Source organism: Halobellus sp. Atlit-38R (assembly GCF_003665925.1).
In the GTDB taxonomy this organism is placed as follows: domain Archaea; phylum Halobacteriota; class Halobacteria; order Halobacteriales; family Haloferacaceae; genus Haloquadratum; species Haloquadratum inordinatus.
The window spans coordinates 57,672-114,334 of sequence record NZ_QXIJ01000010.1 but is presented as its reverse complement, the minus strand read 5'-3'; the positions used below and the strand labels follow the sequence as shown (position 1 = coordinate 114,334).

The 56,663-nt window shown below is 59.8% G+C and carries 57 protein-coding genes (2 of these 57 cut by a window edge); 27 read left to right on the top strand and 30 right to left on the bottom strand.

Going from position 1 to position 56,663, the window contains the following annotated elements; genetic code table 11:
• Both D3D02_RS13770 and D3D02_RS13765 read left to right on the top strand, forming a co-directional pair.
• Positions 1–999, top strand: partial view of an ATP-binding protein gene (locus tag D3D02_RS13770; RefSeq protein ID WP_121570565.1) — the 3' portion only. It extends 702 nt beyond the left edge of the window; the window shows 999 of its 1,701 coding nt (coding positions 703–1,701); the start codon falls outside the window, past its left edge; the stop codon is at positions 997–999.
• 131 nt (positions 1,000–1,130) lie between these two features.
• Positions 1,131–2,141, top strand: a complete 1,011-nt coding sequence (locus D3D02_RS13765) for an NADP-dependent oxidoreductase (protein ID WP_121570564.1) — start codon at positions 1,131–1,133, stop codon at positions 2,139–2,141.
• 51 nt (positions 2,142–2,192) lie between these two features.
• On the opposite strand, the gene D3D02_RS13760 is transcribed toward D3D02_RS13765, so the two are convergent.
• The 6 genes from D3D02_RS13760 to D3D02_RS13730 all read right to left on the bottom strand — a co-directional run bounded on the left by D3D02_RS13760 (position 2,193) and on the right by D3D02_RS13730 (position 7,942).
• Positions 2,193–2,474 carry a DUF2892 domain-containing protein gene (locus tag D3D02_RS13760; RefSeq protein WP_121570563.1) on the bottom strand — a complete coding sequence of 94 codons (282 nt, stop codon included), beginning with the start codon at positions 2,472–2,474 and terminating at the stop codon, positions 2,193–2,195.
• An 86-nt stretch (positions 2,475–2,560) separates the two neighbouring features.
• Positions 2,561–3,505, bottom strand: coding sequence for a hypothetical protein (locus D3D02_RS13755; RefSeq protein ID WP_121570562.1), 945 nt, complete (start codon positions 3,503–3,505; stop codon positions 2,561–2,563).
• 631 nt (positions 3,506–4,136) lie between these two features.
• Positions 4,137–5,579 carry an NAD(P)(+) transhydrogenase (Re/Si-specific) subunit beta gene (locus D3D02_RS13745; RefSeq protein WP_199723100.1) on the bottom strand — a complete coding sequence of 481 codons (1,443 nt, stop codon included), beginning with the start codon at positions 5,577–5,579 and terminating at the stop codon, positions 4,137–4,139.
• A 3-nt stretch (positions 5,580–5,582) separates the two neighbouring features.
• Positions 5,583–5,864, bottom strand: coding sequence for an NAD(P) transhydrogenase subunit alpha (locus tag D3D02_RS13740; protein ID WP_121570560.1), 282 nt, complete (start codon positions 5,862–5,864; stop codon positions 5,583–5,585).
• Between the two features lie 19 nt (positions 5,865–5,883).
• Entirely contained in the window at positions 5,884–7,110 is a 1,227-nt protein-coding gene (locus tag D3D02_RS13735) for an NAD(P) transhydrogenase subunit alpha (protein WP_121570559.1), read from the bottom strand.
• Between the two features lie 55 nt (positions 7,111–7,165).
• Entirely contained in the window at positions 7,166–7,942 is a 777-nt protein-coding gene (locus D3D02_RS13730) for a glucose 1-dehydrogenase (RefSeq protein WP_121570558.1), read from the bottom strand.
• Positions 7,943–8,983: 1,041 nt separating this feature from the next.
• Between D3D02_RS13730 and D3D02_RS20325 the strand changes: the two genes are divergently transcribed.
• A complete protein-coding gene (locus D3D02_RS20325; RefSeq protein WP_147435622.1) occupies positions 8,984–9,367 on the top strand; it encodes a hypothetical protein in 384 nt (127 codons plus the stop codon).
• A gap of 34 nt (positions 9,368–9,401) precedes the next feature.
• Here D3D02_RS20325 and D3D02_RS13720 read toward each other — a convergent pair whose 3' ends face one another.
• The 5 genes from D3D02_RS13720 to D3D02_RS13700 form a co-directional block, all read right to left on the bottom strand.
• A complete protein-coding gene (locus D3D02_RS13720) occupies positions 9,402–10,304 on the bottom strand; it encodes a hypothetical protein (RefSeq protein ID WP_233560659.1) in 903 nt (300 codons plus the stop codon).
• On the bottom strand, positions 10,301–10,753 hold the full coding sequence (locus D3D02_RS13715) for a helix-turn-helix domain-containing protein (RefSeq protein WP_121570555.1): 453 nt from the start codon (positions 10,751–10,753) through the stop codon (positions 10,301–10,303). Before D3D02_RS13715 ends, D3D02_RS13720 begins: the two co-directional genes overlap by 4 nt.
• A 100-nt stretch (positions 10,754–10,853) precedes the next feature.
• A complete protein-coding gene (locus D3D02_RS13710) occupies positions 10,854–11,663 on the bottom strand; it encodes a hypothetical protein (RefSeq protein ID WP_121570554.1) in 810 nt (269 codons plus the stop codon).
• 57 nt (positions 11,664–11,720) lie between these two features.
• The gene (locus D3D02_RS13705) at positions 11,721–12,032 is read right to left on the bottom strand and encodes a hypothetical protein (RefSeq protein WP_121570553.1); all 312 of its coding nucleotides are present in this window, start codon (positions 12,030–12,032) and stop codon (positions 11,721–11,723) included.
• A gap of 2 nt (positions 12,033–12,034) precedes the next feature.
• Complete coding sequence (locus D3D02_RS13700) at positions 12,035–12,862, bottom strand: DUF6159 family protein (RefSeq protein ID WP_121570552.1); 828 nt, start codon at positions 12,860–12,862, stop codon at positions 12,035–12,037.
• Positions 12,863–13,216: 354 nt separating this feature from the next.
• Between D3D02_RS13700 and D3D02_RS13695 the strand changes: the two genes are divergently transcribed.
• Both D3D02_RS13695 and D3D02_RS13690 read left to right on the top strand, forming a co-directional pair.
• On the top strand, positions 13,217–13,660 hold the full coding sequence (locus D3D02_RS13695; RefSeq protein WP_121570551.1) for a carotenoid biosynthesis protein: 444 nt from the start codon (positions 13,217–13,219) through the stop codon (positions 13,658–13,660).
• Positions 13,661–13,924: 264 nt separating this feature from the next.
• Complete coding sequence (locus D3D02_RS13690) at positions 13,925–15,247, top strand: RNA-guided endonuclease TnpB family protein (protein WP_121570550.1); 1,323 nt, start codon at positions 13,925–13,927, stop codon at positions 15,245–15,247.
• Between the two features lie 423 nt (positions 15,248–15,670).
• Here the strand turns inward: D3D02_RS13690 and D3D02_RS13685 are convergent, their stop codons facing one another.
• The 7 genes from D3D02_RS13685 to D3D02_RS13660 all read right to left on the bottom strand — a co-directional run bounded on the left by D3D02_RS13685 (position 15,671) and on the right by D3D02_RS13660 (position 19,907).
• Positions 15,671–16,081 carry a hypothetical protein gene (locus D3D02_RS13685; RefSeq protein ID WP_121570577.1) on the bottom strand — a complete coding sequence of 137 codons (411 nt, stop codon included), beginning with the start codon at positions 16,079–16,081 and terminating at the stop codon, positions 15,671–15,673.
• Between the two features lie 381 nt (positions 16,082–16,462).
• Complete coding sequence (locus D3D02_RS13680; RefSeq protein WP_121570549.1) at positions 16,463–17,671, bottom strand: hypothetical protein; 1,209 nt, start codon at positions 17,669–17,671, stop codon at positions 16,463–16,465.
• Between the two features lie 37 nt (positions 17,672–17,708).
• Positions 17,709–17,933 carry a hypothetical protein gene (locus tag D3D02_RS13675; RefSeq protein ID WP_121570548.1) on the bottom strand — a complete coding sequence of 75 codons (225 nt, stop codon included), beginning with the start codon at positions 17,931–17,933 and terminating at the stop codon, positions 17,709–17,711.
• Entirely contained in the window at positions 17,930–18,580 is a 651-nt protein-coding gene (locus tag D3D02_RS13670) for a hypothetical protein (RefSeq protein WP_147435621.1), read from the bottom strand. Before D3D02_RS13670 ends, D3D02_RS13675 begins: the two co-directional genes overlap by 4 nt.
• A 55-nt stretch (positions 18,581–18,635) precedes the next feature.
• A complete protein-coding gene (locus tag D3D02_RS13665; RefSeq protein WP_121570546.1) occupies positions 18,636–19,409 on the bottom strand; it encodes a hypothetical protein in 774 nt (257 codons plus the stop codon).
• Between the two features lie 124 nt (positions 19,410–19,533).
• Complete coding sequence (locus D3D02_RS20955; RefSeq protein ID WP_199723099.1) at positions 19,534–19,695, bottom strand: hypothetical protein; 162 nt, start codon at positions 19,693–19,695, stop codon at positions 19,534–19,536.
• On the bottom strand, positions 19,695–19,907 hold the full coding sequence (locus D3D02_RS13660) for a zinc ribbon domain-containing protein (RefSeq protein WP_121570545.1): 213 nt from the start codon (positions 19,905–19,907) through the stop codon (positions 19,695–19,697). The genes D3D02_RS20955 and D3D02_RS13660 overlap by 1 nt, the downstream gene beginning before the upstream one ends.
• Positions 19,908–20,119: 212 nt before the next feature.
• Here D3D02_RS13660 and D3D02_RS13655 point away from each other — a divergent pair, with 212 nt between their 5' ends.
• From D3D02_RS13655 to D3D02_RS13635, 5 genes are all read left to right on the top strand, one after another.
• Positions 20,120–21,043 carry an LLM class oxidoreductase gene (locus D3D02_RS13655; RefSeq protein WP_121570576.1) on the top strand — a complete coding sequence of 308 codons (924 nt, stop codon included), beginning with the start codon at positions 20,120–20,122 and terminating at the stop codon, positions 21,041–21,043.
• A gap of 177 nt (positions 21,044–21,220) precedes the next feature.
• On the top strand, positions 21,221–22,039 hold the full coding sequence (locus D3D02_RS13650) for a class I fructose-bisphosphate aldolase (protein ID WP_121570544.1): 819 nt from the start codon (positions 21,221–21,223) through the stop codon (positions 22,037–22,039).
• Positions 22,040–22,212: 173 nt separating this feature from the next.
• Positions 22,213–22,461 carry a hypothetical protein gene (locus D3D02_RS13645; RefSeq protein WP_121570543.1) on the top strand — a complete coding sequence of 83 codons (249 nt, stop codon included), beginning with the start codon at positions 22,213–22,215 and terminating at the stop codon, positions 22,459–22,461.
• Positions 22,462–22,550: 89 nt separating this feature from the next.
• Positions 22,551–23,261, top strand: coding sequence for a YIP1 family protein (locus D3D02_RS13640; RefSeq protein WP_121570542.1), 711 nt, complete (start codon positions 22,551–22,553; stop codon positions 23,259–23,261).
• Positions 23,262–23,353: 92 nt separating this feature from the next.
• Positions 23,354–24,193, top strand: a complete 840-nt coding sequence (locus D3D02_RS13635; protein ID WP_147435620.1) for a hypothetical protein — start codon at positions 23,354–23,356, stop codon at positions 24,191–24,193.
• An 89-nt stretch (positions 24,194–24,282) separates the two neighbouring features.
• On the opposite strand, the gene D3D02_RS13630 is transcribed toward D3D02_RS13635, so the two are convergent.
• The 3 genes from D3D02_RS13630 to D3D02_RS13620 all read right to left on the bottom strand — a co-directional run bounded on the left by D3D02_RS13630 (position 24,283) and on the right by D3D02_RS13620 (position 29,216).
• The gene (locus D3D02_RS13630; protein WP_121570540.1) at positions 24,283–24,426 is read right to left on the bottom strand and encodes a rubrerythrin-like domain-containing protein; all 144 of its coding nucleotides are present in this window, start codon (positions 24,424–24,426) and stop codon (positions 24,283–24,285) included.
• A 112-nt stretch (positions 24,427–24,538) separates the two neighbouring features.
• A complete protein-coding gene (locus D3D02_RS13625) occupies positions 24,539–27,421 on the bottom strand; it encodes a bacterio-opsin activator domain-containing protein (protein ID WP_121570539.1) in 2,883 nt (960 codons plus the stop codon).
• Between the two features lie 229 nt (positions 27,422–27,650).
• Positions 27,651–29,216, bottom strand: coding sequence for an AarF/ABC1/UbiB kinase family protein (locus D3D02_RS13620; RefSeq protein ID WP_121570538.1), 1,566 nt, complete (start codon positions 29,214–29,216; stop codon positions 27,651–27,653).
• 280 nt (positions 29,217–29,496) lie between these two features.
• On the opposite strand from D3D02_RS13620, the gene D3D02_RS13615 reads away from it, so the two are divergent.
• Positions 29,497–30,294 carry a BtpA/SgcQ family protein gene (locus tag D3D02_RS13615; RefSeq protein ID WP_121570537.1) on the top strand — a complete coding sequence of 266 codons (798 nt, stop codon included), beginning with the start codon at positions 29,497–29,499 and terminating at the stop codon, positions 30,292–30,294.
• Here the strand turns inward: D3D02_RS13615 and D3D02_RS13610 are convergent.
• Together D3D02_RS13610 and D3D02_RS13605 are read right to left on the bottom strand one after the other, a co-directional pair.
• On the bottom strand, positions 30,288–30,473 hold the full coding sequence (locus D3D02_RS13610) for a hypothetical protein (RefSeq protein ID WP_121570536.1): 186 nt from the start codon (positions 30,471–30,473) through the stop codon (positions 30,288–30,290). The genes D3D02_RS13615 and D3D02_RS13610 overlap by 7 nt on opposite strands.
• Positions 30,474–30,507: 34 nt before the next feature.
• Positions 30,508–31,812 (bottom strand): RNA-guided endonuclease TnpB family protein, encoded by a 1,305-nt coding sequence (locus D3D02_RS13605; protein ID WP_121570535.1) that lies wholly within the window; start codon positions 31,810–31,812, stop codon positions 30,508–30,510.
• Between the two features lie 23 nt (positions 31,813–31,835).
• Here D3D02_RS13605 and D3D02_RS13600 point away from each other — a divergent pair, with 23 nt between their 5' ends.
• Positions 31,836–32,639: a bile acid:sodium symporter family protein gene (locus tag D3D02_RS13600; RefSeq protein WP_121570534.1), complete on the top strand. Its 804-nt coding sequence runs from the start codon at positions 31,836–31,838 to the stop codon at positions 32,637–32,639.
• Positions 32,640–32,775: 136 nt separating this feature from the next.
• On the opposite strand, the gene D3D02_RS13595 is transcribed toward D3D02_RS13600, so the two are convergent.
• Entirely contained in the window at positions 32,776–33,336 is a 561-nt protein-coding gene (locus D3D02_RS13595; RefSeq protein WP_121570533.1) for a DUF2703 domain-containing protein, read from the bottom strand.
• 142 nt (positions 33,337–33,478) lie between these two features.
• Between D3D02_RS13595 and D3D02_RS13590 the strand changes: the two genes are divergently transcribed.
• The 6 genes from D3D02_RS13590 to D3D02_RS13565 all read left to right on the top strand — a co-directional run bounded on the left by D3D02_RS13590 (position 33,479) and on the right by D3D02_RS13565 (position 37,237).
• A complete protein-coding gene (locus tag D3D02_RS13590; RefSeq protein ID WP_121570575.1) occupies positions 33,479–33,889 on the top strand; it encodes a helix-turn-helix domain-containing protein in 411 nt (136 codons plus the stop codon).
• A 376-nt stretch (positions 33,890–34,265) separates the two neighbouring features.
• Positions 34,266–34,508: a thioredoxin family protein gene (locus D3D02_RS13585; RefSeq protein ID WP_121570532.1), complete on the top strand. Its 243-nt coding sequence runs from the start codon at positions 34,266–34,268 to the stop codon at positions 34,506–34,508.
• A 4-nt stretch (positions 34,509–34,512) separates the two neighbouring features.
• Positions 34,513–35,442 (top strand): permease, encoded by a 930-nt coding sequence (locus tag D3D02_RS13580; protein WP_121570531.1) that lies wholly within the window; start codon positions 34,513–34,515, stop codon positions 35,440–35,442.
• A 187-nt stretch (positions 35,443–35,629) separates the two neighbouring features.
• Positions 35,630–36,007, top strand: a complete 378-nt coding sequence (locus tag D3D02_RS13575; RefSeq protein WP_121570530.1) for a helix-turn-helix transcriptional regulator — start codon at positions 35,630–35,632, stop codon at positions 36,005–36,007.
• 169 nt (positions 36,008–36,176) lie between these two features.
• Positions 36,177–36,764, top strand: coding sequence for a hypothetical protein (locus D3D02_RS13570; protein WP_121570529.1), 588 nt, complete (start codon positions 36,177–36,179; stop codon positions 36,762–36,764).
• Between the two features lie 32 nt (positions 36,765–36,796).
• Positions 36,797–37,237, top strand: coding sequence for a DUF4870 domain-containing protein (locus D3D02_RS13565; protein ID WP_121570574.1), 441 nt, complete (start codon positions 36,797–36,799; stop codon positions 37,235–37,237).
• Between the two features lie 385 nt (positions 37,238–37,622).
• Here D3D02_RS13565 and D3D02_RS13555 read toward each other — a convergent pair whose 3' ends face one another.
• Positions 37,623–37,910 (bottom strand): hypothetical protein, encoded by a 288-nt coding sequence (locus D3D02_RS13555; protein WP_147435619.1) that lies wholly within the window; start codon positions 37,908–37,910, stop codon positions 37,623–37,625.
• Positions 37,911–38,248: 338 nt separating this feature from the next.
• Between D3D02_RS13555 and D3D02_RS13550 the strand changes: the two genes are divergently transcribed.
• Both D3D02_RS13550 and D3D02_RS13545 read left to right on the top strand, forming a co-directional pair.
• The gene (locus D3D02_RS13550) at positions 38,249–39,367 is read left to right on the top strand and encodes an MFS transporter (protein ID WP_121570526.1); all 1,119 of its coding nucleotides are present in this window, start codon (positions 38,249–38,251) and stop codon (positions 39,365–39,367) included.
• A 70-nt stretch (positions 39,368–39,437) separates the two neighbouring features.
• The gene (locus D3D02_RS13545; RefSeq protein ID WP_121570525.1) at positions 39,438–39,827 is read left to right on the top strand and encodes a CopG family ribbon-helix-helix protein; all 390 of its coding nucleotides are present in this window, start codon (positions 39,438–39,440) and stop codon (positions 39,825–39,827) included.
• Positions 39,828–39,939: 112 nt separating this feature from the next.
• On the opposite strand, the gene D3D02_RS13540 is transcribed toward D3D02_RS13545, so the two are convergent.
• Positions 39,940–40,326 carry a hypothetical protein gene (locus D3D02_RS13540; protein ID WP_121570524.1) on the bottom strand — a complete coding sequence of 129 codons (387 nt, stop codon included), beginning with the start codon at positions 40,324–40,326 and terminating at the stop codon, positions 39,940–39,942.
• A gap of 174 nt (positions 40,327–40,500) precedes the next feature.
• Between D3D02_RS13540 and D3D02_RS13535 the strand changes: the two genes are divergently transcribed.
• The 4 genes from D3D02_RS13535 to D3D02_RS13520 all read left to right on the top strand — a co-directional run bounded on the left by D3D02_RS13535 (position 40,501) and on the right by D3D02_RS13520 (position 47,709).
• A complete protein-coding gene (locus D3D02_RS13535; RefSeq protein WP_199723096.1) occupies positions 40,501–43,089 on the top strand; it encodes a PD-(D/E)XK nuclease family protein in 2,589 nt (862 codons plus the stop codon).
• Positions 43,086–45,944: an exodeoxyribonuclease V subunit beta gene (locus D3D02_RS13530; RefSeq protein ID WP_121570523.1), complete on the top strand. Its 2,859-nt coding sequence runs from the start codon at positions 43,086–43,088 to the stop codon at positions 45,942–45,944. Before D3D02_RS13535 ends, D3D02_RS13530 begins: the two co-directional genes overlap by 4 nt.
• 551 nt (positions 45,945–46,495) lie before the next feature.
• Positions 46,496–47,314: a ParA family protein gene (locus D3D02_RS13525; RefSeq protein ID WP_121570522.1), complete on the top strand. Its 819-nt coding sequence runs from the start codon at positions 46,496–46,498 to the stop codon at positions 47,312–47,314.
• A complete protein-coding gene (locus D3D02_RS13520) occupies positions 47,311–47,709 on the top strand; it encodes a hypothetical protein (protein ID WP_121570521.1) in 399 nt (132 codons plus the stop codon). The genes D3D02_RS13525 and D3D02_RS13520 overlap by 4 nt, the downstream gene beginning before the upstream one ends.
• A gap of 136 nt (positions 47,710–47,845) precedes the next feature.
• On the opposite strand, the gene D3D02_RS13515 is transcribed toward D3D02_RS13520, so the two are convergent.
• From D3D02_RS13515 to D3D02_RS13500, 4 genes are all read right to left on the bottom strand, one after another.
• Positions 47,846–48,058, bottom strand: a complete 213-nt coding sequence (locus tag D3D02_RS13515) for a hypothetical protein (protein WP_121570520.1) — start codon at positions 48,056–48,058, stop codon at positions 47,846–47,848.
• Positions 48,059–48,267: 209 nt separating this feature from the next.
• Complete coding sequence (locus D3D02_RS13510) at positions 48,268–50,043, bottom strand: PAS domain-containing sensor histidine kinase (RefSeq protein ID WP_121570519.1); 1,776 nt, start codon at positions 50,041–50,043, stop codon at positions 48,268–48,270.
• Positions 50,044–50,051: 8 nt separating this feature from the next.
• Positions 50,052–51,536, bottom strand: coding sequence for an ATPase domain-containing protein (locus D3D02_RS13505; protein WP_121570518.1), 1,485 nt, complete (start codon positions 51,534–51,536; stop codon positions 50,052–50,054).
• Positions 51,537–51,606: 70 nt separating this feature from the next.
• Positions 51,607–53,784 (bottom strand): PAS domain S-box protein, encoded by a 2,178-nt coding sequence (locus tag D3D02_RS13500; RefSeq protein ID WP_199723095.1) that lies wholly within the window; start codon positions 53,782–53,784, stop codon positions 51,607–51,609.
• 361 nt (positions 53,785–54,145) lie between these two features.
• Here D3D02_RS13500 and D3D02_RS13495 point away from each other — a divergent pair, with 361 nt between their 5' ends.
• The 3 genes from D3D02_RS13495 to D3D02_RS13485 form a co-directional block, all read left to right on the top strand.
• Positions 54,146–55,549, top strand: a complete 1,404-nt coding sequence (locus D3D02_RS13495; RefSeq protein ID WP_121570516.1) for a selenium-binding protein SBP56-related protein — start codon at positions 54,146–54,148, stop codon at positions 55,547–55,549.
• On the top strand, positions 55,550–55,867 hold the full coding sequence (locus D3D02_RS13490) for a 2Fe-2S iron-sulfur cluster-binding protein (protein ID WP_121570515.1): 318 nt from the start codon (positions 55,550–55,552) through the stop codon (positions 55,865–55,867). It begins immediately after the preceding gene.
• 175 nt (positions 55,868–56,042) lie between these two features.
• Positions 56,043–56,663, top strand: partial view of a methyl-accepting chemotaxis protein gene (locus D3D02_RS13485; RefSeq protein ID WP_121570514.1) — the 5' end (the start) only. The gene runs 798 nt beyond the window's last position; 621 of the gene's 1,419 nt are visible here — the first part of the coding sequence; the start codon lies at positions 56,043–56,045; its stop codon lies beyond the right edge, outside the window.

Genomic DNA, 56,663 nt, shown 5'->3' with positions numbered 1-56,663 from the left:
GATGCGGTTCTCTTCCTCGACCAAGACAACCAAATCCGCGACTATAATCAGACCGCCTGTGATCTGTTTCCCCAATTATCCGGTACGACCGGGAAGTCACTGGAGACGGTACTCCCGATGATCGACGGAACCAACGAAACACCTCCTGAAACAGTCACGCTCACCCGTGACGGAGACACCAAATACTATCGTATCGCGTCAGCGCCGTTTACTGCTGGCAACTCAGAAACTGGCCGTTCAATTGTGATTTCTGACGTTTCCGAGGCGGAGCAATATCGTCGGGACCTCGAACGGAAAACAGAACAACTCGAAGTGCTGAACCGCATTGTTCGCCACGACATTCGAAACGATATGACTGTTATTCGCGGCTGGGCGGAAACACTCGAAGGGCGTGTCGATGACGAGGGACAAGACGCGCTCGAACGAGTGCTTCGGGCTGCTGATCATACGATGAAACTGACAAAAGATGCGCGTGATTACATCGAAGCGATTGCTGGCGAGGAGCAGCCGGAATTGAAATCCGTTACACTCCGAAGCCACCTCAAAGCGGAGGTCGACACAGCCCAAGAGTCCCATCCTGACGCGGAGATTCAGATTAGCGGGAATATCCCAGCAGTCGGGGTCTGTGCAACCGAGATGCTATCGTCGGTGTTTCGCAATCTCCTCAGCAATGCCGTACAGCACAACGACAAGGCCACCCCTAAAATAACGGTGCGCGTCGAGGAACGAGACGAGTCAGCCGTCGTTCAGATTGCAGACAACGGCCCTGGGATTCCGGACAAGCAAAAAGAAGCGATCTTTGGGAAGGGAGAGAAAGGTCTGGAGAGTGAAGGAAGCGGCATTGGGCTGTATCTCGTGCAGACGCTGGTCGAGCAGTTTAATGGAGCAGTCCGGGTGGAGGATAACGACCCTGAGGGCGCAGTGTTCACGATCGAGTTGCAAAAAGCCGAAGACCGCCCAGCAGAGACAGAACCGTCACAGACAAATCCGGCACTGTGACAGCATCCTGCGCCTGATCACAAGCCGAGTCCTGAATGATTTCGAACGTTTCAACTCCTCAACTCCTCGAATTAAGCAGATGTGCCTACCGCCTTCCGAAGTCTCTTTGATGCAACGAGTCAATCAGAGATGTGGCAAATACAAACCGCAGTTGGTACTTCACAGAGCGACCAGCAGGTGAACCAGACGCGGACTGTTTCGAGCTCAGAGAAGAGAACGTCCCAGAGCCGGGCGACGGTGAACTGCTCGTCCGTGTCGAGTACCTCTCCGTCGATCCGTATATGCGCGGCCGGATGCGCGACAGCGAATCGTACGCGGAGCCGTGGGACGTCGGAGACGTCCTCAAAGGCGGTGTCGTCGGCGAAGTCGTCGAGAGCAACAGCGCACAGTTCGACGAAGGCGACTTCGTGACCGGTGAGGGCACGTGGGCGGACTATAGCGTGCTCGATGCGGGTGACGTTGCCCCCGTCAACACCGAAGTCGCGGACTTGCCAGCTTATCTGGGCGTCCTCGGAATGCCGGGCCGGACGGCGTATTTCGGGTTGCTAGACGTCGGCGAGCCCAACCCCGGTGATACCGTCGTCGTCTCCGGGGCAGCCGGCGCAGTTGGATCGGTCGTCGGACAGATCGCGAAGCTGAACGGCTGCCGCGTCGTCGGATTCGCCGGGTCCGACGAGAAGACGCGCTGGCTCACAGACGATCTCGGATTCGACGCCGCGATCAACTACAAAGAGACCGAGGATTACGGAGCCGCGCTAGACGACGCCGCACCCGAGGGCGTCGACGTCTACTTCGACAACGTCGGTGGCCCGATTACGGATGCTGTATTCACGAAACTGAACCTCGATGCTCGCGTGGCCGTTTGCGGACAGATCGCGCACTACAACGACGAGAGTGTCCCGACAGGACCGCGAAAGCTGCCCCTGCTCATCGCACCGCGCGCGAAAGTCCAGGGTCTGCTCGTCGGCGATTACGCGACTCGATTTGGGGAAGCGACCGAACAGCTCGCAGCGTGGGTGGCGAGCGGGGAAATCGACCATCGTGAATCAGTCGTTGAGGGCTTAGAGAACGCACCGGATGCGTTCCTCGGGCTGTTCTCTGGCGACAACATCGGGAAGCAGGTCGTCCGAGTGGCTGAGTGAGCTCCCCACGGCGAAAAATTGGACGTCCTGGTGTGAGTCGAAGTCGTGGTCTCAGATCGACTTCCGCGACTCGATAGGCTCGTCGGTGTCAGTCGAGCGTTCGGGTCGATAGGTGTTGAGCCCGAGCACGCGGTTGAGGACGCACTGTTGGGTGGCTCCGGTGATGATGAACACGAGGCTGAGTACACCGAACAGGGCGGCGACGACTCCCGTCGAGAGCGGACCGAACCCTAAGCTGAGATACCCAGCAAGGGCAGCCAGCGAGATGATACCAAGGACTGGCCCGAGGACGAGGCGAGCGGTGCGATCATAACCGCCGACATTCTTTTCCATATTGATCACGTCATATTGGCGCTCTGAGGAGATAAGCGTATCTGGCCGTCCCGAACCCTGCAGGGAGTCCGTAAGCGCAACCAAAATCAGTAGGTCATCAAATCGAAGAGCAGCGCCTTCGCGCGCGATTCGAGACTTCGGTCGACAGGCCCAATCGGCCGGCGAGCGGTTGCAACTCCGTATTGATCGAATTCGGTCTCGATGCGATACGTCAGCGACTTCTCGACCGCACCCTCCCAGAGGTCGACGACGAGGGCTCGGTTGTCGACGATACGCCGGAGCCGCCCCGTCTCCCTGTTCAGCGTCACTTCGATCCAGCAGTCACCGAATTCTGAAATGGGCGCGAACGGGAGCGGAACGACCTGTGCGTACGCGTCCGGTCCGGAAACGCGGTACGTGACCGTTCCATCTCTCTCCGCAGTTTTCGTCCAGTCAGTCCGGTGCGGGCGGACGAAATCGCCGCGGACCGCTCTGGCAGCGTCATCGTCGTCAGCGACGACGTCGGTTCCGCTGTCGCCTTTCGAGATGCGCACCCGCCCGTTCTTCGGAGCGGGCGCATCGAAGTCGTACAGCATCGTCCCGTCGGTCACGTACAGCACGTTGGTCAACGGGAGGTCGTAGCTGTCGCTGTAGACCCGGTTGTAGTGAAACAGCGCCCACAGTAGCTGATGCGGCGTGACGAACTCTCTGTCCGCCTCGTCCGCGATGCTGTCATTCCGTGTCAACGGGGCTGCAAACGTCGTCAAGGTGTGGAGGTGCCGTCGTCGGGAGTGTTCGTGCCACTGTCTGCGCACGTCGAGATCGTACGGTGCCTCACCGGTCCAGTCCTCCAGCACTCGCACCCTCGTGGTGGCCCGGTGATCGACGGCGTGGCGGTGTCGAGCCGCCGCAACGATGCGCTCGCGCGGCGCATCACCTGTTGGGAGCGCCGGGTCGTAGGGACGAACGTCAGCGACTCGAAGACTGCCGTAGCCCGTAGCTGCGCCGAGGATCGCCGTACCTGCACCGGCGAGCAACGTACGGCGGTTCATTCGCTCGCCTCCGGTGTGGTTGTCCCCGGTCGCCAGACGGCGACCGCTCTCGAAGTATTCCGTTCGGGCGCGACCCAGACCATACGGGTCATCGCTGGTTCAGGAATCTCGTGAGTCAGTGTCGCTCCTGGCGTAAGCGGGAACGCCGCAGCCGAGTCCGTGCTATCGCGATCGACCCACACGGTCTCGGTGTCGTCAGCGTCGGGGGTGATGACAGACAAGCGACTCGTGTTCTCGACCGTGACACGGTTGCCGCGGTCAAACGTCACGGTCAGTGCTGACTGATCGGGATTCCAGTCGAACGAAACGAAGACATTCGGTCCACTAGTCGGGTAAGGGTCCGTCGAGGGACCGCTCGGTGCGAGTGAGCAGCCAGCAAGGGCAGGGAGGAGTGTCGTGAGGAGGGCACGTCGATGCACGGAGTGGCTTTCGGCAACGAGACCTAAAGATGGCTCGGGAATCGGATTCGTCCATCGGAGTTCTCGGGCCGTGCGACCACGTGTTCCTACTCCGCACCGCGTCGGTCAGATACAGCCTCCGGGATAGGAGTTAATGTGCAGTACTCGTTTTTCGGAGCCACCGAAGACCTCGAAGCGACCCCGAAACCGGAGCCGTAAGCGGCGGGAAGATATCACCTGTGGGTGTCCTTGTACTCCGTGACGAGCGCCTGCATCGCCTCTCGCGCATCCCCGAACAGCATATACGTGTTGTCGTACGTGAACAGTGGATTCGGGATCCCAGCGTAGCCGGGGCTGAGGCTGCGCTTGTTCACGATTACCGTCTGAGCGTCCCAGACGTGGAGCACAGGCATACCCGCGATGGGACTCGACGTCTCCGAGAGGGCACTCGGATTCACCACGTCATTTGCGCCTGTAACGATGACGACGTCGGTCTGGGAGAACGTCGGGTTAACCGCTTCCAGTTCCGCCATCTGTTCGTACGGGACGTTCGCCTCAGCGAGGAGGACGTTCATATGTCCGGGCATCCGACCGGCCACCGGGTGGATGCCGAAGATCACTTCGACGTCGTTCGCCTCCAGAAGCGCCGCGAGTTCGGCGACGGCGTGCTGGGCCTGTCCGACAGCCATCCCGTAGCCGGGGACGATGACTACGCGTCGGGCGACGTCGAGCAACATCGCCACCTCCTCGGGTGAGGTCGACATCACGTTCCCCGTGTAGATATCCGCGACGTCGCCACTTGACCCATCGTCGCTGTACCCGCCGAAAAGGACGTTCGTGAGCGTCCGGTTCATCGATTCGCACATAATGAATGTGAGAATCAGACCGGAGGCGCCGACGAGTGTCCCGGCGACGATAAGGACGCTGTTGTCGAGCGCAAACCCGGTCGCAGCGGCTGCCAGCCCGGAGCAGGCGTTCAACAGCGCGATGACGACCGGCATATCCGCACCGCCGATGGGGACGACCAGCAGGATGCCCAGTATCGACGCGGCTGCGACCAGCACCCAGTACGATGGTACCCACGTTGCCGCCGAAAGCACGCTAATCTCAATCTGCGTGACGAGCGCCACGCCCGCAAGGACGGCGAGGACGAAGAAGGCGGCCTTGAGTGGATTCTCACCCGGGTAGTGGACGGGATCCTCGACGTATCCCTGGAGCTTCCCGGCAGCCACGAGACTGCCCCAGAACGTGACACCGCCGATGAGCCCGGTGGCGGCCGCTGCCGTCGCCGTCTCGACTGGGGCTACTGTCGGCCCCGACGGCCCAAAGAGGTCGATGAGTTCCGCGCCGGCCACGAGTGCGGAGGCGCCCCCGCCGAAGCCGTTGAACAGGCCGACGAGTTGGGGCATATCCGTCGTGTCGACAGTGACCGCGAGCCAGCTGCCGATCGCCGCGCCGACTAGAAGACCGGCGAACAGAACCACCGGTGAGAGGATCTCGAACCAGAGGACGGTGACACCGACTGCGACGACCATCCCGGCCGCCGAGAATATATTCCCCCGGCGTGCTGTCCGGGGGTGTGTCAGCTGTCGGAGCCCGTGGATGAACAGGACCGCAGCGGCGAGGTACGCGAGCGAGAGGGCCGCCGGCGGGAGCCCGGCTGCGATTCCCAGCACAGATCAGTCCTCCCGGCCTCGGAAGCGTCGGAGCATCCGGTGGCTCACCAGGTAGCCGCCGACGACGTTCGTCGTCGCCATCACGACGGCGAGAAAGCCCAACACCGTCGCGAGCGTCGACTGGCCAGCCCCCGCGACGACGACCGAGCCGATGAGCGTGATGCCGGAGATGGCATTCGTCCCCGAGATGAGCGGCGTATGCAGTGTGGCCGGGATCTTCGTGATCACCTCGTAGCCGACGAACGCGGCGAGGACGAACAGCGTCAGATTCTCGACGAACCCCATTCACCACCACTCCCGTGTGTCAGGCATCGGTTTCTCCGTCAATTGGCTCCTGGTCGGTGTCGTCACTGGCATCGATACTGTCTGTGTCAGCAGGACTCGACGGCGAGTTCGGTTCACTGCGACGGTGTGGGGAACGGACCGCGCCCTCGTGGGTGAGGAGCGTGGCGTCGATTATCTCGTCTGTCGTGTCGGTTGCGATAGTTCCCTCCCGGAGAACGTGATCCAAGAAGTTGGTGACGTTGTTCGCGAAGAGGCGACTGGCTGTCTGGGGGACGGCACTCGGGAGGTTCGTCGGCCCGAAGATAGTGACGTCACCGTATTCGACGGTCTCGTCGGGACGTGTCGGCTCGCAATTCCCTCCGCCTTCGGCCGCGAGGTCGACGACGACAGAACCAGGCGCCATCCCATCGAGCATCGCCTCGGTCACGAGCGTCGGGGCGGGCCGACCCGGGACCGCCGCCGAGGTGATGACGACGTCCGCCGCGCCGACCGCGCTAGTCATCGCTTCGCGTTGCTTCCGGTAGAACTCGGGGTCCTGTTCTCGGGCGTATCCGCCCGCAGTGGCAGAATCAGACGTTTCGAGATCAAGCGCTACGAAATCCGCCCCGAGACTCTCGACCTCCTCTTTGACGGCGGGTCTGATGTCGTAGGCTCGGACCCGAGCGCCGAGGCGTTTCGCGGTCGCGATCGCCTGCAACCCCGCGACACCCGCACCGACGACGAAAACCGAGGCGGGCGAGATAGTCCCCGCTGCAGTCATCTGCATCGGAAAGAGTTTTGGCACTTCGTTCGCCGCCATAACGGCGGCCTTGTACCCCCCGAGACTCGCCATCGACGTGAGCACGTCCATCGCTTGGGCCCGACCCGTCCGAGGGAGGAGTTCGAGCGCGAACAGCGTGATCTGTCTATCGGCGAGCGCTTCGAGTGTCGTGTCGTCGACGGCGTACGGCCCGAGCATCCCGATAACTGTCTGCCCTTCGCGGTACGGGTCCAGTTCGCCGTCGGGACGGCTACCGAGGCCACGAACCTGAAGGATGACCTCAGCACGATCGAACACCGCTGTCCGGTCGTCGAGCACTTCACAGCCGACCGCCGCGTACTCGTCGTCGCTCCAGTTGCTCCCCGCTCCGGCACCGTCGGCAACGAGGACCTCGATGCCACGATCGACGAGCTTGCGCGCAACCGGTGGAACGAGCGCGACGCGGGTCTCGCCCGCGACCGTCTCTCCCGGGACACCGACCTTCATCGACCGCAACCCGTGCGAGCGGCGGCTGCCGATCCGCGGCTCTGAGCTGAGTCACTCATCGCCAGCTCGTCCACCCGCCATCGACGACGAGGGATTCGCCGGTCACGTACCCTGCCAGGTCGCTCGCGAGGAAGACCGCCGCACCGGCGACATCTTCGGGCTGGCCGTACCGGCCGAGCGGGACCATTTGGGTGAACTGCTCGGCCCCCGCCGCCGCCGCTTCCGAATCGGTCGGTTCCCCACCGATCATCGTCTGGATAGCGCCGGGATGGATGGCGTTGACACGGATTCCGTGCTCGCCGAGTTCGTGCGCGAGTGAATACGTCAGCAACGTCAACCCGCCCTTGGACGTGGCGTACGTGGGCCAGTTTCCGTTCCCGAACAGCCCCGCAATACTCGAGATGTTGATGATGGAGCCACTTCCACGGTCGCGGAGCCGTGCTGCGGCGACCTGGGACCCAAAGTACGCCCCCTTCGTGTTGATATCCATCAGCTGCTGGTACTCCGCCTCAGTCACGTCAAGAAAATCCTCGGCGTGCCAAATACCGGCGTTGTTCACCCATATGTCGAGACCGCCGAACTCCGCGGCTGCATCAGCAGCGGCCTCGAGGTCGTCGGTGTTCGTGACGTCGCACTCCACGAACGTCGCGGCCGCGTCGGTCTCGTCTGCCAGCAGTTCGTGCGTCGGCGGCCCACTCTCTTTCGGGTCCTCACGAACGTCGGCGACCACGACCGCACTCGCGCCGTGTTCGGCGAACCCCCGTGCGATTCCACGCCCGATCCCAGAACTACCACCGGTGACCACCGCGGTCTTTCCATCGAGGAGTGTCATATCCGATTTGACCTCCGAGAATACTCGTGTCGGAATAGTATAATTATAGACGACGTAACCCTCCCTCAGAACCAGTTGTGAACTCGGAGGGACGGCACCACGCCAAGTGAGTGGCTCACGGAGACAAAAAGGAGGGCTTACCGACAAGCCAACGGTGTTCAGACGTGAGTACTGCTGGAAGGGAAAGTGGGGTGGTGTAAATAACCGGTTGTGCCTCTGACCCACCCGCAATTGAACCAATAGCGGGGATGGTTGTAAATCTATTGAACACTATTTCACAAATGGGTATATTCCCTGACTCTGGTCCACCCGTAGGATTATCGATCGGTTTTCGTACTCATCTCCGAGATGAGTAGCCACTATTCGGCGCGCGTGGGGCGATATCGCCGTCAGCGATCGAATAACTGAACTCCACGAGTAGCGACCGGCCGAACTATGCTCGTATAGGGGCATCCTATTGTAGCGTTTGCAACCGATTATACAACCGATCGTGCGACTACGTGCGGTTGGGTGAGCAAACGCTACTATAGAATGTCACCGCTACACGGATGAACGACGTATCCGAATGCGCGGACGGTGGCGACGACTCCCACGGTACGACGGACACCGCGCTGAGCTACGCAGGCGGACGTACGAAGCCGAAGGCGGGTGAATCGTCAGACTACGATGATCATTATAGTTATCCCTTCTTTGATGAAGATACCACCTTCATTATGCACTATGCAGATAGAATTCGACGGAACCACTGCTCGTAATAGCTTGCGAGCAATCTTGCGCTACCTGTTCGCCCTGTTTGCCTGGATATACAGCGGTTGCTCGTGGGTAGTGGGACAGACCAGAGACACAATTCGAGAGGGGGGACGCTGGGCTGGCTCAGTAACGGGCGCTCTGTGGGGCTACTTCAGCGCCGCTCTCGGAGCCGAGAGAACGAGACACGTGCTGGAACGCGCAACAAAAGGTCTCTTCGGGATTCGACAGGATATCTCGGTTGTGGCCCTCCTGAGTGCGCCCTTGCTTGCCTTTGGAACCGAGTGGTGGGTCGTGACCACCACCAGTTACCGGCAAATCGAGTCGATGGCCGTCGGCACCTGGACGGGGGCGAATCCGGAACCGCTCGTCTTCGTCAGCGTCGCCGCAATCGTCGCTGTTGCTACTCTGTTCACGGGCTTCAATTCGGGGTTGATTCCGGCCACTGTCCTCGCGATGGCACCGACATTCGGTATCGGGTTCGCGCGCTACGGGCTCACGGCGGAGTACTATGGCACAGTCGGAATCCCCGACGCGACAGCCATCGGTCTGATGATCGCTGTGGTGATCGGTCTCCCACTGGGAGTGACGGGGTTCTTGATCGGGACCGGACTTCGCCATATGTGGGGGTACTTCGAGATGCGATCGGGAACTGACGAGGCATCGAGGCAGGCGTAACGCTGAGCAGAACCCCACTACAACACACGCGGAATTATGACACGATCCCTTGGACGTAGATGTGTGCGTACGCGCTTGCCCACACGACTGAAAGCAGTTCACTGAGGCTCGATGAGATTATGTCTATAACGGGCGATACGAGTGCTAGTCTCGTACCGAACTCGGGGAAAACGGTTGGCAAATACAGGCTGAGTGCACTGCCAATAGCGATTACGGCGATGAGCAAGATTTTTCGACGGTAGTTCGTTGTGATGCGCCAACTCACCCAAAGTGATTCGATAGGCCCGTACTGGCCGATAACGCACGCCTCGGGCGCGAACCAGAATTTGAAGAGGAGAAAGAGAAACGGCACAGCAAAAATAATCCCACCGACTGCTGCGGCGACAGGGAAACTAACCATCTCCACCGGGGCCGGGATCACGCCGACCAGAAGGAAGAGGGGAAATGACACGAAGAACGGAACCGTCATCACGACGAATACGATGACAACGATGACGCCGACTAACGCCGGAGTTCGAACGATGCTTCGCCGTAGTCCCTCACGTACCGTGACAGACTCGCCGGTCAATTCTCCAGCAACGATCGTTCCCACGTAGGCGCGAATCGAAATGATAAACGCGAACGCCGTTACAGCCTCGATGACGCCGATTGCTGGCGTCGGAAGCACAGTGATACTGTCGGTCTCGAGAAGTCGGTTGGAGAAGATAATCACGCCAGCGAAGGCGAGGATCGACGGATAGGATCGAAACAGGCGAAGCGACCAAACGAGCGCGTCGAGGACGGTCCGATTGGTGGTGGTTGTCTCAATGTTGCGGCATTCGAGACAGCCACAGCCATCGACATCTTCTCGGGCTTTGATTGTCGGTGCCGCGCCACACGTGGTTGTGTCGTCACCGGTAGAAGTGCTTCGGCCCGCTGAATTGGTGTGTTCGCTCATTCCCCAGTGACGAATTGGGAGATGGATTCACCGGCTGCGAGCAGGACCGATGGAGGGCCAAGTAGCGACGCGAAGGCCTTGAACGCACGTTTGAGGCTCGGCCGGTCGTCCTCAGTGCCGAGGAAGAGGATCGTCGGATCCTCCGAAACGACGTACACACTCATCTCACAGCCTTTCTCAGAATAGCAGGTGTCGGTGACTTCGATTACTCCAGCTGCTTCGAGATTCTCCAAGTGATAGTGGACGTTCTGCACGCTCTGGCCGAGTTGGTCAGCGATCCGCGACGGAGTCGCCGGTGTCTCGTTGAGCAACCGGAATATTTCGTAGGCGGTTTCGGAGGACAACGCTTCGATCACGTCTCGTGTCGCGTCGTCGTCGAGGCTCAAGACTGAGGGGTTGTCACTTCGTTCGACGGCGGCGTTCGTTTGTGTCGGAAGGAGTCGTGACATAGTTGCTGTGGATTGAATTCTCGAGATCTGTTCTAATCAGCGGCCGCTTGATACCATCGTACGTAGTTGTTGTCGGATAGTCATATTTGTCGGTCGGTAATCATACTGACTCCGTGGAAACAGGTGATGCAGCGATCAATCGCAAGTAGTACGCCGTGTACACCGTATAGAAGTACGCGAAGCCAACCGCCGAGAGGACGATTCCGATCGGAAGGAGGACAGCTACCGGGATACCGGGGTCGATCGGTAATACGTCAGCAGGCCCGGCATCCGTCAACGTCAACTGGAGCAGGTACTCGGGGATGAAAAAGGCGTTCAACAGGATGACCCACACCAGCGAGAACCCGGCGACGCTTTTGAGGTTCGAGCGGACGAGCGAAACGCTCCTCCGGAACGCATCCGTGATGCTCTGGTCTTCGATGACAATCGCAACGTCGTAAAATTGCACGAACATAATGACGAGGAGGATGGACAACAGCCAGACGAGCAGCGAACCGACGCCTGCGGCGAAGGCGGCCATCTCGTGAATCGCGGCGAGTGCCAGAGTCCCGATACCGAGTATGAATCCGGCGAGGCCGAGCCCGATGGCGGTTCCGAGGACGAGAAGCACGAACACCACCGTTCCGAGTAGCAGCCGGAGGTAATGTGTCTGTGCTGCCGTCACAAACTGAGTGACCGATGTGTCTGTTCCTTCGATCGCAGCTCGGGCGGTGTCGATGAAGCCACCGAGAACGAATGGAAAGACGATTAACCACGCGAGCGATGCACCCGCAGAGACCAACGGTGAGTCGATCAGGTGCTCAACGTTCTGGAGTTGGCTCCCACCCCCGACGAGGAGGCCGGCGACGAGCAGGATCGGATTTGCTTGGAGGGCGGCGAATCCATCTTTGAATGCGGAGACCAGTACCATCGTGTCTACGACATACTGTTGTAACCTATTAGATCGAATGGAGTATCAAAACCAGATTTAAGCGATAATGGGGCCTGTATCGGCTATTTCGCGGGGTAGGGGATTATGACGTGTCGTGAAACGGTCCGCATCACGGACGTGGTAGTTCGAACAGACGAGAACGCCGCGTATGTCGCCAAGTGCTGCGAGTTCCTCGTCGATCCCTGGGGCATCGAGTGGGTCGATGACCCATACGCCACCGTCCGCGCCGACGACGGCGTGACTCGTCCGGTGACCGGTCTCGTTCGGATGTGCGAGCCACCCGATGCCGACGTCCCACCGATCGACTATCTCGTACTCCGAAGGGGATCGCCGGTCGTAAATCGGCATCGTCAGCTTTCGGGGAAGACCGTGTCGGGGTCCCGACTCTCGAACGGGCCGACGTGTTCACCCGTCGTCGCGTAGCGGTACAGCGCCGTCCGGACAACCGCAGCGGCCGTCTGCGAGCCCACGATTGCCGCGACGACGATTCCGCCACCGCCGACGAGCGCACCCACACCGACCACGCCATCGAGAACGAAGTATCCAACCACACCCAGGGCGACACCTGGCAGCGCAACGATCAGGAAGACGAAACTCACGCCGAGCGTGGCGGAGACGCTTTCGCCCCACGTGTCTCTGAAGAGCGACCCGCTCCGACGAAGTTGGCGACGCAGACTCCGTCGCTCGTCGAGGACGATGACCGGCACGATGAAGAACGTAAGCAGCGCCCACGCGACATCGAAGACCATCCGCGTCAGACTCCCGACCACGCCGAACTTCTCGTCGAGAATGTACAAAACCGTGCCGAGCGTCGCGGCGACGACTGCCCACAGGGCGATCTGCCGGCGAGCGCGCCACGCCGCAGCGAGGCCTTCCCGAACAGATGTGGGGTTCCCATCGAACAGTTGCGCTGCGCAGTGCACCACTGCGGCGTTGAAAAACGTCGCCACGCTCGAGGAGATCGCAATCGCACAGAACAGCACGCCGTACTTATAGAGGTCGTTGGTGAGCAGTGACCCGACGAGTCCCTGCTGGAAGACGATCGCTCCGAGGACGGCGAAGGCACTCCCGACCGCGAGAAGACTCAAGGCCGGAAGGACCAAGAGCGTCGGCCGCTGGGTGAAGATACGGAGACTGTCACGAGTGATATCGAAGCCGCGTTGGTATTTCGAGGTCATCCTGAACAGTCTCCGTTTGACTGGCCACGCGCAGATCGAGCACTATTGCGTGTCGAACGTGCTGTGACACCGCCAATCGCTCCGAGTGCAACACTCTCTGTGAGCGGTGCCAGGGTTTTTCGTCGTATGATGGAGGGCATACTACATTGATTCGGTCAATGTGCGTATAAAAATCCGGGAGGATGAAAACTGCATCTGAGCGATCGGCTCGTTCCTCGTTCGGGGGAATTTTCGCCCTCCTACGCTATGATGCGTGCTGCATACAGCGTGCATAGCTATCATGCCTGGTGAAGATACCCGAACAAAAGGATAGACAATCAACAATTCTTTGCCCCATCACTTTGGACTTCTCCTATGACGAGCAGTCGTGCCTTTGCCAACACGACCGTTGCATTGGGTATCGTCGCGCTCGCCCACGCGGCCATCACGTGGCCAGTCTCCGCAACGCTCGTACTGTTCGGAGGCGGAGCAGTAGTCGCGTTCGTCGCCGAGGCCCTCGTCATTACTCTCGGGTGGCTCGAACACCATATCGAACCGAAGGTTAGTGACGTTCCGCTCTATGTCCTGTTCGGCTGGACGGCAGTCATATATCTTGCACTCCGAATCGCACTTCTCGTAACCGATGGTTGGACGGCAGTCGTCGCAACCGGTGTCATCGCTACCACCTACGACATACTAACCGACCACCGTGGTGTCGAAGACGGCCACTGGACGTATACAGACGACCTCGCTGGGCCGCACTACCGTGGAGTCCCGTGGTGGAATTATACAGAATCGAGGAGAATACCTGACCCTTGAGTGGTCTGCGCTAGTTGTGAATATCCAATAGGGGTGCCAGCAGACGGCGAGTGAAGCAGTGCAGTAATCCAGTTTCAAGGGCTTCCATATCCAGCAAGAACGGTGTTTGCTCATATTCAGCAGTTACAGTGATCACTCTAGGGTCAGGATGAATCCGACAACTCCTCCACAACCCACCGTCGATAGCAGGGCCGGATATTCCCCCGTTCCCAATCCGAATATTTACAATAGAAGAGAGTATAAGTGATTATACAGGCTTTCAGAATGCTGGAAGTACACCGCACTCACCGAGCGAAAATCCTCAACCATTCACAGGTAGAGGAAATGCTCGATCGACACGGGTGGGACGCCAGCAAGCTCTGGAACGTCGCTAACTACCACTCCCGCCAAGTGTGGAAAGAAAACGGTGAGATTCCTGACCACGGCGACCTCAAAGACGAGTTGAAAGGTCACAACAAGTACAAAGGATTGCATTCGCAGTCCAGTCAGCGCGTTCTGGAAGAACTCGCTGAAGCCTTCAACTCGTGGTACGGAAAGAGGAAGTCTGATAACCGAGCGAATCCGCCCGGCTACCGCAAGAAAAACTACTACGACACAGAAGGCCGTCGAGTCCACGAAGAACACCCGCGTTCGACGGTAACGTGGAAACAGAATGGCATCAAACACGACACCAAGAACAACCGTGTCCGGCTCTCAAAGGGCGCGAACCACAAAGAACACCCGAAAGCGTGGGAATACATCCTTGTCGAGTACGAAACTCGCCCCGGCGTTGCCGTCGAGAACCTACAACAGGTTCGGGCCGTCTATGACAAGTCGAAGGAGCGGTGGGAACTGCACCTCGTCTGCAAAGACGAAATCGAGACGCCCGACGCTCCCGGCAACGAGACAGCGGGTGTTGACCTTGGTATCTGCAACTTCGCGGCGGTCGCGTACAGCACCGAGGAAGCCGACCTCTACCCCGGCAACCGCTTGAAACAAGACGGGTACTACTTCCCGAAAGAAATCGCCAAGTGCGATGATTCAGGTGGCGACGAAGCCACTCGTCTTCACAAGAAGTGGTCGGAGCGCCGGACCCACTTCTTCCACTCCTTGGCGAAACACATCGTAGAACGATGTGTTGAGCAGGAAGTTGGCCGCATCAACGTTGGGAACCTCGCTGGTGTCCGCGAAGACGACAACGGCGAGTCGAAGAATTGGGGCAAGCACGGCAACCTCGACCTGCACGGCTGGGCGTTCGACAGGTTCTCGAACACCCTCGAATACAAGGCGAAAGTCGAGGGAATCGAAGTCGTGGAAGTGGACGAGCGCGACACGAGCAAGACGTGTTGTGTCTGCGGTAGAAAAGACGACAGTCAACGTGTTGAACGCGGCCTGTACGTGTGTGAGGAACATAGTGACGCGTTCAATGCTGACGTGAATGGGGCGGAGAACATCCGTCTCAACATCAACGACAAAAGTAACTCCGAGTCTTCGGCCAGTTTGGACGAGGATAGGAGTACCGGCTGGTTGGCACAGCCCGGAGTCTACCTATATGACTTGTCCAGCGGATTCCAACCGCAGGCACAAGTGGTAGACTGCAAACCCTAATATCCCAATCCAGCGGTGCGGTTCCGTGGGATTCCCGCGTCTTCAGGCGCGGGAGGATGTCAACTCGGCTGGCTCCTCATCAGCTGTTTCACGGCGGCATTCACTATTCCCTTCCTGTAGTCTCCGGCCCGCATTATATCACTCTGACAACACGATACATACGCAGACGTAGCGGCAGAGTCAGAGCGAGAGGAAAAAAGGGCGCTCCGTGCGTGCTGTAACCGCTCTCCACCCTGACCGCAATCTGTGCAAACATATAAATTTCTGAGAGCTTCAACAGGGCGATCGAACACAAAGCGCTCGCCGTCGGAGCGTTGGTTTTGGAGTTCGGCGCCACATCTGCGCTGGCCTGACGGGCACTCGCCCGGTTGCAACCGACGGCGAAACGACCCTATTCGTGGCGAAGTGCGCGGTGGGAGTCGCTTACGCTCCGGATTCCGAATACAGGTAGAGCGCGCCCACAGCCACGACTAGTTCTGCCACCTTGGCGGCGACGGCCATCGGATTGAGGTCACCGCGCATATAGAAGGCCTCGACGCTGAAGCCTTGGAATCCGAACAGAGCGATGATGGTGAGCAGTGCATAGCCCGCGGCAACCAGATAGAGCGTTTGGTTCCAGTACCGGCTCAAATAGAGTGCAATACCCCCAAGGAATCCGAGCCCGTTCAAAATGAACAGGATTCCCATCATCTGACTGAATCCCATCACTTGGGGCCCTAACAGTAGGTGGACTACCCCAGTGACCAGTGCCGCGAGGATGGTCACGTATCCAATCGGGTGGGATGGAAGGCTGACGATCGGGCCGCCACTCGTCGATGATGATTTCGTCGCCATCACCAGGTATTGAATTCCGGTGATCTTACAATATAGCGGCCTCTCCCAGCCAGAGATAACCATCGGTAGATAAACATACTTCGATGAGTGATTCGCGAGGCTGGGCCGATTGTCCACGTCGACTGTACTTGTGAGAAGACAGTACCCACAAGCACCCCAACAACAGAGTCGCGTCAACTACCCCGCCCTACTCGCGCTGACGCGCTCGTTGAGGACGGGGACTCCGCGCTACCGCTTCAGTTGAATCCGACGACGATTGGCACTATCGAATCTTTGGAGATTGTCACCCAAACGAGAAGTGACCAGATCAAGAGTGCGAGCGGGATAGTCACGGGCGGTCTGGGTTCTTGCGGAGAGGGATTGGAGCGGACAACCCTCGGATCAGGGGTCCTGAAGCGTGGTCGCCACGTCAGCACTCACTGGCGCGACCGCCCGGCAGGTCTCGGCCGCGACGACGTAGTCGATAGCATCAAACGATACCGAATCGAGGGTGACTGACCCCGACTCCCGCTCTAACTGATCGTCTGTCCACCTGATCTCGTTGGCGTACCACGGGAGCATCGCGCGGACGAGTAGTTCACCGCGGTCGGCGGTGCGTGCCTGCTCGACGGCATCGACCGCGTCGGCCCGGAGCTGGGCGACGTCCGCAACACTCTCGACGGAGACGTCGTCGCCGCCGTCGATCCGCTCGCGCAGCGTGTTGAACGCTCGCGTGTTCACCAGTGCGTCGGCTGCGCCGAGAATGCTGCTCGCGAGGGTTTGGCCGTCGTCGGCTTCGAGCGCGTCATCTGCGTGGTATCTGGCCTCGGAACCCAAGCTGGCGAGCGCCCGCACGCCCGTCGTCTCGGCGACATCCCGGTCGACGAGTGCTGTCGGGTTGTCGACGTCTTCGGCCGGAAGCGACCCCATCCGCGCCCGGATCTGCTCTCGGAGTTCTGCACCGGCGGCCTCGAAACGCGAGCGCTGCTCCGCAGTCGCATCGAGACTCGTCTGAAAGCGATCGAAGACGTAGGAAGCGACCGCGACACTCGTCCGGGCCCGCTCGTGATCCTCAGCGAGGTCCGCCACGTCGAGCGCTGTGCCCTCATCCCGAGAGGTTCGTCGAGGTTCCGCGGAAACCCAGTTCCGTGCGGCCTGGATCTCTGTCTCGATCTCCTCGTGGACAACGACCGCGCGGACAGGATCGTCGCCGACGTACGACCACTGTGCGAGGACTTCGTCGATCGCGTCTTCGATAGCTGCGGCCTCCGCTTCGAGATCCGACAGCGTCAGGTCCTCGGCGATCGCTCGCCACGCCGCTCGGACCTGGTGTGCGTCGACACGCGCACTGTTCGCTCGCCCGAGACGGCCATATGGCGTCTCCGCCTCGCCGATCCGGTCGATCGAGTCGGTGGCGGACTCGTAGGTGTCGTTCAGTCGCGCTCGAATCACCCCGTTCGGGATCTCTTCGCGGTCGAACGGAGCCGGGACCGCCGCCAGGTCGGACTCTGCCATCGATCGCTGCTCGTCGACGAACGACGTCTCTATCTCGATCGGGAGCGTCTCCGGAACCGTCGGCGGGTGAGTGATCAGCAGAACTGTTGAACCCATTGATGGACGCTGGCCACGGCACGGAGATGCTGGGAGACTACGGTGAGATGTCGTGGTTCTCGTCGTTTGTCCCGGCTAGTTCAGAACTTATGCAGACCACTCCATCGGCGACGGCGTCGGCGAGCGCGTCGGCGGCGACGGTCCGCTCGCTCTCCCCTGGGAGGATTCCAGAACAGCCGGCAAGCGACGCCAACGTCCCGACGCCCGAGAGCGCGAGCAGTCGCCGTCGAGTGACGCCCGACTCACAGTGTTCGTGAGTCACGATCCGCTCTCCTCCCGGCGCTCACCATCGGGGCGGCGGCAGGCCCCGCCACCGCTACCCGAGCTGTGGCTGGTGATCTGGTCGGGGTCGAGCGCGACCGGCAGCCGGATCAGGTTCGTCACAGCGACGCGAGTGTCGGCCTCGCAGGCAACGTCGGCGTCGCGGAGGGTCCGCGCATAATCAGTCTCGATCTTCTCGTCGGTCCAGCGGACCCAGCAGAGTTGGTGTCGGTAGCACTCGCCGACGAGGTGGCGCTCGACGTAGACGGTCTCGGAGTCGAAGTTCGTCGCTTCGAGGAACCGCCTGGCCTCGTCGGCCCCGTCAACGTCGGCGAACGTGACTGCGTCGGCGCCGGCCCCGTTAGCGAGGACGTAGTGGGCCCAGTCGTCGATTTCCGTGTCGGGCGAGGGGGTTTCGTTCTCGGCCGCCGTCTCGCGCACGACGTTCGGTTCTGTAGCCGGTCCGCGGAGTGTGACGTGTGGGGGGCCGACGAGCGCGTCTTCAGGCGGTTCGGCGTCGGGTCCTGCACGCGAGGATGCGGACCCAGAGCCACTGCCGCTGCACCCGGCGAGGGCGGGCAAGCCCAGCGCGGCAACCGTCGAGGCGAGGACGCGCCGCCTCGTGGACCGCGGTGTGTTGGAGGGCATCGTTTCTGGGTCCCACCCGGGCAGTAAATAGCCGGCGAAGGGACAGAAGACTGTTTCAGAGTCCCGCGCTGTTTCCTCCACTCGGGGTGGTGGACGCCGCAGTACTCCCAGGACCGCGATCGCCGGTATCGTCGGCGACTTGCACGTACGCTGCGGCGATGATGCCGTAGACGAACGTGTACAGGATACCATTGATCAAGACGGAGGCGACGTCGCCGAGTGCGGGCGCGCCAGCGAGTTGGAAGACTGTCGGCACGACTCCAATGAGCATCCCGCTGACCGCGATGAGGAGGACGATCACGAACAGCCGAAGCCGATTCCCCTTTGCGAGCCCCCAGGAACGTTTCAGCGACCCGACGACGCCGCGGTCTTCGACGCCGACCGCGAAGATGAGAAACACGAAATGGGGAGCGAGGAACAGTCCCGGAAGGATCAGCAAGAAGAAGCCGATCATCGTTGCCACAGCGGAGACGACTCCGGCGACGAGCATCGTGAGACTCGCCCAGCCGATACGTCGGGTGTACAGCTCACTCGGGAACGAGGCGAGTTGCGCTTTCGGCCGTGTCAGTGCCCGCGAGAGCATCACGAAGTAGACAGCGCTGAACAGGAATGCGCCGATCAAAACCACACTGGCGACAGCAGTCGGGACCGGAAGCGACAGGCCAAGGGCGTCAGCCGCTGCCGGTGGGACTTGAGCGCCGAGCACCGTGTTGAGCGACGCCAAGAGTAGAAACTGCTGTACGAGCAACAGGACGAACAGGATGCCACCGGTTCGCGTCGTAACGCGATCGATACCGTCTGTGAACGCTCTCGATAGCTGGAGGGCCATCACTGGCGACTACAGCGAGGGTATTCAAAAGTCCTCGAATGACTCAAATCTCAATATTACCGTTTGTGGCACTCACTGAGTCGTCTTGGATCGCGGCACGCTGTTCAGCCGTCTTCACGCGTGGTCAGTACTCGCTGTCGTCGGTATCACGGCGTGCTGCCTGTTCAGCACGCTCACGATCCATCCTTTCGCGCTGGTCGTGTTCAGACCTGACGAGGGAGTAGAGAATGAACGCACCGAGGATACTGAGCAGGAAGAAAATGGCGAACACGAAGCCAGTGGTCATCATCCGAGGAAGACGTCGACGATGTCGCTCGTCCCAGAGGTCGTGTCTCGGTACAGCTCGGAGTAGCCGCAGTTCGTGCAGGAGACGACTTTAAAGCTGTTCGTCTGGATGTCGAACATCTTCGAGAGACCACCGCCGGTCGTCGAAATCGTGCCGACATCGGTCTCTGTGTGTCCGCACTTCGGACAACCACGATCAGTGTCGGGTTCCATACACGAACGATGGTTAACTGACTGTATCAAGTTTCGGATAGCTCAAACGTCCTTCTGAGTCACGGACAGACCGCTGTCCACTCTCGGGTAGTGTGGTGTCCATCAGGTGCAGTGAGGTGTGACATCGTCAGACGTGATCTCACCGAGTGTATGCTGGCGTGGCGTATGTCGGGAGAGCAACGCACATGCGTCTCCACCAGCAAGGAACGCTGATGACTGATCTCGCGTGTGCGAACGCCGGCTACAGACGACTGTTCGACTCCAGCGGACTCTCCTTCGGGGTCGGATTCCCGCTCACCGGCGAACGGACGGGAACTCCCGCTATCGAGGAGGAAGTCCGACTCGCAAGCCACGCCGAAGCGGTCGGATTCGACGGACTCTGGGCGCGGGACGTCCCGACGTACTGGCCGCGGTTCGGTGATGCCGGCGGCGCTTTCGACACGTGGCCGTTACTCTCGCACGTCGCTGCACACACGGACGACGTCGCACTCGGGACGTCGAGCATCGTCCTCCCCTTACGCCATCCGATCCACGTCGCGAAGTCCGCCGCAACCGTCGATCAACTGTCGGCGGGGAGACTTGTCCTCGGGGTTGCCTCCGGGGATCGTGATCCCGAGTATCCCGCATTCGATGTCGACCCCGATAATCGAGACGCGCTGGTTCGCGAACACGTCGACGCGCTCCGGGCGCTCTGGGGCGAGGAGTATCCGACGCTTGAGGGGTCGTGGGGGCGTATGGATGGTGACCTAGACGTCGTGCCGAAACCGACGAGCGAGACGCTGCCGCTACTCCCGACGGGATACGCCCGCCAATCTATCGAGTGGATCGCCGAGCACGGCGACGGCTGGCTGTTCTATCACCTCCCGGACGACACGCTCCAGAGTCACCTAGACGACTGGCGAGGGCTGGCCGGCGACAAACCGTTCGTGATCGCAGTTCGCGTCGCGCTCGCCGAGGATCCAGCGGCCGGCCCCGAACATCTCCATCTCGGTTACCGTGCCGGCGTCGAATGGTTCAGACAGTATTTCCGACGACTCGAAGCGTTCGGTCTCGATCACGTGATCGTCGGGTTGGAAGCCGAAAACCCACAGCAAGCGATGACGACGTTCGCAGACGAGATTATCGACGAACTCTAACCACCTGGAGGGATCGACACCGCGGGACACGGGGGAGATCCAGCCTCCCGGAGGAGCCTGAAATCAATCTTTGCCCGTGTACGCCAGCGAGGCGGCGGACTCGGCAGACAGAGACGAGATTTTCGCGACGCCGGCCAATAGCGAAAATTAAAACCCGCTATGGGTAGATTCCCGAATATGGAAGATATCAACGACAGTCCGATCGTCCGGAACGGAAACTCCCTCATCCTCGCGTACGATCACGGAACCGAACACGGGCCGGTGGACTTCGAGCCGATGCCGAAGAGCGCCGATCCCACCCACGTCTTCGACGTCGGGCGGCACGATGCAGTGACGGCGATCGCGCTGCAGAAAGGCAACGCGGAGTACTACCGATCCTGGGAGAAAGCAAACGGCATCGACGATGGCGCACCACTGCTCGTAAAGCTGAACGGCAACTCGAACCTGGCGGCACGTGACGACTACTACTCGCCAAAACAGTGCTCGGTGCGGTACGCTGTCGAAGAACTCGGCGCCGACGCGATCGGATACACGATGTACGCGGGCTCGACCCACGAAGACGAGATGTGGAAGGAGTTCCGCGACGTCCAGGAGGCAGCGCGAAAATACGGCATCCCCGTGGTTATGTGGAGTTACCCGCGTGGCAAGGGCATCCAGAACAGCGAGGAGTACAGCGGGCAGACGGATCCGAAAGTCGTCGCCTACGGCGCCCGCCTGGGCCTGGAACTCGGCGCCGACGTGGTCAAGTGTAAGTACCCGGGGACGCAGGACGGCTGGCAGCAGCTCGAAGACGTCGTGGGCGGGATGAAGACGGTGATGAGCGGTGGCTCGAAGCGCAGCGACGAGGCGTTCCTCGAAGACGTGTACTCGACGATCGAAGTCGGCGGAAACGGCCTCGCAGTCGGGCGAAACATCTTCCAGCGCGAAGACCCCGAAGGACTGTTGGACAAACTCGAAGCGGTCATCTTCGAAGACGAGAGCCCCGACGAACTCTAACGGCACTGTAGTGGTGGCGCCCTCTGCTGTGGGGGCTCAACCCGAAGTAGGATCCCAGTCGACTCGGACGGGTCACGACAGTAGGTACCAAGAAGTCCAGAGCACCCGAAGAAGCGGAGCCCCAGAACGGTACGACCCGTCATTTATTATACACGAACAACGTTCTCGACGATATGACGACGGATACGTCCCCCCTGAACGATGACCCGCCGGTGTGGCCGCTCGGCTTTCTCGGCTTCCTCTCCCTGATCGGGATCCGAGGAATCGAGCAGCACAATTCGCTGTTTTTGTTCTGGTTTGCCTTCGCTGGGTTCTTCTCGTTCTTCGGCTACCGATGGGAGAAACTGAAATACCTCGGACTGCTCGGCATCCCCGGATTTGGTGTCGCTGTGCTCGCGCTACTGGGCATTTTCTCGATCTGAGAAAGAGGACTTAGCGCCTCAATTCTAACACTCAAACGCGCGTTGCAATTACCAGTAGTATTTCCGCAGGCGACCGCCAAACTGGGCGTATGCCTCCTGTGACGCCACTCCTCCGACCGGGGCAGTTCTTCACCGAACGGGATCCCGACGCCGGGCACGCGCTGGTCCTCATACTGCTCCACCTGATCTCGGTCCCACTCGCGGTCTGGGGCGTCGGACAGGTCCTCAAAGCGCGGATCGACGGCACCGTGATGGTCGACAACCCGAACCGACCATCCGAGCAGTTCTGCGAGCACGCAGCAGCCTCGATGGACGTCGGGTGTGATGCGCCAGCGCAGATCGAACGAAACATCGACGCGATCCTCGCCGACGCCATCGGTCAGCTCATCGGTCCCGCGCTTCTCGGTGTGGGGATCGTACTCGTGCTTGTTGGAGGCGCACTTCACGTCGGCGCCTGGGCGTTCAACGGCGAGAATGGAGTCGGGACCTCCTTCGCCGTCGCGCTGTGGGGGCTGTTCCCGTCACTCGTCGGTCTGGTCGTCGGGGTGGCCGTCCTCTTCGTAATCCTCGACCCGCTCACGGTAACGACGGGCGACGATCCGGCGGTGATGGCCGAGTGGATCCGAACGGAGTTGGCACCGCTACTGACGTGGCAGCCGTTTTTCACCGGCGCGACGACGCTCTGGAGTGCGATCATCTGGCGGTCCGGGCTCGTACACAGCCAGGGGTTGGACAATGGGTCGGCGACGCTCACGGCCGGAACCATCGCAGTACTGTTTTGGATCCTCTCGCTCGTCTAGCGTATTATCCTCGCAGTCCGTAGTTCGGATGCGACCTCGACCAAATAGACCGCGCAGAAAACATTTACGGCGAACGGCCGAATCCACGGGTGATGCCCTCCAGACGCGCGTTTCTCGTGAGTCTGACAACCACCGGCCTCGTCGGCTGTGTCGGCAACACACCCAGTACGAGGACCGAGTCTTCGGCTGACACGGCTACGACGATGCCCGGCACGCCTGCTCGCCCCGCGATGACTATCGAAGCTGCGGCTGTCCAGTACGCGTACCGCCACATCGAAAACGTCGATTGGAACGCGATCCGGACAGCGGACGGCCAGTTCGTGTTCGTCACTGTGGACGCCCGTGAAGCGGATCCCGCCCCGGATCGAGACGCATTCACGCTTGTCACCGCTGACGAGAGCCACGACCCCGTAGACATCCAAGAGCGCTATCCGGTCGGCCTCGACGTGCCCGGCGAACCGTACCCATCCGAACAAAGGGGTGGCGAATCTCGGGGGTGGCTCGTATTCGCAACCCCGGCCCAACTCGACACAGCGCCGTCGCTCCGAGTGGAACGCGGTACCGGCTCCTGGGAGTGGAGACTCGACACAGAGAAGGCGACGACGCCGCCACCGGCGTGGGAGTGGACTGCGAGCGCCCCCGACACAGTTGCGCCTGAGAAAACCTTCGACATTACGGTGTCCGCCGAGAACGTGGGCGATGGCCCCGGGACGTTCCGCGGCGCGGTGAACTTCTCATACCCTCTGTACCAGCCGAAAGGGTTCGATATCGTACTCGATCCGATGGAGTCTGGGGAGGGAACAGTCTCGGCGACCAGCAAAAACGCCGATCCGGGGAGAGAACTGAACTACGGCGTTCGGACTCCGGCCGGGGAGTCAGAAGTGAGCGTCACCGTCGAGGCTGACTCGAGCGTGACCCAGAACACAAGCTAACGCACCACCGTCCCTGACATTGGTCGATTTCGCTACTAGCCCGGGCTTCTTCGCTATTCAGGTGGAATAGCGACAGTCAGATCGAATATCTACTCTAGCGGCATCTGGCGGTTTCGCATTGGTCCGCTACAGTCTGGGCACGTGCCGGGGTTCTCCTCTGTGAGAAGGATGTTGCCACACTCGAAGCACTCGTAGACGGCTTCTGCGGCCGGTTTGATGTCGACGTCTTTCATTGTGAGTTCACGAGTGCGGCCGGTGAAGTGGCGCACTCTACCCGGACGTAGTACACGGAGGCCGGTATACTCGATGGTTAATTATAAAACCAATAGATAAAAATATGGTTCGTTATTCAACCATCTCTGTGGAGGGGGCTGTGGGGAGACTATTCTCCTCGAAGAGCGTTGTGAACAGTTTGCGCTGTACGGTCCGGGCGTGCTGATAGAACGCGGGCGGAGAGATGCCGAGTTTCTCCGCGATTTCTTCGCCCGTGCTTTCGCGCGGCGACTCGAAGAAGCCGCTGTAGTACGCCATTTGAATCACCTCCAGTTGTCGATCCGTCAGTTTATCCAAGAACTTCGAGTAGAGCGTGTGTTCCGTGGCTTGATCGAGCGTCTGCTTGGCACGGAGTTCGACGTTGCTGAACGTCCCGCGGACGAGTTGCATCACCGTTCGGACGTCGATGCTGTCCGGGATATCGATGACGAGCGTCGTTGTGGTCGGGTCCGCAGTCGCTTCGCGGAAGACGGCGCCGTGGTCGGCCAGGTCCAAGGCGAGAAACGGTTGTGTGAGCCGAAGTCGCAGGACGCCTCCAGCACCGTCGGTACTGATCTGCTGTACTTCGTCGATGCCGGCCGACTGCGAGGCGGCGCTTGCCACGTTCGTGACCGCCCCGTCTTCGACGGTCACGAACACGTAACTCCCTTCTGTAGATTGCTGGACGCCACCTTGATACGAGAGAGTACAGCCCGCGTCCCGTGCGAGCCGTGAGAGGACGAACGTCGGGTCGTCGATGGTGAACTCGACGCGCGTCATCGACGTCGTGAGCAAGGCGTTCTTTCGTTCGATCGCGCTGAGAGCAGAGGCGATCGTGTCGCCGAGTTCGGCGAGGACTGCCCTCGTCGTCTCACCGAACGCATCCTGGGTCGGGGCGTAGACGGTCAACACGCCGTGTGTGAGGTCGTTGTACACCAGTGGGATGCTCAGTACGGAGAGGTAGTCGCGAGAGAGCGCGTCCTTCCGCCAGACTTCCTCGCGGAGACCGGCAGCGACGTTGGCCACCATCGTGACATCGCCAGTCGCTGCGGCCTGGCCGGCTGGCTCTGTACCCGACGCTTGGATGGCGAACGACTGACTATCCAGGTACCCCCGTTCGGTTCCTGCCCAGGCACGGGGTTCGAGTGTGTTAGTCGTGGGCTCGGTTGTCCCGATCCAAGCGAACCGGAACCGATCGTCGGCAGTTAACAGTTCACAGACTGTGTGGTAGATTTCTTCGCGCGTCTCAGCTTGCACGAGCGCCTGATCGATCTCTCGAATCGTCTCGTTGACGCGGTTCAGCGCCGTCAGTTGCTCGTTTTGCGCCTGCAGCGTTCGGTCTTGCTCCCGGAGTCGAGATTCTCGTGTGACGCGGTCGAGAGCCGCCTCGGCAGTTGCTGCGAGCAGGTCGGCCAGTTCCCGCGTCACGTCGTCGAAGATCCCGATCTGGTTCGAGCCGACGACGAACACACCGTGGTTGCCGAGAGGAATGTAAGCCGTACTCCGGAGGTCGGTAGCGCGGTTTTCCAGCCGAGGTGCGTCGTGGACATCGTCGAAAAACAGCACTTCGTCCTCGACGAAACTGTAGCCCGGGAGCGTTTCGCCGTCGGCGTGAACGGTGGGAAGTGGCCCGTTCAGTTCGGCCATTGTCGCCGAGTGTGCGGCGGGTCGGAGGTCGTTGACGTCGGCGTCGAAGAGATAGACAGCACTCGCGTCGAGATTGAGGACGCCGGACGTATCGTCGACGACGTGCTGGGCGATTTCCTGATGCGTTTCGGCGTAGAGGAAGTCTCGGGCCGTCTCCTGCAGCGTGGCGAGTGCTTCTTCGCGCTGTTTGCGTTTGGTGACGTCCCGACAGCTAAAGAGGACTGTCCCGTCTTGAATCGAGACCTCGCGAACGTTGACGAGGAGTGTATGCTCGCGCCCGGCTTTGTCAGTCGCTGTCGTTTCGATGTTCTTGAGGACGCCGTCGTCCGCGAGTTCCTCCCGGTCGAAGAGGTCCTCGCCGAGCAGTTCCTCGATCGTTCCGAGTTCTCGGATCTCCTCGGCTGTGTACCCGAATATGAAATGAACGTTGGGACAGACGTAGGTGTACTCACCGGCCTCGTCCGTAATGAGGACCGTGTCGGTCATATTGTTGAGCGTGACCCGGTGGAGCTCTTCTGATTGCCGGAGATCACGTTCGAGATCGACCCGTTCGGAGATGTCGACGCCTTCGACGACAACCGAGGCGAGGTCCCCGCGTTCGTTCTTGACGGGGCGTACCGAGAGGTCGATAACGCGCGGATCGTCACCGTGTGGGGGCTGTAGGACGACCGCCTTGCCGAATCTCCCGTCGAGGGCCCGTTCCACCAGTTGTTGGACGTCTGCGTTGATCGCGCCCGACTGGGACCACCAGGGGAGCGTCCAGAATGGCTCGCCGACGATCGCGTCGATCTGCTCGTCGATCATCTCTCTTGCGGTCTGATTCACCCGAACGAGAGTCCCATCCGCGTCCAGAACCCACGTCGCGGTCCGCGCATCGTGAAAGCTCGCATCGAATTGGCGAGCGCGCTCCCGCTGGGTAGCCGACCGTCGTGCGGATCGAATCGCCCGTTCGCTGCGTTCGACGAGCCCCTCGGTCATCTGCTCGGCAGGGTCCGTGAGTGCGATGTAGTCGGTGACGCCGGCTCCGATGGCCTCGCTGGCGATCGCTTCGCTTCCGTTGGTGGCGCAGAGCAGGACCGGAAGCGTCGTCGTTTCGGTGCGGATCTCCTCGAGGAGGTCGATTCCGGTGCTTTCCGGCAGCGTATACTCGCTAACGAGACAGTCGATGGCCTGTGCTTTGACAGCACGCAGTGCCGCCGTTTTGGATGCAACCGAGTCGACGGTCGCGTCAGTCCGTGCTTCGAGCGTCTCTGCGAACCGCGTGAGCCACTCGCTCGTCCCGACAAGCAAGACGGTCGACGAATCAAGTACGGCTGTGGAAGACACGATTATTCGGCCGCCTCGGGGCTGTGCGTCTGTAGTGTGCTGCCGGTGCGAGGCAGCGCCGCGCGTGGGTCCGAATCCGAATCGAGCTTCGACTTCATAGATAGTTTAGAGTCAAACGGGTCGGCGTCAAAGGTGTTTGCTATAGAACCACCCGACGCTCGTATCACGAATCACCTCTCCCTTTACACGGCATCTTCGCGTCTTTCGTACTGCCACGCACGGAGACGCAGTCTCACCGTCGTCGCTGTGTGAGGTACACGACGACGAAGAGTGATGCGAAGACTATCGCGGGGACCTCGTAGGGCTGTTCGTGAAACGTGAGGATCGCGGCGGCGATGATTAGCGAGCCAGCGAGTGCCGCGTAACCAAGGTAGCGATCTCCCGTCGCACTCGCGTCGGTGGGTTCGGTTCGGACTGTCAACGTGCCTCGTTCGACGCGATCGAGCGTGCGGTCGATGCGCGAGGGGAGTCGCGTCAACGCGGGAAACGACTGCCGGACGTCCGTCCACGACTCTGTGAGGATAGCTTCCAATTCGCTCCCGAGAAGCCCCTGTTCGACGAGGAACGACTGCACGGCGGCCAGGAAGTCGAACTCCGGGTCGAGCTGGCGACAGACGCCCTCACCGACGGTACCGACGCGGATGAGCAACATCACGTCCGGCGGAATGCGGAACGGAAAGTCCCGGAGGTGCGTCGTCAGTTCGGTGATGATCGTCTGCCAGGAGACCTCGGACTGGCCTTCGAGGTTCTCGATGACGAGTTCGAGCACGCGTCGCACCTCCGTCCGGTCTGCGCTCGCGTCGAGGACGTCCAGCGCGATGAGCGCGTCGACGAGCGTCTCGACGTCCCGTCGCACGAGTGCGCGGTAGAGTTCGACGATGTCCTCCTGGACGGCCGGTGGGAGGCGCTCGCTCATTCCAAAGTCGAAGATCAACAGCCGGCCGTCTGCTGTCACAGCGAGGTTCCCCGGATGGGGGTCCGCGTGAAACACGCCGTCGACGACGCCCATCTGCAGGTAGACCTGCATAATTCGCGTCGCCATCTCGTGCGGTGCGACGTCGGTCCCCTCGAACGCCTCGTCGTCGGTCAGTTTCCGGCCGGTCAGATACTCCATCGCGAGCACGCGTTCGGACGACAGGTGCTCGTGAACCGCGGGAATGACGACTCGGTCGTCGTCCGCGAAATTCGAGCGGATTTCGGACATAATGGCCCCCTCCCTGTCGAAATCGAGTTCGTCCAGGATGATTTCCTCGAAGTCGTCGGCGGCATTGCGGAGCGAGTAGCGCTGCCGCTCGTCGACAAGGAGGCTAATGAGGGGCAACAGTCGCCGGATCACGCGGAGGTCGCGTTCGATGAGCGGTTTCACACCTGGACGACGCACTTTGAGTGCGATCCGTTCGCCCTCGTAGTGGACCGTGTACACGAAGGCGAGTGAGCCACCGGCGATCGGTTCGAGGGTCGAGAGGTCGACGTCGTCGTCGAGTTCCTCTCGAAGGACGGTCTGTGGGTCGCCGCCGGCGTCCTCCGGAATCTCGTCTTGCAGCGTGCCGAACACCTCGGCGTACGTCTGCGGAACGAGATCCGGTCGCGTAGAGAGCACCTGGCCGATCTTGATGAACGCCGGCCCGAGATCCAACAGCGTGTCCCGGATCCGCTCTGCTCGCTGGCGGTGGGTGACCTCGTCAACGCGACGTCCGGGCCCAAGCAGGAGGAATCGATGACGATCACGGAGGAACGCCAGCGCGAAGGGCAGAAAGCGGGCCACGACCGAGAGGTAGCGGCGGAGGAGTTCGAACATTTATTGGAGGTGGGCGGCCGCAATCTGTCGACAGTACACAGCACTGACGGACGGGGCCGATCGGACGACGGGGGAAGTCGGGGGAACCACAGTGAGACACCTGTACTGCGTTTCGGACGCGCTGTGGTTAAATAATGACATTTCCCTCACAGCTGAAAAACTTAGTCCCGAGCAGTCATTGTGCGATTCGATTCTACCGTCTCGAGCAGGTATCCATCGTGTGGACACCAAGTGTGAGCAGATCTGTAGGATTAAACGTACGGGGCGGTCAAGGAGGCGTATGGACGTCTTCAGTACCGAAACGCCGATTATCGGGATGGTCCACCTACCACCCTTGCCAGGATCGCCGAATTTCGAGGGCGACCGAAGCGACATCCGCAGGCGACTCCACCGAGACGCGACAGCACTCGAGTCGGGCGGCGTCGACGGGATAATGCTCGAGAACTTCGGCGACGCTCCCTTCTATCCGGACCGCGTGCCGCGCCACGTCGTGGCCGACGTTACAGCACTCGCAACCGCGCTCCGCGAGGAAGTGTCGATCCCGTTTGGTGTGAACATCCTCAGAAACGACGTGCAAAGTGCACTCGGCATCGCCGCCGCGACGGGTGGTTCATTCGTCAGGGTGAACGTCCACACCGGGGCCCGGCTGACCGATCAGGGTCTCATCGAGGGGATGGCCCACGAAACGTTGCGACTCCGTGACCGACTCGATGCTGACGTCGCGGTTCTTGCAGACATCGATGTGAAGCATTCTGCGCCACTTGCCGAACGGTCCTACGCGGAAGTGGTGAGCGAACTCGTCGAACGCGGCGGTGCCGACGCCGTCGTCGTGAGCGGGGCTGGCACGGGTGAAGCAGTCGATACGACCGTCCTCGAGCAAGTGGTCGAGGCCCGGGATGCTCGCGACCTCGACGCACCGATCTTGATCGGAAGCGGTGTGACACCCGAGACAGCACCCGACCTGCTCTCGCTCGCCGATGGCGCGATCGTTGGGACGGCGCTCAAACACGGTACCGAGACGACGAATCCCGTGGACGAAGCGGCCGTCGAGCGTCTCGTCGAGTCCGCATCTCACTGATCGTTCAGAAACGCCCGAACGTCGGATTCGGATGGGAGAGTGTCGCGTGCGCCCGTCGTCGTGCAGTTGAGAGCGGCCGTGGCCGCAGCAAATCGTCCTGCTTCCCGTGCGGAATCGTCGTCGAGTACCCACGTGTGGTTGACCTCCTCCTCCGCGTGAACGCGGAGGAATCCCGCCACGGGATTTCAGGCCGAGCGAAGCGGCCTGTTGGTTTCAAGACGCATACGGTCCACGCGTCACTTGCTGGGTTTCAGCATCCGCGTGGCTGTCTTGTGGCCCAGTCAAAGAGGCCCCATCCGTAGCCGAGTCATCGTCACCGGCCTTCTGCCGGGAAGTCCGGTCGCTTCGGCGGTGACTCTCTCCACTACGGTAGCGGTCTGCAATGTTTATCGCCCCGTTCACGTCGGCTTGATACTCACCGACCCAACAGCCGTCGTTCGAGCATCTGAACGTCGCCTGTCGTGGCCGGTAGCCGTGTCCACCGCAGGCGTGGCACGCCTTCGACGTGTTCCGGGGATTCACCGTCTCGACGGGAATCCCCTTCTCGGCGGCTTTGTAGCGAACCTGTGCGTGGAGCTTGGCAAAGCCCCATCCGTGCAACCGTCGATTCATATACTCGCCGTAGTCCATATTCTCGCGGATGTACGTCAGGTCTTCCAGCACCAGCACTGGGTTCTCGACAGACTCGGCGTACTCCACGACCTCGCGGGTTACACGGTGGAACACATCGTCAATCCGGCCCCACAGTGCGTCACCGAACGAGTCTGCGATTCGCTCACTACCGCGCTGCTGCAGGCGTCTTGTGGCGGTGAAGTACGTTTTGCGGAGCCGACGAACGGCCTTGCCGTCGTCGGCCCACAGTCGGGGGCGAACAGGAGAACCGCGCTCGTCGCGGTGACACACCGTAACGAGACTCGCTTCTCCAATGTCCACGCCGATCGGCGTCCTGTCGAGCCCAGCGAGACAGGGCTCGCCAGACTCGTCTGGAGGCGTTGGCTCGTCGGCGAATGCCGCAGATTGCTCGGCCACGTCGCAGGTAACGGTGATATGGAGATACCACGTTCCGTCCCGCTCGAACAGCCGACTCTCACCCATTTCGGCGTCGTCTGCGTACAGCGCTTCGAGCCACTCCCGCTGGTCGGGATTGGCGCGTGCCGGAATCCAGAGGTGGTAATCCTCGTGGTGCGGGACTTTGAGGTACCACTCGATAGCGTTCTGTGGTTGATGGTCGAGTTGCAGCCCTTCGTTTGTGAACCGTACTGGGTGGTCGTCGTGAATCTCGTCGGTGTCGTAGCTGGTGTGGAGTTGTGGGACGTACTTCTTGAGGGCGTTTTTCGCGTAGCCACTCAGGTCGTACTCGACAACCACGTCGTTGGCCGCTGACTGTGTGTCACAGCCAGCGGCGAAGGCGGCTTGAAGTGCCTGCTGGTAAGCGTCCCGTGTCTCACGAAGCTTCTGACGCTTGTGGACGTTTGGGTCCACAAGCTTCAGTTCGAGCGTTTTCGTGACCTCGCCCATCGTCGCCGTACTCTATTTCTCGGATGGCATCGATATATAGCTCAGCCGTCCAGAGTGAAAGTGAAAGAAAAAGCGAAACCGTGGGAAACCCAGCACTGCTAGAACGGATTGGTCCACAATACTGTCCGCTCGACTCCCGCCTGTTCGTTCCTCAGTTCCGACAGGACGTCGGAACACACGTCACTCACGGGAAGGCGGGGGTATGCGCTCGTATCTCTATCATACTCCTCGCTGTCTCACCTGGGGCTCCCTTCGGCCCCAAGCTCGCCGAGATCTCGGACAGTGACATCGCGTTCGCGAGCGGGCTGATGGCCGTCTTGGGGATCGTGTCGGTTCTCACGATTCCGGCGTCACTGTCCCTGCTCATCTCCGGAGACGTCGCCGTGAACCCAATCGCAATCGGTAGCATCGTGTTCCGGATGCAACTCGTCCCCCTGATCGCGGGCCTCGGAGTGGCGTTTTATCTCCCCGGCCTCGAAGACCGCCTGCGCCCGCCGGTCCAACAGGTCTCAGACTACTCGTTCGTCGGTCTGCTCGCACTGTTGGCCGTCGTCTATAGCGGAGAGATGGTCTCACTCGTCGGAACGGGGACACTCGGCATCTCCGCAGTCGCAGTGGGTGTCTGGTTACTGCTGGGCTACGTGCTTGGCGGCCCGGCACGGAGTGCACGAGAGGTACTCGCGACGACGTCGGCCGCTCGGAATGCGGCGATCGCGCTCTTTATCGCAACGGCTGCGTTTGCTGATCCGAACGTGCTCACGACCGTTCTCGCGTTTTCGTTCGTCGGCGTCATCGGGTCCGCGCTGGTCGCTCGCGTCTGGAGGTAACGCTCACGGCCGTCATCTAGGAGATTGGACCACCCCGGGCGACGTAATCGACCCGCTCGGGAGAGTCGTATTACGAAATTTCAGACCAATAGCTTTTGCGTGTGCGTGAGGCTCAACCACGCGGTGGAAAACGCGGTCAACACTCGCAGCCACAACTCGTGTCGTCAGTCTCCGGGTCCTCGAAGAACGCTCGAACATTTGCTGAGACTCCGTCAGTCTGTCTGTCGGAGGCGTCGACCGCCGACGGCTGTGGTGACACGATGGCTACCGTGAGTGCCTCGACGAGTAGCCCGACGGGCGCTGTCGTGTGTTCTTCGCCACGGTATCGCCAGAGTCGGCAGTCGACGTCATCCGAGCACGCACAGAGGTCACCACACGATTCACAAGTGTTCTCGAGATAGTCGGGCTGGATGTCCTGTCCGTTGATGCGGATCGTCGGTGATACCGCGAGCTGTGTCGCCTCGGCAGCGGCCAACGTCGAAACGTGGAGATCGCGGACGACGACCTCCACATCAAGGACATCGAGAATCGGAGCAATCCGTTCGAGCGCCGTCTCGAGGGCTGCTTCGGTGCCGATGCATCGATCACAGGATTCGGTATCGAGATACAGAAAGTCTACTGTCACTGTTCGTCGCGCATACGATTCGGCCGGCGAGTCGACGATCGAGATAGCAGCACTGTCAGTTGGGGTGTCCATTGCACTCACCAGTACGTCCCAGCCGGCCAAATATTGGTCAGTAAATAGATACAAAGGCAGTTAGCGTATGGAAACCGCCTCCCGCAACGCATCGGCGATCATCGGGAACGTATATTCCAGTGCAGGTATTGGCATAGAGGTGATGGCCGAGACAGAGCGGTGGCAACAGACGTGGCACGGCTTACAGGACATCCTCGGGCCAAAGTGGACGTTTCACATCCTCCGGTTGCTGTCCGAGGACTCACACGGGTTCAACGCAATCGTGGACGCACTCGATGGTCTCACAGCGCCAATGTGCTCTCAGCGACTCAAAGAGCTCGCCTGCCACGGTCTCGTAGAGCGCACTGTCACGGACACGACGCCGCCGACCACGACGTACGCACTCACTGATCAGGGGGCCGAAATTGCTGGACACCTGCAACAGCTAGAATCGCTCGTCGAACTCAAAGAGCGGCCCGAGCGTGCGACCCCCAGCGAGGACTGCACCAGCAGCACGGAGTGTCGGACTGAAGCCCTCACAGACGGGTGTGTGACAGTCGCTGACCGCTGTTGACGAACGAGCGATTTCTTCAGGTCCGGCCACCTCTCGATTCTGAACAGACCGATTAGCTTTCTAACGTTCCAGTATACGAATCGTCTCTAGTCGATACATCCGCTAACAGTTCTCACCAGAACAGAATCCACTTTGATCGGCAGATACTGATTTCACGGAGCCTAGATCGTTGAAACGCCTTGGTAGCGGAAGCACATCTCTTGCGAGCACAGCTGTCGGATGCCCCTCAGCCACGTACAGATCGAAAATTACCGAAACGTACTTGTGCCATACCGAGAATTATCGATATGAATGGCAGCCAGAGGCCGGTCCAATCGACAGGTGAGAACGTCTGTCTGCAGTCATTAGGTCGGTGTCGGGCTGTCAGAGGTGACTTATGCAAATCACGATCTACGGACCAGACGGTTGTAGCAACTGTGCAAACCTGAGAGACAAGACGCAGAACGTCGTCGACGAACACGGATTCGACGCCGTCGTCGAGAAAGTTGGCGACACCGTGGCGCTCGCTGAGAAGGGAATTATGTCCACGCCCGGATTCGAGATCGACGATGAGATGGTGTTCACCGGCTCGAACCCGCCTGAAGCCGAGCTGAAAGCGTACATCGAGGAGCACCTGTAACAGGATGGTCTTCGAGCAGTTCGCGACCTGGGTCGTCGACGCGCTCGGTCTGACCGGAGCACCCAGAGCAGCAGTCCACTTCTGGGTCTACGACACGCTGAAGATCCTCGCCTTGCTCGTGGCGGTGATCTTCGGCGTCGGTTACCTGCGGACGTACTTCCCGCCCGAAAAGATCAGAGACTATCTTTCTGGCAAGCGGGCGATTACGGGCTACGTCCTCGCGGCACTGCTCGGCATCGTCTCGCCATTCTGTTCGTGTTCGACGATTCCGATCTTTCTCGGGATGGTCGGAGCCGGGCTTCCATTCGGCGTCACGATGACGTTCCTTGCCGTCTCGCCGATGATCAACGAGGCCGCACTCGTCGTGCTGCCTGGCGTGGTCGGCTTCGAGCTGACCGCACTGTACGCTGTGAGCGGCATCACGATCGGGATGACGAGCGGGTTCGTCCTGAACAAGGCCGGCCTCGATCGGTACATCAAGGAGTTCGACTTTGGCAACTCTGACGTCGACGTCGACGAGCCGACGCACCGGGAGCGCGCACGGCAAGCGTATGTGGAGGCGAAAGACATCATCACCGACATCGTGCCGTACGTCGTGGTCGGTGTCGGAATCGGGGCCGTCATTCACGGCTTCGTGCCGCAGACGATCGTTACCGAATACCTGTCTGGGCCTCTTGGTGTCTTCGGCGCCGTCGCTGTCGGCGTGCCGATCTACACCAATATTCTTGGTGTGATCCCGGTCGTCGAATCGCTCATCGGAAAGGGGCTGCCGGTCGGGACTGGACTCGCGTTTATGATGTCCGTCGCCGCACTCTCGCTCCCGCAGTTTATGATTCTCAAGAAAGTGATGAAGAAAGAGCTCATCGCGTCGTTCGCGGTGACAGTCGCATCGGGGATCGTGGTGATTGGGTTGCTGTTCAACCTCCTGCTGTAGTACAGCGTCGCCACCACCTCCCGACTCGAAGATCGCCTACTACCTGACCGTCAGTATCATACCGAGGACGACCGATCTATAAAGTACACACGGCCGTTGGCGTTTCGATCTCAGCACGACGGAACCAATAACCGTACCGACAGCGACGCCCCCAATCGAGAACGCCCGTAAAGCACCAACCCACAAAATGAGTGATTCAGTACCCGAATCGACGCGACAGACGCTCGATCGCCTCTACGAGAACCCCGAAAACCGATTGAAATCACTGTTCGAGCTCGCTCCGGACGATCAGCACGTCGATGCACAACGTTCAGTCTTCAAAGCGTTAGCGAACGAGCACCGGCTCCGAATTCTTGAAGCACTCCGAGACGGTGAACTCTGTGCGTGTGAACTCCAGGTCGTCTTGGATGCCCCGCAATCGACGGTCGCTAGTCACCTACGCGAGCTCAAAGACGTCGGCCTCGTGAAGACACGCCGGCAAGGCAAGTGGACGTACTACCGAATCGGCGATACTGCTGTGTTCCAGTTGCTCGACGTCGCACACGCACTCGCCGAAAGCCAGTAGACGGACAGATCTTTTCACCGCTCGTCTCAGTAGGTGCTGTGGCCCTGGGTGCCGGTCGTATCCCACACTTAAGCTCTGATTTAGCCGTTTCAAGGGCTACAAACACCGTTTTGCGGCCGCGAAATCTGGACGGCATTTTTTCTATCCCCCTGTCATACGTCAGTTCGCTGTGGTCCCCACCCCGAACTGGATCGACAGGCGTATCGACAGTAATCTCGATAACACGCTCACACAAGAACACGTTGTCGAGACGATGCTCGAAGCCGATCGGCCGTTCTTTTCGAGTCGGCAACTCGCCTCGCGCGTGAAACCCGATGTGAGTAAAGCCACAGTTCGGAACCGACTGAATGAACTCCAGGAGCTCGATGTAGTGGCGACCGAAGCGTATCCTGATTCGGTCACCCTCTACTACATCAAGTATCCCGACTCGGAGTGGCCACTCTCGCCGGAAGGGAAACGTGCACTCACAGCCGAGTCCCCGCTCGATCGGCTCTCCACTCGTGGCTTCCTGACACTACAGGATACAGTCGGGGTGCGAACACTCGTTCTCGCTGGCTTTCAGTTGTCACTCGCCCTGTTGGCTGCTGGAAGCCTGTTGACCATCCTGGGTCTCGATCCCGGCCTCGAGAGCGATATTGCACTGTGGGCGACGGCGTTCAACGTACTCGTGTTCAGCGGCATTCTGCTGGTCACCGAACGAATCGTCCATCGGGTCCGCAGTCGGTTTGGCCCGTTACACCTCCTGCCGACGACGTGAATAGAGCTGAAGCTATCCTCCCCATCACACATATGGATACAGACACAATGACGCCCGATCGTGGTCCCGAACTGCTAACTAAACGTTCCATCGGTGGTATCGCTGTCCATCTATTAGCCCTCTTTACAGGGGTTATCGGAGCTGGACTCGTCTACCTCGTCTCTGATCACCCGTTCACCAAAGCGAACGCGCGAAACGCGCTGAACTGGCACTTTTCGGTGTTGCTTCTCAGTTTCGGTGCGTTCCTGACGTTCCTCTTGGGTGCGGATACGATGACAGTTGGCGGCGAGATGGTCTCGTGGTCACCACTCCCCGGGCCACTCGCCAATATTGTCGGCCTGCTGGGGACGGTGTTACTGTTCGCTGCCGGGTTGGCGTGGCTTCTGACAAGTCTCTTCACGCTCGTCGCAACGATCAAAGCGATCTTCGGAACCTCCTGGGAGTACCCGCTTGCCCGGGAGTTCATCAACTAAGTCTCACAATGAACCTGACAATTATCCAGGATATTACCGCAGATGTCTAAGCAAGGCCCCGCCAATCGACCTGTCCGGGCGCTGAAAGCGGGTGGCCCACCAGCCCTCATCACGGCCGGCATCGCGATCGCATCGACTGGGATCGCTGGCCAAGGCCTCGAGAAAGAAACGCGCCCGATCGCAACAGCAGTTGCATCATTTATCGGGCTAGATCCACAGCTCGGACCGCTATTGCTGTTGGGGATCGCGGTGCTCATTCTTCCAGTCGCGGTGGTGATGCCCGGCTTGTTTGAGGACCACCCGTCTCACTGAGTGAGCATCCAAGGAACCGTACTGCCATCCCCTGAGCGCGGATGTCTCATACTGTCGGACAGAGGTTCGTGAATCATATTGGCACCCACGGGGTGCCGATGATTTCCACATCGTTCTGTCCGACAGTATCACTCGCGTGTTGTGACACCACTCTGCAACTGTTTCTCGCCCACAGAACCCGACGACAGATCCGCAACCGACCAGACAACGAGAACTCTATCTGAAACAGGCAATACTTCGAGTCGTCACCTGATGGGTGGTGACACGACCACTCGCTGGCGTCTGTGTGCTCGAAGATCTCGACATCAGTGCCCTCATCGCTAATTTCGTGGGTATATCTGCACTGCTCGTACTCGACCACAGTTACCACACGAGGCATAGGCAGTGTTCTTCAACGTTCGGATGATCAGCAGCAAGGGCATACACGGTCCAACACGCCCCCACTATGCTGCGCAGGAAGCATCGGTATCGCAGAGTGTGTCAGACCAGGAATAGCAGATAATGAATCCCGACTCTACTCACTCGATGGAGCCGTATTACGAAATTTCAGATAAATCATAACACAACATCCATTTCTCCAGAATATCCATCACCAGTATGGCTGTTCTATTCTGGAGTGCATCTGATCTTCCTCCAGCGAGCGTTCTGAAGTACTATCTCTACAAATCGACGAAGGCCGTCGAGTTTTATCGGCCAATTATGTATCTCTTCTTTCTCGCTCAGGGGCTCAATTTTACGCAAATCGCCATCCTCGAAGCGATATACAATCTGACGACGCTGCTAGGTGAAATTCCGACTGGCTACATCGGTGACCGGGTCGGTCGACGCAATAGCCTCCTGACCGGAACCGCGATCATCTCGGTCACATTGCTCGGAATCGGACTATCCAGTTCGTTCTGGGCGCTCGCGGCACTGTACGTCTGTTGGTCGATGGGCTACAACTTCCGCTCGGGAAGTGAAGACGCGTGGCTGTACGATACGCTCACCGACGGCCTCTCCGAGGACGAGTTCGCGCACGTCCGTGGCCGCGGCGAATCCGTCGCCCTAGCGATCGGCGCTGGAGCGGCAATCGTCGGGGGCTACCTGGGCAGTATCGATCTGTCGTATCCATGGTTCGTCGCTGCCGGGGTCACGGCAACTGGCGTGGGTGTCCTCCTGACGATAGACGAGCCCGCGACCTACGAACGAACGGACTCCACGAAACTGAGCTTTCGTCGTACGCTCTCGATCATCCGACGGACCATCTCACAACGGAATATACGGGCGTTCGTGCTGTATTATTACGTCCTCTACGCGGCAGTGACGTATCTGGTGTTCGTGTTTCTTCAACCGATCTTCGAGACGATTGTCCTCGACTTCGGCGTCTCGCAGTCGCGAGTGAGGTCACTGCTCGGGTGGTTCTACGCGGCGTACAGTCTCTTCGGCGCAGGGCTGAGCTACTACACTGGTGCGATTCGTGCGCGCCTCGGGCTCCGAACGTGGTTTCTGTGGCTGCCCTTCGTCGTCGGCGGCGCACTGGTGGGGATGTACTTCGTGCCGGTACTCGCGCTGCCGACGTTCCTGCTGATCCGCGGGCTTTCGGACGTGACGCGGTCGTTCGCTGGCCAGTACATCAACGACCGCATCGAGACGATGGGCCGGGCGACCGTGCTCAGTGCGATGGCGATGGTCAGTGGCCTCGCCGTCGTCCCGTTCCAACTCGGGAGTGGCGTCATCTCCGACGTTGTCTCGCCTCTGTTCGCACTCGCTGTGGCCGGTGTCGTGCTGATCGTCGGCTCGGTTGGAATCTTGCTCTGGGAGGCACCCATCGAGAGATAGCGGCTATGACTGTCGACTCACCGAGAGAGCATACTCGGGACTCTTGTACGGGTAGTCCGAAAAGCACCCGATGCGAACGAGTTTCAATATCCCGGATGCGATCCTCGAGGAGTTCGATCGGGTCTGGCAAGACGAGGGACTGGATAATCGGTCCCGAGCAGTTCGCGAGGCGATGCAGGAGTACATCGAATCGCATTCTCGACTCGAAGACCTCAGCGGAGACGTTATCGCGCTCGTCGCCTTCGACTACCGCCATCACGAGGTGATCGGAGAACTCCACGCGGTCCAACACGAGTATCAAGATGTGATTCTCAACACGAGTCACACACACCAGGGCGAGTGGTGTCTCGAATCCTTATTCTGCCAGGGGGCCGGCGACCGCGTTCGAGAGTTGACCTACCGCCTCCGTGACTTCGACGGCGTGAACCGAGTGAAGATAATGGTGATTCGGGATAACTGAGCGCGGCAGACGCCCCGGAAATTCGCTCGCTCATACTGTCGGACAGAACGATGTGAAAATCATCGGCACCCCGTGGGTGCCAACATAATTCACGAATTGCTGTCCGACAGTATCAGTCCGCTGTCGTTGCCGTGTTCCCGGTCGACTCGGACCGCGTGTTCAGATAGAGGTAGAGCAACACGAGGATCAAGACGACCTGGACCGCCTTGTCAACGTAGTCGATCATCCCGTACTCTGACTTGGCCACGATCCAGAGGGGGAACTGCACGGCCGTATACGGAATCCCGATCAGGTAGAGCAGTCGCCGGCGATAGTCGAGGAAAAAGAGCACAAGTGCACCAGCGTAGCCGACGCCTGCGAGTGCAACAGGAGCCCGCCCCTCGACGATACCAGCATACACGTGGAGGACGCCAGTAATGACGACTAACACAACTGCTAGCCACTGGACCTGGGTAAGAGATCCGATCCGACCTGTCGATTGATTTTGTTTATTTCCCACAATACTACGGAGCGGTTAGCGAGGGATAAAGACTGTTATATCCGACTCCAGATTGCGTAATACGGTTCTACTCGAGACCTCTACGTCGTGGCCAGCGTGTTGATGAGCGCGTGATGCACCCATCCGAGCAGTCTTGACGACACATTTTTGAAACCCACCTGAGTCCGATAGTCCGTGTCAATTACGCGAGCGAAGTCTATCGATTCGCTCTACGAGGAGTGCAAGGAGTTCGACCTCGTGCTCGTGCCGGATGCGCCGATGGCAAGCGCCCTGAACCGGCGTCTCGACCACCCCCACTTCGGAGCTTTCGCGATCACACCACGTCGACTCGCTGCCAGACGGCGAGAAGAGGCCGAGGACCGGCTCGCGTTTCTCGAAGTCATCAAGGCGACCGATCTCGACTGGAAGGAGGCGTCCTACGCGGTCGGGAACATCCTCCAGTGCTGGGAGTACCAGGGGACGGCCGAAGCCGTTCTCGACTACGGGCAGTTCGCGACGGACCCGACGCACACTGCGGTCGACTGCATCGCGGAGATGGATACGACGTCCAAACGGCTTACCGAGTACACGATCGACGCCGACACGTCGGTCGCTGTCATCGGATTAAAGCAACTCACCGAACTCGAACGCTCGATTCTTCCCCCAACCTACGAGACGATCGACCCGTTCTCCGAGGACCCGTTCGATCAGCCACCGTTCCGAATCCTCGATTCGCCGGCCGCAATTGTCGATGCTGTCCTCGATACCGTAACGCACGAGAACGCCGACGACGTGGCCGTCGTCCTCGATGCTGCCAGTCAGTATTCCCCGCTCATCGAGTCGGCGCTGGACGCAGTCGACATCCCCTACTACGGCGGCCCGGGGTTCAGCGACGATACTCGCCACCGCGCATTTCTGCAACTCCTCCGAAGTGCACGCGCTGGCCGAGATACGCGAGTTGGCGATGTTCGACCACTCCTCTCCCAACCCGGGATGCCAATCGACATCGAGCACGACGAGAAGCGGCTCGTCGACCTCGACCACTCGGGAATCGAGTGGTTCCACGAGTTCCGTGAAGAGGTCCGTTCCTGCACCTTCGCGGACGCCACCGACGCATTCGAGGCCGTCATCGGTGCCGATGTCGACGCCTTCAGAGACGAACTTTCGACGCTCGGCCTCCTCGACGATCCCGTCACCGAACCGGCGGTTGACCGACTCGAATTCTATCTACAGTCCTACGACGTCCCGATCGATCGCGAAAACGAGGGCGTTCTGCTGGCCGATGCGAAATCAGCCGGGCACGTCGACCGCACCGTCGTGTTCTATCTCGGGCTTGACGAGGGATGGACGCATTCGTCGCCCCGCCGCCCGTGGGTCGATAACGATCAAGAGTTCGAGCGGAACATCCGGCAGTTCCAACGACTCCTACAGAACGGTGTCGAGCAGTACTACCTCGTGCAGGACACCGCCGGTGGAACGCCCGTCACTCCGTGTCTGTACTTCGAGGAACTGTTCGATGCTGAGTTCGACCGATTCAGTGACCTGGACTCACTGCGACATTCACGAACATCGCGACCGACGCAGGATGGGTTCGAGAAAGAACCGCTCGATGTCTCTCCCGAAGACGTCAGCGCACTCAGCCAGTCCAGTCTGAATACGTACGTCAACTCCCCCCGCGATTACTTCTTCAGTCGACTCCTCGACAATCCGGACAAAGACCACTTCAGGGAGGGCAATCTGTTCCACGACTTCGCAGAGTTCTACGTCTCGCATCCAAGCGTCGTCACGCCCGAGACACTTGAGGAGGTCGCGACACTCATTCTCGACGAAGTCGACCCGTTCCTCCGCGGCGTCGACCGAGAGGTCCGACGCACCAAATACCGCGTCGGCCTCCAGACGATCGCCGAATACCTCGATACGAACCCGCCGCAGGGCGATGAGTTGGCGACGCCCGACAGTGGCCGGAGCGAGAACTTCTTCGCCGAATACTACGACCGCCCCATCGAGTCTTCACACACCGAACGCTGGTTCGAGAACACCGGCCTCGGACTGAAGGGGAAGATCGACCTCGTTCACAGTCCCACCCGACTCCTCGATTACAAGAGCGGCTCGAAGAAGTCGGCATACTCGGTCGTCAAGCACTCGGCGACCGATCCCCCGAGCGACAAACCGAACTTTCAAGCACTCCTCTATCTCGCCCACCAGCGGACTGAGCACCCAGATGAGGAACTGCAGTTCACGTTCTTCCACTTCCTGGAGACGCTCGACGACGTCGTGAGAGGAGAGGGCGCTCTGGAGGACTGCCTCACGACGGTGACCTACTATCCCGTCACCTACGAGGAGTACATCGCGAGCCCCGCTGTCTTCACCGAGCTGCAGGAAGACGCCGCGAACGACTGTAACAAGACCTTCTCGAAATCGTCGTACGAGGTGTATCGGTCTGTGTTGGACGGCCAGGAGTTCCCAGACACCCGCGACAGCGACGAACTCATCGAGTCGGAGTTCGCCGGTGCACTCACTGCGCGATTGATTGCCGACGTTGGAGACTACAAGTACGTGAAAAACGGCTGTAAGCAGGCACTGAGACACTTGCTTCGAATTCGCAACCAGAACTACTTCACCGGCGACGTGGACGCGTTCGAACAGTTCGTCCAGGATCGCCTTGCAGAACTGAACACCCGCCGTGCCGGCGACGAGCGCTTCCCGGTACAGGGGCTCTCCGGCGACCCGAACTACCGGTACGTGGACAACCGGGACTGTATCCTGGAGGACGGATCGCGATGACCTCGCCGAACGATCGTCAGCAAGACCTCATCGACAGCAAACAGGGAATCCACGTCGTCGACGCCGGTGCCGGGACCGGAAAGACGTTCACGGTCACCCGCCGCTACGCCGAAATCGTCGACCAAGACAACGTCGAGCCCGAGGACGTCCTCCTCGTAACGTTCACCAACAACGCGGCCGCGGAGATGAAAGACCGAATCGTCGCCCACTGTGACTACGGAATGCGTGAGCTCTCTGAGGCGCCGATACAGACGTTCCACAGCCTCTGTCACGACATCCTGATGGAGCACGGCTTCGAGGCACCGACGCGTCTCGGCATCGACGACCGCATCACCGGATCGACGCGGGTGCTCGAAGACGAGAACGTCGAGAAGGCACAGTTCCGCGAGTTCATCCGGCGCTTCAGCGACGATCACCCCGAGTACGACGACTTCTTCCGCGCCGTCGAGGACCCGGTCGAACTTCTCGGATTGATCAATCAGCTTGCCGCAAAAGGTGTCTTCCCGACGGCCGAGGGCTGGTATCGCAACGGCGAGCGATATCTGGATGGTGACTTCGGGTCGTTCCGGGAGATCTTCGACGAGCAGAACCAACCTCGAAACGACGGGAGCAAGCAGTCCACGCTGCGCTCGAAGCTCGGCGACTACGGGAAGGGTAAGTGCTATCTCCCGGACGCACCCGAGAAAGAGGCGATTCGCGGTGGATGGGGAGAAAAGGAGGTGCCTGCTGCCGTCGCCCAGCTCGCGTTCGAGGAACAGCGAGAGGATCTCAAGAACTTTGTCCACGACGTCTATCACGAGTACGTAGCGTTCGCGCTCAGCCGCAACTACCTCAATTTCGGCTTCCTCCAACTGTTCGCGTTCGTCGTACTCTGTGAAGATCACCGACTCCGCGACGACGTCGCCTTCGAGTACGTGATGATCGACGAGTTTCAGGACTCCAGCGAGATCCAGTTCAAACTCGCACTCTTGCTCGCGGATACGAACAACGTCTGTATCGTCGGCGACTGGAAACAGAGCATCTACTCGTTCCAGTACGCCGCCGTGGAGAACATCACCGAATTCGAGTCTCGACTGGACCGGTTCGTCGACGAACTCAACGAAGACCACGAGCGCGTGTCGTGGGCGACACGCCCGATCATCGACATCGAGCTCGTCGAGAACTATCGGTCGACGCAGGACATCCTCGACTTCTCCGAACACAGTCTGGTGACACCCGCGGCGAGCACGGACGACGTCGACGAGGCTGCCGTCCGAGACCGCATCGTGTCACTTTCCTCGAACGCCTCGCACGAGAACTCCCACATCGAGGCGGTCCAACACGAAGACGAACACGAGACCGTCCTGACCAAGATTCAGGAGATCGTCGGGAACGACGCGTATCAGATCGAGGAGGACGGCGACCTTCGCTGCCCGGAGTACGGTGACATCGCGGTCCTCACCCGGACTCGTGACTTCGGCCGAGAACTCCTCTCTGTTGCCGAGGAGTATGGGTTGCCGATGGCGTACGAGGGTGGCATCGAGTTGTTCCGTTCCGATCCGGCAAAGCTCCTCTTAGCGTGGCTGCGGATCCTCGAATCCGATGCCGAGCGAGGCTGGGCGGTCGTACTCGAGGAAGCCGGGTACACGCTCGACGAGGTCAAACACATCCTCGAGAGCGAGAAGTACCCCGACAATATGCGGGCATTCAAGTCGGAGCTTGCGTCGCTGGAGACGGTCGGTGGGGTTGCCCAGCGCGTGTTCTCCCAGTACGACTACGACGGGGCGTATGCCGACGTGCTGCTGACGACGATACAGTCTGTCCACAACGCGACGACGTTGACCCGAGGAGACCTCATTCGGTTCATCGAACGCGGCATCGATGATGGAAGCACCCACGAGGTCCACGCGAGCGCTGGTCTGAACTCGGTGACTGTCCAGACCATCCACGCGGCGAAGGGGCTCGAACACCCCATCGTCGTGCTCGCGAATATGAACGCTCGTCGCTTCCCACCGTCGGGTGGGAACAGTAACGCGATCACGTTCGACGATCCGATCGGGTTACGCCAGCGGAAGCTCTACGCCGACGACCACGGGTATCCTCACATTCACGACAACTGGCGGGTCGATGTCTTGCAGAAGTGCCTCCCGCGTGGGTACGACGAGGAACGCCGCTTGCTCTACGTCGCGATGACGCGGGCAGAGAGCCATCTCGTGTTCGCTGCGGGTGAGTCCCCGAACACGTTCATCGAGGAACTCCCGGTCGCCCTCGAGGATTTGGAGCCTGACGTTCGAGCAGACGGCGTCAGCGAGACGGCGCAGTCACACTTGCAGATTTCCGTGCCGACGCCGGAAGGTCCGGTCGGACACTCGCCACACACGCTGATGCGCGACGACGTGTTCGAGGACGTCGACGACGGGAGAGGGACCGCGTTCGGGACGGAGACCCACGAGTTTGCCGAACGGTACGTGTTGGAAGACGGCGTCGAGCCCTCGAACGAGGACGAGCGTCATATCAAATCGTTCCTGGACTCGCTTGACGGAGAACTACGGGTCGAGGAGGACGCGTATCTCCCACTCACCATCGATGGGGAGCAGGTCACCATCTCAGGAGTCGTCGACCTCGTACACATTCGTCCCGATACCGTGGAGATCATCGACTTCAAGACTGACCTCGGACGGCACGCCGCGGATGAGTACCGGAAGCAACTCAGCCTGTACTACCACGTCCTGAACGAGTGGTTCTCTGACCGGGAAGTGACTGCAGGGGTCTTCTATACTGCTGACGGGTCCCGCGTCGGTGTCGAACCGATGTCGGAAGCGGAGATCGCGGATCTTGTTCGGAGTGTTCTCGACCGTTCTGAGAGAGCGGCATAAGTGGTCTGCACACGTTCTAATTCTCGTCGAACTGGGCAGCCTTACTCTTCGACGGGCTTCATCGCGGAGGAATCAACTCAGGGGGGCTGCATCCAGCGGTGCTGCACGGCACAGCGCAATCGACTTCGAGAAAGAGTCGGACAATCCCCATCGCTATCGGTCGAGATGCCTGAGGATGTAGAAACGAACGTAACGAATAGAATGAGAAGAACGAATGAAAACTAAGGCACCGAATAAAACGAGAACAGTGATCGGAACGAATGTATTTACAGCAATGGACTCTCGTCGACGTATCGAATGGGAAGAGTTCGTTGAGAAAAACGAAGGTAACGAATGAGACGAGGAGAGTGAACGAAGAGGCCGATCAAAAACAAATAAAACGAGTGTAACGAACTCAACGAATAACTTCGATTCAACGAGTACAACGAACGGGTGGTTTTAACATCGTCGTCGCCGTCTCACCGAGTGAAAATCCCTCACTGAACGCACCGAACTAAACGAGCATAATGAAAGAAACGAATCAAACGAACTAGTTGAGAGAAACAAAAGAAATGACAGAAACCAATACGGCACGAATCACGGTAGCGAATCAGAAAGGTGGCGCGGGAAAGACAACCGACGTCATACACACTGGTGGCGCACTCGCAGCACGCGGCTACGACGTCCTGCTTGTCGACATCGACTATCACGGCGGTCTCACGTGCTCTCTCGGCTACAGTGGTCTGTACTACGACACCGATCGGACCACGCTCTTCGACGTCCTCGACTTCGATCAGATGGAGTCGGTGAACGACATCATCGTCGAACACGAGGAGTTCGACATCCTACCAGCCAGTGAGAAACTCGCGAACAACAAAAACATCCAGACGCTGCTCGAAGCACCGAAGAGCCGCGAACGGTTGGGAATGGCACTCGACGAACTCGACAAGAACTACGACTACATCATCGTCGATACGCCACCCTCGCTGAACGTCCTCACCGATAACGCCCTCGTCGCGACCAGCAACGTCGTGATTCCTGTCATCCCCGAGAAACTCAACGCCAACAGTCTTCAGATATTCGCGAAGCAGTTGGGTTCGCTCGAACCAGCGTACGGTGACATCAACCGGCTTGCAATCGTGTGTAACCGTGTTGAGCAGAACTCCGAACACCGGAACACAATCGAGGAGATCAAATCGGCGTACTCGCTCCCTGTCTTCGAGATCCCAAAGCGCACCGACCTCTCGCAATCGATCGGTGACGGCGTGTCCGTCTTCGGCTTCGGGAAAGAGAACAAGCGGGTCGAAGACGCGCGGAGTCTGTTCAACGAGATCGCCGACCTGTTCGACGAGACGTTCGAGAAAACGGCACCTGCGGAGGTTGACGTATGACTGACGGCTGGGGTGATGCCTCCGGTATCGAGGGCAACTACGACGACGAGGACGACGAAGCCGATGCAAGCGAAACGAGTGAAGTGAACGGAACGGAGGGAACGAGTTCCTCGGCTGAATCATCCGACTCGAACGAAACGAACGAAACGAGTGCAACGAAAACGAATATCAAGGACGAGTGGAACGGGCGGACCATCTACATTCCGGACAACATTCTTGCTGAGATGGAGGACACCTATCTCGAATCACAGCTGACGCTTCGAAAAGCGGGTCAAGACGAGTTCAAAAAGAACCGACACTTCTACCCGCTCCTCGTGCAGTTCGGCGTAGAGGCCCTCTCGAAGGCGGATGCTGATGAAATTCAGGATCGGCTCTCGACTCTGGAAGACGATTGAGGTGGATCAACTCATCGATCCGGAGTTACTCGTCGAGGTCGAGGCAGTGGCTATTGTCCCGGAGTGACGTCCGCAACCGTCACTTATCGGGGTCCTTCGGGTGTTGGAGATCTCCGGCGTCCCTCACCAGAAACAGTTACTCGCCCTGTCTCCGCGCGTGGAGATGCTTTTCGACTTCGTCACTGCCGGTCGCATCCACGGCTACCGCAACGAGGTCGTCGTGATGCTGTTCGATAACATCCGTTAGCTGGCGTGCGGTTCTGAGTTTGTATCGGACTTCTGGATCGTCGACTTCCGCTGTCGCGTCCGCCAGGAGAGTGTCGATTGCACCGACGGGTGTGTCCGCCATATCAGGGCCCAGGATTCTCCGTAAAATAGTATTGGGAAACCGCGCTCGTTCGTGCGTGGGCACGCACAGTGCTGCAGTCCAGTTCGACGTCAGTTACTGAGTGCACGCCTTCGCTCACGTGACCGCACGCCGTCGGGCGATCACGTGCACGATCAGTTGGAAACGGCTATAGATCTGCTAGACGGCATCTCTTCGGCCGGAGCGCTGGCCTATCGGATGGGGATCGTCATCGCGACGATGGTCCCGATGTCACTCGTTCGGATGTCGATGTCTCCGCCGACGTAACTGACGAGCCAGTAGGCGAACCACAGTCCTAATCCCGATCCGTGTTCGAGCGGTTCTTCGGTTCCGGCCTCGATGACGCGCTGCTCTTGTTCGGGAATTCCGGAACCGTTATCGACGACCGAAATCGTACTCGTCGTCTCGTCGACTGAGGCGGCGATTTCGACCTGTGGCGAGGAGGCATCGGAGTGCTTGACGCCGTTCTCGACAAACTCGCGAATGCCCGGCAGCACGCGCGAGTCGATTTCGACTGTCTCCGGAGGCAGTTCCTGGATGACGACATTTCCCTCCGTGTACTGTGACTCTACACGGTCACGGATCCGCTCGAGACCGGCTTCTAGCCCGCAAACGGAGTCGGCTTCCTCGATGTTGTCTGCGAAGATCTGTCTGGCGTGGTGTACTTTCTCGCTGATATCCAGCAGGGAGTCGATATTGTCCTGGATCGTACGCAGGTGTTCGACCGACTGTTCGTCACTGAGCGTCTGTTCCAGAATGTCGGCGTATCCTTGGATTGCAGTCCCCTTATTGCGGAGATTATGTCTGAGCACCCGATCGAAGACGACGAGTTGTTGTTCCCGCAGTCGGTGGTCAGTGATGTCGTCTTGGATAGCAACGAATCCCTGAATCTCGTCATCGCCGTTCTGGATCGGAGCGATAGTCTGATTGAGGATTATCCGCTCGCCCGACTTGCGTTCGTTGACCGTTTCGCTCGTCCAGACTTCGCCCTCGAGGATGGTCTCCCAGAGGTCGCGGTAGAACGCCTCGTCGTGATCGCCCGATTTGAGGATGCGCGGGGTTTCACCGATAGCCTCCGCGGCCGTGTAGCCTGACATCTCCTCGAACGCCGGGTTGACGTACTCGATCGTGCCATTGGTGTCAGTCATCATAATCGCGTGGCCGGCGTGGGAGACGGCGTTTTTGAACTGCCGGAGGTCCCGTTCGCGCTCCTTTTGTGCGGTGATGTCCCGAAAGAGAGCCAACACCGCCGGCTCGCCGTCGTACGTGATCCGTGACGCTCGCAGCCCGATGTCTTTTTGCTCGCCCCGTGGCGTTACGACGGCGATTTCGTACTGGGTTGGCGGAGATTCTCCCCTCGTTCGCTGCTGGTGACGTCTGCGAACGAGCCGTTGATACTCCGGTGCGATGACCGACTCGAGGGTCATTCCCTCCAGAGCCTCACAGTCTCGTTCGACGATCGTCGCCATCTGCTCGTTGACGAACACGAACTCGCCGTCCTGTGCGACGGCGATCCCGTGTTCACTCTGTTCAACGAGCGTCTGATACTTCCGCCGTTCCTCGCGGAGCTGTTCGTTCTGCTCTTTGAGGTCCATAGCGAGCTCTTTCGTCTGCGCCCGCCGGACGAGGAGATTCGAGATCGTCCGGAACAGCGCCTGCTTGCCGACCGGCGCCGTCACCACGTCGTTGACAACGAGTGGACGGTCGCTGGACTCGATATCGGGGAGCGTAACCGAGACCGGCGAGTTCTCACGACGAATCAGAACCACCGGACAAAACACCGGCTCTTTTCGGCGCTTATACGATTCCAGTTCGTCGCGGTACTGCGGAAACGACGACTCGTCGACGAGGTGGAGGTCGGCCTCCTGAACCTCCTCGGCAGTGACAGGCGTGTGGGGTTCGGATACGAGTGACGCCAGCGCCTGTCGATTTCCCGCTCCGGCGAGTAACAGCTGAATCTTGGCCATCTTCGTGATCAGCGTGAACGGTCTGTAGTTTCGCTCGTGCGCTCTGGGACTCCGTTGAGTACGCCGTGGATGCCCGTCACCGATTCGCCGATCTGCAAGCCATCGGCCGTGATCGTATACCGGCGGGGAACCGTCTCGAAGCCGCCCACACGCTTTTTGAGAACCCCGGCGATACGCTGGAGTTCCCCTTCGAGTTCGATGTAGTTCTGGAAGACGATGTTATCGGCGACGTAACTGACGTGTTCGCTCGTCGCTTCCGGGAGCCCCGTCACAGCCGTTCGTTGGTCGATCAGGATAACAGAGACGTTCATATCCACGAGGTGCTGTGTGAGCGCGTGGAGCCGTCGCCGCAACTCGACGGCATCGCCTGCGCCTTTGATTGCCGTCTTGTACCCTTCGATCCCGTCGATTACGACGAGTTCAACCGCGTTATCCTGGACCTCCCGAACTACTCGGTCGGCGAACTCTTCCGGCGACTGGGTGAGCGAGTCAATCTCGTTAACGAGGAGCGATCCCTCCTCGCGCAACCGTGTGATCGGATGCCCGAACGTCTCTGATCGGTAGGTAAACGTCTCGATTGACTCTTCGAACAGATACGTGAGCGCCCGTTCGCCGTTTGCCGCGGCTGTCGCGAGGAACTCGGTGGCCGTCGTCGTTTTGCCGACGCCGGAGGGGCCACTAATGATCGTCACCGTCCCCCGTTCGAGCCCGCCACCGAGGAGGGAATCGAGTTCGGAAATGCCGGACGTGAACCGTTCCGGCTCGAAGGTCCGTGCGTGCCGTTCACGTTGCAGCGCTGGATACACCTGCAGGCCGCCCCCCCGAATTTCTAGCCCGTGCCTGCCGTCCCGCTGGCCGACGCCACGGTGCTTCGGGACGTGGATCCGACGGCCTTCTTTTTCGTCCTCGTATTCGAGCACGATGACGCCGTCGCTGAGCGACCTGAGTTGCATATCCATCTGCGCGTGCGGCGTCTTGGTGGCGAGGACGGTCGTTCCCCGGTTCTTCAGGTATCTTGCGAACGAGATGATACGCTTGCGAAACTGATACTCGCTCGGTTCGAGATACTGGAACTGCGTAATCGGGTCGATCAGTACGCGACCTGGATCCAGTTCCTCGATCGCATCGCGGACTTCGGCTATCAGGTTCCCGTCTTCGATGTCCTGAGGATCGACGACGTCGTAGGACTGCGCCCGCTTGAAAAAGTCCGACTCCGGCCCGACATCGAGGAAGTTAGCGCCGCGGATGTCGATTCCGAGTTCGGCCGCGTTCGCGCGGAGGTCGTCGGCAGATTCTTCGCCGTGAATGAACAGCACTGTCTCACCGGCCGAGAGACCTTCGCAGAGGAACTCCGTCCCAAGCAACGTCTTGCCCGTGCCAGGAACCCCCAAAACTAGATATAGACGGCCGTCTACGAACCCACCTTCGAGAAGCGAATCCAGTCCCGGGATTCCGCTCGAACTCCGGGTAAAGGATTGTTCAGGGGTATTCATATTCGTCCATCGTCACAGAGAGTGGATAAACATCACTATCGGTTATCGGGCCTGATAACCTAATTTCGAGTCACTCCCTGTCGGAGACGCGGTCGACCCCGCGGAACTCGAAGCGGGCCCCACCGTCAGTCCCCGCGGCCACGTCGACTTGCCAGTTGTGGGCGTCGACGATCTGACGAACGATGGCGAGACCGAAACCTGTTCCGTCTTCGGAGGTCGTAAAGCCCGAATCGAAGACGCCATCTCGATCTGACGGCGGGATTCCGGGACCATCGTCTTCGAGATAGAATCCCCCATCGATCGTTCCCAGTTGCACGGTCACGTCGTCGCCAGCGTGTTCCCGCGCGTTCCGAAAGAGGTTCTCAAAGAGTTGTGTCACTCGGGAGTCGTCCATCATACACTCGGCGTCGTCGACGATTCGGAGTTCCATCTCGCCGGTATTGACGTTCTCCCACGCGGCCGTTGCGACTGACGCCAGCGACGCCGGTTCCGGGTCAAGGACGGTCTTTCCCTGCTCGGCCAGCGCCAGCAACTCTTCGATGAGAGCCGCCATCCGATCGGTGCACCGCTGAATCTCGTCGTGTGCCTCTTTCGGATCGTCTTCGAGGCGAGCCATGTCGAGGTAGCCCTCGATGACGTTGAGCGGATTGCGGAGGTCGTGGGCGACAGTGCGGCCGAACTTCTCCAGTCGCTCGTTCTGTCGCTCTAGTTCGACCCGTTGCTGTTTGAGTTCTGTGATGTCGCGGTTGATGGCCACGAACCCGGTGACCTCTCCGTCGTCTGTGAGCGGCGAGATAGTCTGATCGATGATATACGTCTTGCCGTCCTTGCGCTCGTTGGTGATCTCCCCCGTCCAGACCTCGCCATCGAGGATCGTCTCCCAGAGATCACGGTAGAAGTCGTCGCTCTGCTCCCCGGATTTGAGGATCGCTGGCGTCTGGCCGATGGCTTCTTCGCGGGCGTAACCGGTCATCTCCTCGAACGCGGGATTGACGTACTCGATTGTCCCGTCACTGTCAGCGATCACGACTGCGTGTCCGGCCTGTTCGACGGCCTCACGGAAGACCCGGAGCTGACGCTCGCGCTCTTTCCGCTCTGTGATGTCTTGTGCTGTTCCGATGTGGTATTCGTCGCCCTCGATAGTGACGTGGGTTGTCACGGTCTCGACCGGGACCGTCGAACCGGTGTCGAACCGCTCGTGGAGCGTTTCTCGACGTCGTGACTCTCCGTTCTCGAAGGAGTTCCAGTAGCTCTCAAACCGGGTGACGTCGAACCGGGGATTCGCGGTCGCCATATGCCGGCCGTTGAGTTCCTCGGATGTTGTCCCGAGAATGTCAGCGTACGCCTGGTTCGCATACAGGATGGTCCCCGTTTCGTCGTAGGCTGCGATTCCAGTTCCCACCTGTTCGATCGCTTGCTCGAAGAACTGGAGGTTCCGCTCGCGCTGTTTCCGCGCGGTGATATCTCGGTTGATGGCGACGAAGCCAGTGATCTCGCCCTCCTCTGTGATCGGCGAGATGGTTTGATCGATGACGTACTCTTGGCCATCTTTGCGCTGGTTCACGATTTCGCCTGTCCAGACCTCGCCGTCGAGGATGATCTCCCAGAGGTCCTCGTAGAATTCCTCGTCCTGCTTTTCGGAACCGAGGACGGCGGGCGTTTGCCCGCGGAGCTCCGCTAGACTGTAGCCTGAAATGCTCTCCATCGTGGGATTGGCGTACGTGATCGTCCCATCCGCGTCAGTGACGAGAATCGCGTGACCGGCGTGCTCCATCGCCGTGTAGAGGTCCTGCAACTTCTGCTGCTGGCGGGCGATCGTCACACAGCTATTGATCCGGGTGGCCAGCAGTTCGTATCTGGTCTCGCCGGTGTCTTTTTCTAGGTAGTCGTCGGCCCCGAGTTGGATCGCGCGGCTGGCAACCTCCTCGGACCCTTGCCCGGCGAACATCACGAAGGGAAGGTCGGGATACCGACCCTTCACCGCCTCCAAAAACGCCAATCCGTCCATCTCCGGCATCGCGTAGTCGCTGACGACACAGCTTATCTTGGATTCGCTGTCGAGCCGGCCGAGAGCGTCTTTCGCGCTCGTTTCGGTGTACACCTCGAACCCGAACTCCCGCTCGAGATAGGTCGCGACGATGTCGGCGAACGCGTCGTCGTCCTCAACGAACAGCACCGTAATTGTCGTCTCGGCCGACCCAATATCGACAGACTGTACATCGGCTTCGAGCTGGGTCCGTTGTGACATCATTGTTCTAAGAGTACAAACAAATCTGACCGACCGGAAGACGCCCCCCACAGCGCCGCGGACGTTTCTTGGTTACGATGGGCATACCTGCCGATCCGTCCGCCTTATTATTTTTGAAAAGTTATTAGATTTGATACTGGTGGTATCGTTGCCGTCTCCCGCCTCTAAGCGCCCGCTCTAGCCGACGCTAATAGCGTGATCGGGGCCTGCAGTAGAGGGCTTTTCCACGTCTGCGTTGCCCAAGGCTACCCCTACGGACCGAGGCGCGTTAGCGCTGAATCGAGAGCCGAAGCAATTCGACTCACGCCCAAAATAAAGTTAACTATTATTTATCATTGTTGTCTATGTATTAGTGTTCGCTATGAGCACCGATGAACCAAGTCATTCGACGGAGGATCCCGGTCACGATCACCACGAGGTAGCAGGTCCGGGGTACCCGACACCGGCGGCGATGCGGACGGAGTCCGAACGAGAGAAGACGGCGTTCGTTATGGCGCCTCGCGTCGGTATGGACGTCGACGCGCCCGACTTCGTCGGCGTTGTCGACGTCGACCCAGATTCCGAGACGTACAGTGAGCTGATCGACACCATCGAAATGCCGAACAAAGGCGACGAACTCCACCACTTCGGCTGGAACGCCTGTTCGTCGTCGTGTCACGCTGAAGGTCTCGCCCGCGATCACCTGATCGTCCCAGGCCAGCGCTCCTCTCGAATCCACATTCTCGACGCCACAGATCCACGTGATCCGAGCATCGAGAAGGTAATCGAACCCGAGGAAGTGTTCGAGCACGACCTCTCGGCACCTCATACCGTCCACTGTGTTCCGGGCGGCAAAGTCGTCATCAGTATGCTTGGCGACGCAAACGGTGACCTTCCCGGTGGATTTCTCCAACTCGATCAGGACGACTTCTCTATCGACGGTCACTGGGAGGCCGACCGCGGCGAGATGGAGATGAACTACGACTACTGGTATCAGCCCCGCCACAACGTGATGATCTCGACGGAGTGGGCAGCCCCGAGGACCTACTATCCCGGCTTCGACCTCGACGACGTCGAGGCGGGACAATACGGCGACAGCATCCACATCTGGAACTGGGAGACCAAAGAGCACCAACAGACGCTGACGTTCGGCGAGGAGGGGCTGATCCCCCTCGAGATTCGAATGCCGCACGACCCCGAGGAGACGCAGGGCTACGTGGGTGCTGCGCTCTCTTCGAACATTCTCCGCTTCTGGGAAGGCCGCGACGGCGTCTGGGAGTGGGAGACGGTCATCGACGTCGAAGACCGCGAACATCCCGACTGGGATATGCCCGTCCCCGGCCTCGTGACGGACATCGTTCTCTCGCTGGACGACCAGTATCTGTTCTTCTCGAACTGGCTCCACGGCGATATGCGGATGTACGACGTGAGCGACTTCGGCAATCCGCGGCTGGTCGACCGCATCTGGGCCGGCGGCAACTTCGGCGACCGCCAGGAGGTGCAGGGCACCGAGATCCGCGGCGCACCCCAGATGCTACAGCTCTCTCGGGACGGCAAGCGCGTCTACTGGACGACGTCGCTGTTCTCCTCGTGGGACAACCAGTTCTACCCCGACATTGGATCAGAGGGGTCGGTGATGCTGAAGGCAGACGTCTACCCCGACGAGGGGCGGATGGAACTCGACGAGGACTTCCTCGTCGACTTCGGCGACGCTCCGGGTGGCCCGGCCCGCGCTCACGAGATCCGATGGCCCGGTGGCGACTGCACCAGCGACGTCTGGCAGTAGATGCCCCACGAGGTCACGCTACGGTGGCGCGACGGCCGCGAAGCGACGATCGACGTCGCCGACGGAGAGACGGTCATCGATGCGACAGAGCGGGCAGGACTCGGCGTTCCCTTCGGGTGTCTCTACGGCGCCTGTGGTACCTGCACCGGCCGACTCCTGTCGGGCGATCTAGTCCACATCGAACGCGCCCGCGCGCTGAAACCTCGTCACCGCCGTGACGGGTACGTCCTGCTGTGTGTGGCCGAACCTCGATCCGACTGCCGGATCGAAGTCGGCGCGGAGATCCAGGCGGATCTCGTCCCGAATCCGTGGCAGTAGCGTTTGAGGCGAGTTCGTCGGACTTCCGTTTTGCGAACCAGAGCGGCCGCTGTACCCTGATCTACTGCGGTTAAGGTGTCGCAGTAGGAGAAGACGTATTCACCCGACGTAGCGCAGAATCTCGAAGGCGGACTGCAACCCCGGGCCGCTCTCGACGAGTTGCTGGTCGCTGTGGATGCAACCAGTAGGGAAGAAGTCAAACAGCAGTCGGCTTTTTGCCGAAATCGGTATCAGAGATTATATATTAGTGGTGACAGATAGTAGGGGTACAATGGCAACTGCAGAGGCCGGTTCGACCGCAGACAAAGATTTCTCACAAGAGATTGTCAACGGAAACGCCCTCCCTGAAGACGAACTTTGGGATGTCCTCACCAGTAATTTGCGTCAGGTAATGGAATCAACGGGTGCTGCGATGCGGGTTGTGGACCTCGATTTCAACGTCGTCGTCGAAAACCAGCTGATGAAAGACCTGGGTGGAGTCGAGGCTGAATCGAGTGAGACGCTCAAATGCTTCGATCAGTTCTGCAATCCAGAGGTATGTGGAACGGGTAACTGTACGCTGAAACAGGTCGTCGACGAGGGCCAAGACGAGATTCGCGTCGAGGTCGAAAAGGAAAGCTACGACGGGCAGATTATCCCGACCGAACTCGTCGTACGTCCTATCTATGATTCTGCCGGCGACATCGTCGCAATCAGTGAGACGTTCCGTGATATCTCCGACCGTAAGTCGGCAACCCGAAGCATCAAATCAGCTGTCGACGAGGTCAAAGTCTCCTCAGAGGAGATTGCTGAAAAC

What these genes read in the sequence shown, in the direction of transcription:
- D3D02_RS13760 (WP_121570563.1), bottom strand. Translation starts at nt 2,474, where the DNA reads ATGGAAAAGAATGTCGGCGGTTATGATCGCACCGCTCGCCTCGTCCTC.
- D3D02_RS13755 (WP_121570562.1), bottom strand. Translation starts at nt 3,505, where the DNA reads ATGAACCGCCGTACGTTGCTCGCCGGTGCAGGTACGGCGATCCTCGGC.
- D3D02_RS13740 (WP_121570560.1), bottom strand. Translation starts at nt 5,864, where the DNA reads ATGGGGTTCGTCGAGAATCTGACGCTGTTCGTCCTCGCCGCGTTCGTC.
- D3D02_RS13735 (WP_121570559.1), bottom strand. Translation starts at nt 7,110, where the DNA reads ATGAAGGTCGGTGTCCCGGGAGAGACGGTCGCGGGCGAGACCCGCGTC.
- D3D02_RS13730 (WP_121570558.1), bottom strand. Translation starts at nt 7,942, where the DNA reads ATGACACTCCTCGATGGAAAGACCGCGGTGGTCACCGGTGGTAGTTCT.
- D3D02_RS13720 (WP_233560659.1), bottom strand. Translation starts at nt 10,304, where the DNA reads ATGAGCGAACACACCAATTCAGCGGGCCGAAGCACTTCTACCGGTGAC.
- D3D02_RS13715 (WP_121570555.1), bottom strand. Translation starts at nt 10,753, where the DNA reads ATGTCACGACTCCTTCCGACACAAACGAACGCCGCCGTCGAACGAAGT.
- D3D02_RS13710 (WP_121570554.1), bottom strand. Translation starts at nt 11,663, where the DNA reads ATGGTACTGGTCTCCGCATTCAAAGATGGATTCGCCGCCCTCCAAGCA.
- D3D02_RS13705 (WP_121570553.1), bottom strand. Translation starts at nt 12,032, where the DNA reads ATGCCGATTTACGACCGGCGATCCCCTTCGGAGTACGAGATAGTCGAT.
- D3D02_RS13700 (WP_121570552.1), bottom strand. Translation starts at nt 12,862, where the DNA reads ATGACCTCGAAATACCAACGCGGCTTCGATATCACTCGTGACAGTCTC.
- D3D02_RS13695 (WP_121570551.1), top strand. Translation starts at nt 13,217, where the DNA reads ATGACGAGCAGTCGTGCCTTTGCCAACACGACCGTTGCATTGGGTATC.
- D3D02_RS13690 (WP_121570550.1), top strand. Translation starts at nt 13,925, where the DNA reads ATGCTGGAAGTACACCGCACTCACCGAGCGAAAATCCTCAACCATTCA.
- D3D02_RS13685 (WP_121570577.1), bottom strand. Translation starts at nt 16,081, where the DNA reads ATGGCGACGAAATCATCATCGACGAGTGGCGGCCCGATCGTCAGCCTT.
- D3D02_RS13680 (WP_121570549.1), bottom strand. Translation starts at nt 17,671, where the DNA reads ATGGGTTCAACAGTTCTGCTGATCACTCACCCGCCGACGGTTCCGGAG.
- D3D02_RS13670 (WP_147435621.1), bottom strand. Translation starts at nt 18,580, where the DNA reads ATGCCCTCCAACACACCGCGGTCCACGAGGCGGCGCGTCCTCGCCTCG.
- D3D02_RS13665 (WP_121570546.1), bottom strand. Translation starts at nt 19,409, where the DNA reads ATGGCCCTCCAGCTATCGAGAGCGTTCACAGACGGTATCGATCGCGTT.
- D3D02_RS20955 (WP_199723099.1), bottom strand. Translation starts at nt 19,695, where the DNA reads ATGACCACTGGCTTCGTGTTCGCCATTTTCTTCCTGCTCAGTATCCTC.
- D3D02_RS13660 (WP_121570545.1), bottom strand. Translation starts at nt 19,907, where the DNA reads ATGGAACCCGACACTGATCGTGGTTGTCCGAAGTGCGGACACACAGAG.
- D3D02_RS13655 (WP_121570576.1), top strand. Translation starts at nt 20,120, where the DNA reads ATGACTGATCTCGCGTGTGCGAACGCCGGCTACAGACGACTGTTCGAC.
- D3D02_RS13650 (WP_121570544.1), top strand. Translation starts at nt 21,221, where the DNA reads ATGGAAGATATCAACGACAGTCCGATCGTCCGGAACGGAAACTCCCTC.
- D3D02_RS13645 (WP_121570543.1), top strand. Translation starts at nt 22,213, where the DNA reads ATGACGACGGATACGTCCCCCCTGAACGATGACCCGCCGGTGTGGCCG.
- D3D02_RS13640 (WP_121570542.1), top strand. Translation starts at nt 22,551, where the DNA reads ATGCCTCCTGTGACGCCACTCCTCCGACCGGGGCAGTTCTTCACCGAA.
- D3D02_RS13635 (WP_147435620.1), top strand. Translation starts at nt 23,354, where the DNA reads ATGCCCTCCAGACGCGCGTTTCTCGTGAGTCTGACAACCACCGGCCTC.
- D3D02_RS13630 (WP_121570540.1), bottom strand. Translation starts at nt 24,426, where the DNA reads ATGAAAGACGTCGACATCAAACCGGCCGCAGAAGCCGTCTACGAGTGC.
- D3D02_RS13620 (WP_121570538.1), bottom strand. Translation starts at nt 29,216, where the DNA reads ATGTTCGAACTCCTCCGCCGCTACCTCTCGGTCGTGGCCCGCTTTCTG.
- D3D02_RS13615 (WP_121570537.1), top strand. Translation starts at nt 29,497, where the DNA reads ATGGACGTCTTCAGTACCGAAACGCCGATTATCGGGATGGTCCACCTA.
- D3D02_RS13605 (WP_121570535.1), bottom strand. Translation starts at nt 31,812, where the DNA reads ATGGGCGAGGTCACGAAAACGCTCGAACTGAAGCTTGTGGACCCAAAC.
- D3D02_RS13600 (WP_121570534.1), top strand. Translation starts at nt 31,836, where the DNA reads ATGGCATCGATATATAGCTCAGCCGTCCAGAGTGAAAGTGAAAGAAAA.
- D3D02_RS13595 (WP_121570533.1), bottom strand. Translation starts at nt 33,336, where the DNA reads ATGGACACCCCAACTGACAGTGCTGCTATCTCGATCGTCGACTCGCCG.
- D3D02_RS13590 (WP_121570575.1), top strand. Translation starts at nt 33,479, where the DNA reads ATGGCCGAGACAGAGCGGTGGCAACAGACGTGGCACGGCTTACAGGAC.
- D3D02_RS13585 (WP_121570532.1), top strand. Translation starts at nt 34,266, where the DNA reads ATGCAAATCACGATCTACGGACCAGACGGTTGTAGCAACTGTGCAAAC.
- D3D02_RS13580 (WP_121570531.1), top strand. Translation starts at nt 34,513, where the DNA reads ATGGTCTTCGAGCAGTTCGCGACCTGGGTCGTCGACGCGCTCGGTCTG.
- D3D02_RS13575 (WP_121570530.1), top strand. Translation starts at nt 35,630, where the DNA reads ATGAGTGATTCAGTACCCGAATCGACGCGACAGACGCTCGATCGCCTC.
- D3D02_RS13565 (WP_121570574.1), top strand. Translation starts at nt 36,797, where the DNA reads ATGGATACAGACACAATGACGCCCGATCGTGGTCCCGAACTGCTAACT.
- D3D02_RS13550 (WP_121570526.1), top strand. Translation starts at nt 38,249, where the DNA reads ATGTATCTCTTCTTTCTCGCTCAGGGGCTCAATTTTACGCAAATCGCC.
- D3D02_RS13545 (WP_121570525.1), top strand. Translation starts at nt 39,438, where the DNA reads ATGCGAACGAGTTTCAATATCCCGGATGCGATCCTCGAGGAGTTCGAT.
- D3D02_RS13530 (WP_121570523.1), top strand. Translation starts at nt 43,086, where the DNA reads ATGACCTCGCCGAACGATCGTCAGCAAGACCTCATCGACAGCAAACAG.
- D3D02_RS13525 (WP_121570522.1), top strand. Translation starts at nt 46,496, where the DNA reads ATGACAGAAACCAATACGGCACGAATCACGGTAGCGAATCAGAAAGGT.
- D3D02_RS13520 (WP_121570521.1), top strand. Translation starts at nt 47,311, where the DNA reads ATGACTGACGGCTGGGGTGATGCCTCCGGTATCGAGGGCAACTACGAC.
- D3D02_RS13515 (WP_121570520.1), bottom strand. Translation starts at nt 48,058, where the DNA reads ATGGCGGACACACCCGTCGGTGCAATCGACACTCTCCTGGCGGACGCG.
- D3D02_RS13510 (WP_121570519.1), bottom strand. Translation starts at nt 50,043, where the DNA reads ATGGCCAAGATTCAGCTGTTACTCGCCGGAGCGGGAAATCGACAGGCG.
- D3D02_RS13505 (WP_121570518.1), bottom strand. Translation starts at nt 51,536, where the DNA reads ATGAATACCCCTGAACAATCCTTTACCCGGAGTTCGAGCGGAATCCCG.
- D3D02_RS13500 (WP_199723095.1), bottom strand. Translation starts at nt 53,784, where the DNA reads ATGTCACAACGGACCCAGCTCGAAGCCGATGTACAGTCTGTCGATATT.
- D3D02_RS13495 (WP_121570516.1), top strand. Translation starts at nt 54,146, where the DNA reads ATGAGCACCGATGAACCAAGTCATTCGACGGAGGATCCCGGTCACGAT.
- D3D02_RS13490 (WP_121570515.1), top strand. Translation starts at nt 55,550, where the DNA reads ATGCCCCACGAGGTCACGCTACGGTGGCGCGACGGCCGCGAAGCGACG.